The following is a 47,458-nucleotide window of genomic DNA, read 5'->3' as shown; positions in this document are numbered from 1 at the left end:
GTGCCGCTGGGGCGGACGTCGAGGCCGCAGACGCTGCGGAGTCCGCAGACACCGCGGGTGCCGTGGCCGGGCTGTGCGCCGCGCTACCGGTCGGCGTCGGTGCAGCCGGCGCTGGCGCGGTCGGCGCTGGTGCAGCCGGTGTCGGTGGTGCTGGCGGCGCAGCCGGCGTGGAGGCGGCCGGCGCCGGTGTGGCACCGGTCGACGGCTTGGCGACAGGTGGTGTCGCCGCGACCGCAGCAGGGGCGGCAGGGCTCGCAGCACGGCTCGCCGGCGGTGTGGCGCCCCCCGCGGCGCCGTCGGCCGTACCAGTGCTTGTCCCACTCCGGGTCGCCGAGGGCACTGGCTCGACGTCGGGCAGCGGGGACTCGAGCAGCACCACGTCCACGCGCGACTCCCGCATCTCGCGGCACGTCGCGAGGCCGATGCCGCCGACGTAGTCCTCGAGGGTCTGCAGAAGCTTGAGCGGCGTGGCCAGGATCATGTGGAACCCGAACGCCGCGAACGTGTCCATGGCGGTGCGCGTGAACGTGGTGTCGGCCTTGTCGAAGGCCTCGTCCAGGAGGATCGAGCCGTAGGCGGGCGTGGCAGAGTCGGACGCCCCGGCGAGCTGGTAGCGCAGGGCCGCGGCCAGGCAGAACACGACGAGCTTCTGGCGCTGGCCGCCCGACAGCCCGGCGGAGGAGTCGTGCACGGCCAGGGCGATGCCGCCCGCGGTGACCTCGACGCCCGTGAAGTGCACGTGCCGGCGGGTGTCCAGGCAGAGGGTGCGCCAGGCGCGGTCGGCGGGGTCGCTCGACCCGAGCCGGCGGACCAGCCGCTCCAGGACCTCGTACTCGGGCTCGGCGTCGCCGGTCAGCAGGTCGAGGGTCGCGAGGAACTCCTCGACGGCGGCCGGCCGGCGTTCCTTGACGCGGATCTCGAGGAACCGGTCGGTGTCGAACGGGGAGCGGCGCAGGGAGGAGTTGACCCCGACGATCCGCTCGCGGATGGCCGCCGGCGCCTGCCGGATCTCAGCCGCGAGCTTGCGCAGCGCGCGCCGCGCCTGGTCGGTGAGCAGGTCGGAGAACCGGGCCTCCTGCTCCGGCAGCCGGGACGTGCGGATGCGCTCCAGCACCTCGAGATACCGGGACCGGTCGCTGACCTGCGTCGTGAGGTCACGTGTGATGGCGGGCCAGCGGCGGCGGAACTCGGACAGCAGTCCGACGATCTCCCGCTCCGCAGCGCCCGAGGTACGCAGCCCGGCCTCGCGCTCAGCGTCCAGCGTGCGGGACACCGTCAGCGAGACGTCGTCGATCACCTCGTGCGTCACGGTCTTGCGGACGGCCGCGTACCGCTTCTCCAGCTCCTCGCGGTGCGCGAGCGGGATCGCGTTCGTCGGGGCGTCCCCGAGCTCTGCGACCACGCGTTCCAGGGAGCGGCGGTGGGCGCGGGCCTCGGCGAGGGTGTCGGCGGCCTCGGCGGCGGCGGCCCGGGCCTGGTCGAGGCGCGTCTCGGCCGCCGCGACGTCCTGGGACGCCTGCAGCAGGTCCATCGTGCCGTCGAGCAGCCGGTCGAACGACGCCTGCGCGTCGGTCAGGTCGGCCTCGGCGGTCTCGATGTCGACCTCGCGCCACTCGCGGCGGGCCACGTGCCGCAGCGTGAGCTGGCGGCGCACGGCCTCCCGCTGCTGGGCGACGGCGTCAGCCACTGCGGCGTCCGCCTCGGCGAGCCGGGCCTGGGTCTCGCGCGCCAGCTCCAGGAGCTGGTCGAGCCGGTCGTCGGCGTCCCAGCCGAGTGCCCAGTCCTCGACGCCGGGCAGCTGCGGCTGCTCGATCTCCTCGGGCCCGTGCTTGACCAGACCGTCGCGGGTCATCGCCCGCTCGTGCAGGTCGAGCCCCGAGGCGTCGTCGACACACAGGTAGTCGTACTGCTCGGAGAGGCGGCGGTGCAGCCAGCCCGACATCGGAGCGTCCTTCACCTCGACCTTGTGCACGAGGGATGCGTCCTCAGTGGACCGGGGCGCGTCGTTGCGCACGCCGACCACGCGGTAGCGCAGGCCCGGCCCGGCCTCCACCGCGCTCGCGACGGCGGCCCGGTGCGCCGGCGCCACGAGCACGAGCGTGGCCAGCGGCCGCAGGACCGCCTCGATGGCGGGGCGCCACTCGGCGTCCTCCTCCCGGACGCGCAGCAGCTCGGCGGCGAACGGCAGGACGGAGACGTCCAGCCCCGCGGCCTCCGCCACGGCACGCCGGGCCTCCGCGAGCTCGGCCGGCACGTTCGTCTGGGTCTGCCGGACGGCCTGGATCCGCGTGGCGACGGCTTCGTGCCGCTGCCCGACGGCGGAGCGCCCCGCCAGCGCCTCCCGGATGTTCGCGTCGAGCGCCTCGGGGGCCCTGGACCGTCCCACGGTGGCGACGGCGCCCGTGCCGACCGACGGCTGCGCGCCCGTCGCGACCGACGGCTGCGCGCCCGTGGCGACCGACGGCACGGCACCCGTCGAGACGTCCGGCACCTGGCTCGCCGAGACGGCGGCCAGCGCGCCCGTGAGCGACGGGACCGAGCCGGTGGTCAGCGGCTTCGCGCCGCCGAGCTCCCACCGGGCCTTCTCCTTGAGCGCCGCGAACTCCGCGAACGTCTCGGGCATGTTCATGCCGACCGACTCCAGGTCGGTGGCGAGCTCCCCGCGCCGCGTGCGGACCAGGGCGGCGATCTCCCCGGCCCGCTGCAGGCGGTCGGCCTGCGTGGCCAGGGCCTGCCCGCCCCGCGCGCCCAGCACGTTGACGGCCTGCTGGTGCGTGTTCGCTGCGACGTCGACCTCGGTGTCCGCCGCCTGGCGGTGGTGCTGCGCGCGGTCCTCGGCCGCTCGCGCGTCCGCCAGCGCGCCGTGCGCGAGGTCGAGCTTCCACGCGTCCTTGAACGTCTCCAGCGAACCGCGCAGGGTCGCGGCACGTACCCCGGCCGCCGAGCCCTCGTCGTACGCCTTGGTCAGGGTCGCGAGCCGGCTCAGGTGCTCGATCTGCCGGCGCGACGTCTCGATGTCCGCGTAGGCGCGGGCCACGTCCGCGAACTGGTTGACGGCCTCGGCCGCCAGCTCGAACGTGCTCGGCTCGTCCAGCATGTGCCCGCGGAACAGGTCGTCCAGGCTGCCCAGGTTCTTCGCCGACTGGGTGCGGTGCAGCAGCACCAGGGCCTGCTCCGAGCCGATCCCCAGCGCCTGCGTGAACGCCGCGGCGAACGGCCCGTGCCGCTCGCTCACCGTCGCGTCCGGCCAGGCGGAGGTCACGCCCGCGACGTCCGGCCCGGAGCGGACGTACCGCTCGAAGTCCAGCAGCCCGGCCTCGCCCGGCACCACCACGTGCAGCATCGCCGGCGTCGACGAGCCGCGCGTCAGGTGGAACAGCCGCACCAGCGTCACGACACCGTCCGGTGCGTCCGTGCCGTTCGAGTACCGCAGCAGCACGCCCGACCAGGTGGCGCCCGGGCGCAGGTGGTCGGCCACGACCTCCCCGGTGCTCTCGTCCGTGCGGTGCCGCCACGCGCCGCGAGCGTACGAGACGACGTCCCGGTCGCCCGCCTCACGCTCGGTGGCGCCGGTCCCCGCGGCGGCAACGTTGAACCGCAGCTGCTCCGGCGGGGTCAGGACCGCGGCGACGGCATCGACCAGCGACGACTTGCCCGAACCCGAGTGCCCCGTGAGAAGGAAGCCCTCCCGCGGCACCGGCACGACATGGTGCCCGGAGAACGTGCCCCAGTTGACGAGCTCGATGCGCGCGAGGCGCCACTGTCCGGGGTGGGGCGTGTTCATGCGCTCTCCTTCGCCAGTCGTGCGTACTCGGCGCTCAGCGCCGCGACCTGGTCCGCGCCGAACACCGTCCGCAGCACGGGCGAGACCATGCACCGGTCCCCGCTGAGCGGCTCCAGCATGCCTGACTCGATCAGCCGCGCCCACGTCGCGTCCAGCTGCCGGCTGAAGTCCATCGGCGAACCGCCGCCCCGCCGCCGGTACACGCCGAGGTGGTCGGCGGCCTCGTCCCGGCTGACCGCCACGCGCCCGTCCGCCGAGTCGAGCAGCAGGCCACGCAGGTGCAGCAGCAGGGCCGTGTCCAGGAACGTCAGCGCCACCTCGCGCACCACCTGCGGGGCGTCCCGCGCCGGCACGTCCCGTACGAACGCGACCTGCGCGTCGGCGTCGACAACCAGGTCGAGGTACAGGTCGGCGAGGCGCTCGCGTACGACGTCCTCGTTCGTCAGGAGCGCGCGCCACGTGTCCGGGTCGGACTCCGCCGCGAGGTAGGGGCCGCGCACGAGCCGGGCCAGCGCGAGGCGGGCGGTCGCCGGCAGCGTGCCGTGGTCGTCCGGCCAGAGGCGGGCGCTCTCGTCGGGCTCCTGCCCGGTCGCCCTGCCCGACGGCGCGGACGGCGCGCCGCCGCCCGCCGGTCGTCCGGGGCGCGCGGTGCGGAGGTCTGTGCGGTCGGATCCTGTCAGGTCGGGTTCTGTCACGGGACTTGCTCCTCGAACTGGTTCTGGGGGAGTACGGCCCGCCGTGCGACGCCGCGCGAGGACCGCCAGTTCACGTCTTCGCTCTTGCCGGTGAGCACGCCGTGCTGCTCGGCGAGCGTCAGCAGGCCGACCACGCTCGCAGCGCCCTGGGTCGCGGGGTGCGCGGCGAGCACCGACGCGACGGTGGCGCGGCCGACGGCCCCGACCCGTTCGTTCACGTGTCCGCGCAGCTCGTCCACGTCGATCTCGGAGTCACGGGCCATGGCGCGCAGGGCCGTGAGCGAGACGGCTCTGGGCGGCAGGGCGGGCGCGGCGGCCGACGCCTCGGCGTCCTCCCCGCCGGGGTTGTGCGGGACGAAACCGCCCACGGACCGCGGGGCGACCGTGCCGACGGACAGCGTGAGGCGCACCTCGGCGCCCGGTGCGACGTCGGGCGCGATCGCGAGGGCGGCGTCCTGCGCCTCGCCGAGCAGACGCCGCAGCGCGCGCTCGGCGGGCAGCTCGCCCGAGCGCACCATGCGCTGCAGGGCCCGGCGCAGGCCGGCCATGGTGTCGGTGAGCTCGTCGGCGGCGTCCTGCAGCGTGGGCAGCAGGCGGCGCAGTGCGGACGCCTCGCCGGGCGCCAGGTGGACGGAGTCGAGCACGCGGCCCACGTCGTTCTGCGCCGTGTGCTCCGCCTGGCGCAGCAGGTCGCGGAACGCGACCAGGCCGCGCCCCGCCTCGGACTCGGCGAGGTGGTCGACGCCGCGGTAGATGTCGTCGAGGAACGTGTCGCGCGAGCCGTCGGACTCCAGGAGGCGGCGCCGCAGCTCCCGGTCGGTGCGCTCCAGCTCGGTGCGCACCCGGGCCAGGTCGGCGGGGATGTCACCGGCCAGGGCGAGGATCTCGCGGGCGCGCTCGGCGGCGGCGTCCGGCGGCAGGGCGTCGTCGTCACCGCGCCGGGCACGCTCGATCCTGGCGTCGAGGGCGGCGCGCTGCTCCAGCAGGGAGGCGAGGCGGGTCTCCGGGTCGGGATCGGCCTCGTCCGCGAGGGAGTGCAGGCCGTCGAGCACCGCGCCCAGCCGGGACGGCGTCACGGCCGGGTGGGGTTTGCTCAGCCGGGAGACGAAGCGGATGGCGAGCAGGGCGCCGTCGGACAGCTCGACGGTCTCCGTGCCCGTCTCGCCCGCGGCCTGCGGGACGCGGCGGCGCACCAGCACGCCCTCGTCGATCCACTCGGAGACGTAGAAGTAGCCGGAGTAGGGCAGCTCGAAGCCCGCGCGGCGCAGCTCGGGCAGGTCGTCGTCGATCCGGTCGGCGAGCTGCTCCACCGGCAGCCGGCGGCGGGACGCGCCGAGGTTGCGGTCCAGCAGCACGACGGCGGCCGCGGCGTTCCGTGACCGCAGCAGCACCCATGCGGGGTGCTCCTGGAGAAGGGCGCGCACGCCGCGCGCCGCCTGGCCGCGGCGACCCGAGCCGTTCCCGGCGGCCTGCCGGGGTCCGGCGGCGTCACCCGGTGAGCTCGCAGTACCCATGGTGGCTGAGAGTAGTAGGCCAACGTGTCGGTGTGGCACCCCCGGAGGAAACATGCGACACATGGCCTGTCGATGAGCCGGGACGGACATAGACGTATAGAGTCAGGCTCACAGGGCTTGCCGGAAAACAGATCTTCATTTTCCGGCGAGCCCTGTCGTGCGTCATGGCACGTTCTTGATGGCCGAGCGTCGACGGGAGGGCGCCTTGCTCACGACCGCAGCCCAGATCGTTGTCAGGATCAGAGCCGAGCGACAGCTCAGCATGACTTCCCTGGCAGTGCTGGCCGGCGTCCCCACGTCGACGATCAGCCGTATCGAGTCGGGGCAGATCGAGCCCACGCTCGGAATGATCCGGCGCATCGCGCTGGGGGCCGGATACCACCTGCACCTGCAGTACTACGACCTGTTCTCGGGCAAGCTCGAGGACCACATCGTCGGCGTCGGCGCCGGTGAGGGAGCCGGCGAGGGGGACGGTGAGGATGACAGCGAGCGCTAGGGCACGTTCGTCGATGTCCGCTACCTTGTCTCCGTATGGGATGTGTGCGCAGGGGGCGCGAGAACACGGGGAGAAGGCGCTGGTCGCGCGTTCTCGCGGGTTGTGACATTGCACGCAATTACCGTGGAATCCTGGCGCGTACCCACACTCAGGTTGTGCCCGTGATTCCCCTGAGCAATATGGTCGTCATATGCCGAACGTCATGATCCCCGCCGAAGTGCGGGAGGACGTAGAGACACTGTGGTCGTTCCACGACCTGCAGCACGAGCCGCGGCCGGTCGACGTCTGTATCGGCCTGGGCGGCCACGACCTGGGTGTCGCCGACTACACGGCCGACCTCTACCTCGAAGGCTTGTTCCGGCAGATCGTCTTCACGGGGGCCAACGCCCCCACCACCGTCGACGCGTTCCCCGAGGGGGAGGCCTTCGGCTACCGCGACCACGCCATCGCCCGTGGTGTGCCCGACGACGCCGTGCTCGTCGAGCCGGCCGCCACCAACACGAGCGAGAACCTCGAGTACAGCCGCAAGATGCTCGCCGAGCACCAGATCGAGCCGTCCTCGGTGCTGCTCGTCTCCCACCCCTACCAGCAGCGGCGCGCGTTCGCGACGTGCCGCGTCGTGTGGCCGGACGTCGACGTGCTGTGCGTGTCCCGGCCCCTGGAGCTCGACGCGTACGTCGAGACGATCGGCGACGCCGACCGGGTGGTGGACATGCTCGTCGGCGAGACGCAGCGCCTCTCGCTGTACGCCGACCTGGGTTTCATCACCCACGAGGAGGACGTGCCGGACGATGTCGTGGGCGCCTTCGACCGGCTCGTGACGGCCGGGTACACGTCGAGACTGGTGCAGGACCGCCGTCCGATCGACGTGTGACCCGGGTCCTTGCGTCAGATTGACGAACCGGGCGACTCGTACATCCTGGCGAGTCGCCCGGTTCTCCGTTACGTTCCGGGCATGGGCGAGGAAAACAAGAGGGGCAAGGATCCCAGGAAGTTCACCTGGCAGGAGATCCTCACGTTCATCGCGGGCGCCGGCTACGTGGCCAGCCCGATCGACCTTCTGTCGGAGGGCGTGCTGGGTCCGCTCGGCCTGGGCGACGACGCGATAGCGATCATCATCGCCGGCGTCACGCTCTACAAGGCGGTGCAGCGGTTCCGCAAGCATCGGCCCGTTCCGGGTACGGCGGGGGATGCGGGCACCAAGGGGTCGGGTGCCACGGGGACGTCGTCGCCGGGCGGCACTGCTGCGGGTGCACCGCCGTCGGACACCGCGGCGCCGGGCCGGGCGCCGTCGGGCAAGGTGATCCCGGGCACCGCCGAGGACGTGACGCCGAACCGCAAGCCCCGGCGCTGACCTGGTCGCCTGCTTTGGCCCGCTCGTCGGCGCAGGTCTAGTGTCGACGGCGTGACCGGCAACAACGCACCCCGGATCCTCGTCGTGGGCGGCGGTCCCACCGGCACCGCGACGGCGATCGCCCTGCGGCGCGAGCTGCCCGACGCCCACGTGACGCTGGTCGACAAGGCCACGTTCCCGCGCGACAAGACCTGCGGGGACGGGCTGGGCCCGGGCGCCCGCAGGGTGCTGGACGGGCTCGGCCTGTCGGACCTGCTGCGGGAGTTCCACATGCCGATGTCGGTGGCCATCAGCGGCCCCGGCGGGGTGGAGGCGCTCGCGCGCGGCCCGATCATGGAGGGGCGCGACCTCGCCGGGTACGTCACGCCGCGGCTCGCGCTGGACGACCTGCTGCTGGGTGCGGCCCGGGACTCACGAGCGGAGGTCCGCGAGGGCGTCTCGTTCGAGGGCATGTCGCCGGTTGCGACAGGTGCCGGCGAACGGGCCGTCCTGTCCGACGGCGACGCCACGTTCGACCTGGTGATCGGCGCGGACGGCGCCTACTCCGGGGTGCGGCGCGCTATGGGCCTGGAGCGGCCGGCGATGCGGCACACCCATATCGCCATGCGCGCGTACGGGAAGGTGACCCACCCGGACAAGCCGGTGAGCGACACGCTCCGGTTCGACTTCCTGGAGTCGCTCCTGCCGGTCTACGGCTGGGTCTTCCCGCTGCCCGACGACGGCGCGAACCTCGGCGTCGGCATCCCGGTGACCCACCTCAAGCGCCAGACCGAGCGGCACGGCCGCAAGCTGCGCGACCTGTTCGACCTGTACGTCGAGGACCTGGAGCGCCGCGGCTTCGCGGTGTCGGGGGTGGAGCGGGTGGCCGCGCACCAGCTCCCGCACGCCGCCGCGCGCACCCCGATGACGGCGTCGGGGCACGCGGCGGTGCTGCTCGGGGACGCCGCCGCGATGATCAACCCGCTGAGCGGTGAGGGGATCTTCTACGGCATGGCCGCCGGGGTGCAGCTCGCCGAGCACCTCGGGGCGCTGGAACGGGCGGGGACGGCCTGGCGGGGCGAGGGTCTTCCGGCGGCCCTGGCCGGGTTCGAGCAGGCGCACCGGAGCCGGTTCGGGCGGCACTTCCGCGAGTGCTACCTGGCCCAGCAGCTCATGCGGTCCAAGGTCTGGGCCGGCGTCGCGACCCGTGCGGTCGCCGCCTCCGACGATGCGATGGCGCACGTGGCGCTCATGCTGTTCGACGAGCAGTCGGCGGGCTCGCGCGGCCTGCTGCGGCTGGCTGCGAACAGCCTGCGCCCGCTGCTGCGGCGCCGGGCACCAGGCGCCCTGGCAGGTCGTTGAGCCTGACGAAGTTCTGTCAGAATTGAGATTCTGCGATTTTTCGCCAGCTCGCACCTGATCCACCCCTGAACTCGAGGACGACGATGTCACGCACCATCCGCCGGGCCGTCGCACGACTGATCTGGGCCGTCACCGGCTACCGGATGCGCTCGGCGCCCGCCCCGACCCGGCCCACGGTGTTCATCGGCGCGCCGCACACGTCCAACACGGACTTCTTCCTCATGCTGGCCCTCGCGTTCGAGATGGACATCAAGATCCGGTTCCTCATCAAGGACTCCTGGTTCAAGGGGCCGATGGCGGGCCTCATGCGGTCGCTGGGCGGCATCCCCGTCGACCGGAACGACCCGGCCAGCATCGTCGACGAGATCCTCGCCGCCGTCGGCCGGGGCGAGGAGTTCCACCTCGTCGTGACACCGGAGGGCACGCGCGGCGGCGGGTCCGGCTACTGGAAGTCGGGCTTCTACCGCATCGCGCTGAAGTCCGGCTTTCCGGTGACGCTGGGCTACGTCGACGGGGTCGCCAAGGTCGCGGGCCTCGGGCCGAGCATCCAGCTCACGGGCGACGTCCGCGCCGACATGGACATCATCCGGGAGTTCTACAAGGACAAGTCGGGCGTCAACCCAACCAATCGCACGGAGCCCCGCCTCCGCTCGGAAGAGCCCTGACCCCATTGCTGTGGGCGCGATCGTTGCGCCTAAGACGGGCAGGTAGTCGCTACGGTTACGCCCACAACCAAGAGATCACGCCAGTGCGTCCAGGACCCGGGCCAGGCCGAACTCCCAGGCGTGGGCCGGGCTGGAGGCGGCGTTCATCTCCTCGCCCGCGGCGCTGCCCACGCGTTGGGCCAGCGGGTAGTCGTCGCCCAGGTACTCGGCGAGCCGCCCGGCCCACCGCGCCCAGGTCTCGGGCATCTCGTCCGCCCGCGGGTCACGGCGTCGGGCACGGGCGGCAGCACGCACGAAGTCGAGCACGAAGGTGAGCGCGGCGTCGCGGGCGACGTCGTCCAGGGACAGCTGGTCCAGGGCGTGCAGCTCGTGGTCGTACTTGGCGATCGTGCCGGGTCCGAACGCCGTGCGGTCGTCGTCGATCTCCAGCAGCCAGGGATGGTCGAGGTGCAGGGCCAGGTTCGTCTCGGCGACCCGGCGCACCCGCGTGCGCCAGCCCGCGGTGCCGTGGGCCGGCAGCGGTATCCGCGCGTGGACGGCGTCGGCCATCAGGACCAGCAGGTCGTCGCGGCCGTTCACGTGCGTGTAGACGGACATCGTCGAGATGCCCAGGGCGTCGCCGAGACGCCGGACCGTGACGGCGGCGAGGCCCTCGGTGTCGGCCAGCGTGATGGCGACGTCGACCACAGCGCCCGTGGTGACGCGCGACCGGGGCCCGCGCGCTCCGCCCTGCGGTGCGGCCGGGTGATCACGCCAGAGCAGGTCGATCAGCTCACGGGGCATGGGTCTCCAGAATCAGGGTGACGGGCCGGGAACATTCTGCAACCATCCTACGTTGTACGCTGTACAAGGTTATGATCCTGACGCGAGGAGTCCGCTTGAACATCACCGGTACCGCCCTGTCCCTCAACGTGCCCGACGTCGCCGCGTCGGCCGAGTTCGCCACGCAGCACCTCGGTTTCACCGAGGCCATGTCCGACGAAGGCTTCGTGTCGCTCACGCACCCGACGGCCGGCGTCAACATCGTGTTCCTGCGCGTCGGCCTGGGCACATTCAAGCCCGAGCGCATCGCCGGCCCCGCAGGCCAGGGGCTGCTCATCGCGTTCGTCGTGGACGACCTCGACGCCGAGTACGCGCGGATCTCCGCCACCGGGGCTGAGGTGGTGACGCCGCCGGAGACCGAGCCCTGGGGGGAGCGCTACTGCCAGTTCGCCGACCCCAACGGGATCGTGTGGCAGCTCGTCCAGTGGGTGTGAAACCGGGTCCGGCTGGGCTCAGTCGTGGGCCCAGCCGGACCACCGGGTCACCCGCACCATGATCAGCGGGCCGTCCGGCCGCCGCTCGCGGTACTGCGGGTACCGCGCGGCGAGCGCATCCAGCGCCGCCACGCGGGGCTCGCCATCGTGTTCGATCGTGGCGACGCCGTCGGCGCGCACCCACCAGAGGTGCGCCCAGTCGTCGTCGTACCGGTCCACGAGGAACGCGACCCGTGGGTTCTCGGCAAGGTTGCGCAGGCGTTTCAGGTCGTGTCCCGTCTTGGGCTTGTGGTCGATGGCAGTGACTATCTCGTCACCCGCCGGTGCATCGGCGCCGGCGTTGTCCGTGATGTTGTCTGCGGGGCTGTTGGCGGGCGTGCCGGTGGCCCTGATCAGGGCGAACGTCACCGGCACGAGGTGTGGCACGCCGCCGGCGTCGGCCGTGGCGAGATAGGCGCGCCGGGCCGCGACGAAGCGGGAGCGGCAGTCCCTGGCATCGAGGCGCACCCTGCCATTCTGCCCGGCGCCGAGGAGGGATGAACCGTGATCTTGCGGTTCGGAGCCTCAGCCCTCGGCGGGCACACCCGCCTCGTAGTCGGCCGACAGCGTGACGTCGACGTCGATGTCCCGGGGCTGGAGCTCGACCTCCGCGCCGCCGGCGGCGCCGTAATCGCCCGCACTCGCACGCATGGCATACATCGGGGCGTTGCCGCCGTTGCCGCCACCGCGCAGGCCCGCCTCGTAGATCGCGACGGGCGCGACCGGGCCGAGGCCCAGCGCGTCTGCGTACGACTGCGCACGCACCGCCGTCTCCTCGGCGGCCTCCACCCGCGCCTCGGCGAGGAGCGTCTTGCGCGTCTCGTCGGTCAGATCCCAGGAGATCCGGTTGATCTCGACGCCGTCGACGTCCATGATGTCGGCGAGCCAGGTGGACAGCGCCTCGAAGTCACGGAACGTCACCGACAGGCGCGCCGAGGCGCGGAACCGTCGGACCCGCTGCTTGCCGCCCGCCTGGGAGCTCCTGACCCGGTCGTCGTAGACGTACGAGTGCACGGAGTCCGAGTCCCACTTCTCCGCGGCACCCGCCGAGACGTGCGCCCTGGCCTGCTCCACGAGGATGGTGTGGGTGCGGGCCACCTGGTCGACGACGTCGTTGCGGAGGGTGCCCGAGAAGGCGACGTGCAGGTTGACGGTGCCACGCTCCGCGGGGTGCGTGCGCGTGGCCTGGCCTTCGACGGCGATGCGAGTCATATGCGGAGTCTGCCGACTACGCCTCGACCTGCGCCACCCCGGCGCGCCCGTTCTCGACGTACACGCTCGCGCGTGTGCTGATCGGAGCCCCGGGCTCGCTCACGAACGGGAGCACCCGGTAGTCGGTGCGCATCTCGTCGCGCCCGAGGTGGCAGACCTGGTAGCCGCGCTGCACGTTGTGGAACTTCATGTGCGGGTTCTCTGCGAGCCAGGTGTTGCCGAGGGCGTCGTTGTCGGTGCCGTTGCCGCCCGAGGTGACGGACGTGCCGAGGAACTCGACGCCGACCGTCGCCGAGGACGCGTTCGAGAAGTCCTGCTTGAGGTCCGCGGCGACGCTGCGGTGGGCGTCGCCGGTGATCATCAGGTAGTTCTCGACGCCGCGGTCCAGGACGCCGTCGAACAGCCGCTGCCGGGCGGCGGCGTAGCCGTCCCACGGGTCCATGCCGAACCGCTCGCCGGGCCCGTCCGTGTGGTCGGCCTCGAAGGCGAACACCTGGTTGCCCAGCACGTTCCAGGCGGCGGTCGACGCCGCGAGGCCGTCCAGCAGCCAGGTCTCCTGCTCGGCGCCGAGCATCTGCCGGCTCGGGTCCCAGCGCTGCGCCGGGTCGGTGAGCTGCTGGTCGCGGAACCGGCGGGTGTCGAGCACGTTGAGCTGCAGCATGTCGCCGAACGTGAGGCGCCGGTAGACCTGCATCTCCGCGTCGTGCGGCATGGAGGACCGGCGCAGCGGCAGGTTCTCGTAGTACGCCTGGTAGGCGGCGGCACGGCGCAGGCGGAAGACGGCGGGGTCCTGGTCGGGCTCGGTGTCCGGCTGCGAGTGGTCGCCGGCCCAGTTGTTCTCGACCTCGTGGTCGTCGGGCGCGACCACCCACGGCGCCGTCGCGTGCGCGGCCTGCAGGTGCGGGTCGAGCTTGTACTGGCCGTACCGGATCCGGTAGTCCGCCAGTGAGAACGTCTCGGTGGCGGGCAGGTGCGGCCGCCCGATGGTGCCCGCGCCGCCGCCCTCGTAGATGTAGTCGCCCAGGTGGACCACGAGGTCCAGATCCTCGGCGGCCATGTGCCGGAAGGCGGTGAAGTGACCGTCGGTCCAGGCCTGGCAGCTCGCGAAGGCAAAGGTCAGCGACTCGAGGCGGGCAGCACGCGACGGCGCCGTCCGCGTCCGCCCGACGGCGCTCACCTGGTCGCCCGCGCGGAACCGGTACCAGTACACGCGGTCCGGCCTCAGACCGTGCAGCTCCACGTGCACGGAGTGCGCCCACTCGGGCGTGGCACGGGAGACGCCACGGCGCACGATCCGGCGGAACCGCTCGTCCGTGGCCACCTCCCAGACGACGTCGAACGCGCGGGCCGGCATGCCGCCCAGGCCGTCGGCCGCCACCGGGTCGGGTGCGAGCCGGGTCCACAGGACCACGCCGTCCGGCCGCGGGTCACCCGAGGCGACGCCGAGCGTGAAGACGCCGTCGGGCACGCGGCCCGACGCGAGCGCGGAAGCGGCGGGGTCGGCGGCGACGAGCGCGGTCGTGCCGAGGGCGACGCCGCCCAGGGCGAGGAACTGCCGGCGTGGCAGGTGCAGGGACGAGGACATGGATCGGCCTCCAAAGAGCGGGGTGCTGGGGGAAGGACGGACCCCATCCAGTCACGCCCGGGTGAAGCGGGGGAGTCGCGGGGGTGAATCCCAGTGGTCGGGCGATCCTGACCGTCAGCCGATCGTGCCCTTGCCCACCGCGCCGCGGGTCAGGGTCGGCGCGAGCCCGCAGAACTGACCGTAGCGCTCGGCCTCCTCCTCGATGGCGGCCCACACCTTGGCGGTCGGCTCCTCGGTGAGCTCGACGGTGATCTCTACGCTCTGCGACTTGAGGACGCGGGACCAGCCGCCGGCGATCATCCCGTCCAGCATCACCAGGCCCGTGTACAGCCAGCGGCTGGGCATCGCCTCACGCGTCAGGGGAGGCCAACCCTTGAAGTCGTGGCAGAAGAGCTCGTCGTAGACCGACAGCAGCCGGACGGTGCCCGCCGGCGCGGGTTCGGGCAGGTCGCCGTCGGTCCAGAGGGTCAGGCCGGCGAGCTCGTGCCGGGTGAGCCCGGCGTCGGCCACCGCGGCACGAGCCGCCGTCTTGGTGAGCGTGCCCCACCAGGCGACGTCCTCTGCGCGGCACGGGCCGTGGCCGCGGACGTACGCGCGGGCCAGGTGGATGCGGGCCTCGTCCTCGTCCCAGGCCTTCAGCTCCGGAAGCAGCCGGTAGGTGGCCTGCTTGCCCTGCATCGGACCGCTCGCGACGAGCAGGTCGAGCTCCGCGTGCATCATGACCTGGCCCAGGTGCCAGGCGTCCAGCGGTGCGCCCTCGTCCTCGGCGAGCACAGCGCCGATCTCCTTGCGCGTGAGCGGGCCGCCGGCCAGAGCGTCGACGAGCACGGCGTGCCGGCGGGGGAGCAGGGAGTAGTCGAACCCGTACGACCGCTCCGCCGAGAGCATCGCCCGGCGGACTCGGGGCGCCGTGGCGGTCATGAGTGGCGCCAGGTCGGCGGGCACCACGTAGTGCCAGGTAGGGCGCAGGATGTGGGTGCGCAGGATCGAGCCGTCGGCCAACGCGGCCTGCACCTCGGCGAGCATGGCCGGGGTGGCCAGACGCTGCGCCACGCCCCACGCGGACGAGTGCAGCTCCTGCGACTGGACGGCGCCCAGCCCGGCGACGACGCCGGACACGGCGCCGCCGTCGGCGGCTCCCAGTGCGCCCAGGCCCACCGAGGTGAGCCGGGCGCGCTGGATCGTCCGCACGTCAGACGTAGTAGGCATCAGGGTCGCCCGGTCCCGCCGCGCGGGCGCGGCGATGCTTGGCCAGGCTTCGGATCAGCAGGATCACACCGATCACGAACAGGATCATGACCGGGATGATCGCGAGGGGGGCCAGCACGGAGAGGAACCCGAGGCCGACGCTGGTGACGTCCTCCGCGGCGCTCACCACGGGTGCGGCGGTACCGCCCGAGACCGTATTGGCGACGACGCGGCCACCTGCCTTCGCCGCATGCGTGCCGAGGGCCAGGACGATCCCGGAGACGATGGGGATCCACTGGCCGGACTGCACGAACGTGCTCGGGTCCGTGACCGTGGTCGTCTCGGACATCGAGCCGGCGCCGAACGCGATGCCGCCCGCGGTGGGGCGGATGATGGTCTGCACCACGTCATTGATGGAGTCCAGCACCGGGATCTTGTCCGCCGCGAACTCGAGCACCAGGAGCACGGTCAGGATCGCCAGGACCCATCCGTTCTCCAGCCATGCCCACGTGCTCGGCAGCTGCACGAGATCCGTGAAGCGCGAGAGCACGCCGAGGAAGATGAGCGGGATCCATGCGTTGAGGCCCGCCGACAAGGCGAGTCCGGTTCCGGTGGCAAGTTCGAGCATGACTCGAAGTGTTCCACGGCACACCGACACTCCGGGGGCCGAAAGTGCCCGGTGTGCCCGATCTGTTATCCGAGGGGCCTTGCATGCCGACGAGTTCGTGCAAGAGTGGCTGCAGTTCACCGCACTGATGCGCTGACCTGGAGGCTTCAGATGGTCTGGACGATCTTCGCCGTGGCATCGGTGGTGCTGCTCGGGCTCTCGGCGGGCGTGTTCTACGGCTTCTCGTCGTTCATCATGAGCGGCCTCGCCCGCGCGTCCGACGAGGCCGCCGGAGCGGCCATGAACGGCATCAACGAGACCGCACCGCTGCCCGCGTTCATGAGCGTCTTCTTCGGTGCCCTGCTCGTACCCGCCGTGACCGGCATCTGGGGCCTCGTCGGCGGGCACGACGGCGGTGCCTGGATCCTCGCCGCGGCCGCCGTCTACCTTGTCGGCACCTTCGGCGTGACGATGGCCCTGAACGTGCCCCTCAACAATCGTCTCCTCGCCTCCCACGACAAAGCCGCCGGATGGCGCGCCTACTGGCGTCCCTGGACCGGCTGGAACCACGTGCGCACGCTCGCCGGCGTCATTGCGACGGCGCTCGCGGCGGTCGGGCTCGTCTGATCCGGACGGGGCACCGTCCCGGCGGCACCAGGGGGACATCCCTACTGGTCCTGGGCGGTACGCACCATTCCGGGCCGCAGTGCTCGGCACCTACGTTCGAGTCATGGAGAGCACGACACCCACAGTTCATTCGACAGGCACAAGCATCCGACCGCAGCGCACCGTACTGATCTCCGGGGCCAGCATCGCCGGACCGACCCTGGCGTACTGGCTGCACCGGTACGGGTTCGCGGTCACGGTGGTGGAGAAGGCGAGCGCACCGCGTGGCGGGGGGTACCCGATCGACGTGCGCGGCACAGCGATCGAAGTAGTGCGGCGGATGGGGATCCTGCCGCAGCTGCAGGACGCGCACATCGGATCTCCTCGCTTCACCTTTCTCGACGCCGACGGCGGCGAGATCGTCGCGCTCGACGGGGGCGCCGTCGCCGGGGGCGCCGAGCGGGACCTCGAGGTGCGCCGCGGAGACCTGACGGCGATCCTCCACGCGGCGGTCCGGGACGACGTGGAGTTCCTGTTCGACGACGCCATCGACACCCTCGACCAGTCCGGGCACGGGGTCGACGTCACGTTCCGCAGCGGCAGGCAGCGTACGTTCGACCTGGTGCTCGGCGCCGACGGCATCCACTCCCGCACCCGGGAGCTCGTGCTCGGACCCGAGGCGCAGTTCGACCGCTACCTGGGCTACTGCGTCGCCGTCTTCACGGTGCCCAACACCTTCGGGCTCTCCCGTGAGGTGCGGCTCTGGAGCGTCCCGGGCAGATCGGCGGCTCTCTATGCCACCGGGGACGACCACGAGCTGACCGCATTCCTGACCTTCCGCCAGCCGGAACGGCCGCTCGCCGCGCTGCGGGACCCGGTGGCTCGCTGGGATCTCGTCGCGTCGACCTTCGCCGGAGCCGGCTGGGAGGTCCCTGGCCTCGTGGGCGCGATGCGTGACGCGGGCGACCTGTTCTTCGACGTCGTCAGCCAGATCCGCCTGCCCAGCTGGTCCAACGGCCGGGTCGCGCTCGCCGGCGACGCCGCGTACGCGCCGTCGTTCCTGACCGGACAGGGCTCCAGCCTCGCGCTGACGGGCTCCTACATGCTCGCCCACTCCCTGGCCACACACCCGGACCACGCCGAGGCGTTCGCCGCCTACGAGCGCGACACCCGGGAGTTCGTCACCCTGAACCAGGCGCTGGTGGACGACGGCGGGGCCAGGCTCTTCCCCGCCACGGCCGAGGCGCTGGAGCAGCGCAACACCATGCTGCGCGAGCTCGTGGCCATGCCGGAGCCGACGCCACGCGCAGCCCACTCGGCCCTGACGCTGCCTGAGCTCGTCCAGATGGCGTAGCGGCCGCGGCCGGGCGGCCCTCCCGGACGCCGCGGGTCGAGCTCATCGGGGACAATCGACCATATGCCCGCCATCGACTTTCACCGCACCCTGCCCGGATACCAGCCGACGCCGCTGCGGGACGTTCCCCGGCTCGCGACGGAGCTCGGCGTCGGGCGGGTGCTGGTGAAGGAGGAGTCGAGCCGGCTCGGGCTGCCGGCGTTCAAGATCCTCGGTGCGTCCTACGCGACGGCGCGGGCGCTGGGTGAGCGGTTCGGCCTGTCAGAGGTCACGCTGGACGCGGTGCGCGACGCCGTGCGGGGCCGCGCCGTCCGGCTGTACGCCGCCACCGACGGGAACCACGGTCGGGCCGTCGCCCACGTCGCCGCCCTGATCGGCGCGGCGGCGACGATCTACTACCCGCCGGGCATCACGGAGGCCGCGAAGAAGGCGATCGGCGCGGAGGGCGCGCAGGTGGTCGAGGTCGACGGCGTCTACGACGACGTCGTGGCGCGTGCCGCGGCCGCTGCCGCAGCAGACCCGGAGGCGGTGCTGGTGCAGGACACGTCCTGGGCCGGCTACGCGGACGTCCCGCAGTGGATAGTCGACGGCTACTCGACGCTGTGCCTCGAGACCGACGACCAGCTGGCCGCCCTGGGGCTTGCGGCGCCCGACCTGGTGGTCGTACCGGTCGGCGTCGGCTCGTTCGCGCAGGCCGTGGTGAGCCACTACCGCGGTGCGGGGGCCGACGGCGTCACGCTGCTCGCCGTCGAGCCCGACCGCGCCGCCGCGCTGGTGGCATCCCTGCGCGCGGGAAAGCCCGTGACCGCGCCGACGGGCGACACGATCATGACCGGCCTCAACTGCGGCACCGTCTCGGCGCTCGCCTGGCCGGTGCTACGCGACGGGCTGGACGGCGCCGTCACCGTCTCCGACGACCAGGCCGCCGCCGCCGTCGAGGACCTGGAGCGCTCCGGCGTCGACTCCGGGCCGTGCGGTGCGGCGACGCTGGCGGCGGCCCGCCTGGTGCTCGGGCAGGCCGGCTGGCGGGAAGCGATCGGCCTGCGGCCCGACGCCGTCGTCCTGCTCCTGTCGACCGAGGGCCGGGCGGCGAACCCCGTACCGGAGGACCGGGTCTGACCCGGTCCGTCCCAACCCCGCTGCCAGGAGTGTGCTCGTGCCCGTTTCCCTTCCGCCCGCCCTCGACCCGATCCTGCCGCTGCTGCGCTGCCCGTCCTGCGGTGCGGCGCTCTCGCCCGCGGACGGGATGCTGCGCTGCCCGCGCCGCCACAGCTTCGACGTCGCCCGGCACGGGTACGTCGGTCTGCTGACCGGAGCACGGGCGACCAGCGGCGACGACGGGCCGATGGCACGGGCCCGGCGTGACTTCCTGGCCGCGGGGCGGTACGCACCCATCCGGTCCGCGGTCGCTGAACTCGCAGCCGAGGCCGACCTCCCCGGCGGGCTCGAAGGGCCGGCCACAGTGGTCGACGTCGGCTGCGGCACCGGCTACTACCTCGCCGGAGTGCTCGACGCATTGTCAGGCGCAATCGGTCTGGGCCTGGACACCTCGGCGCACGCGCTCCGCGTGGCGGCGAAGGCGCATGCGCGGGCGGCCGCGGCGACCTGGGACGTCTTCCGGCCGTTCCCGATCGAGTCGGAGCGGGTCGACGTGATGCTGGACGTGTTCGCGCCGCGCAACCCCGCCGAGTTCCACCGCGTGCTGCGCCCGGGCGGGGTGCTGGTCGTGGTGCGGCCCTTCGGCGGGCACCTGGCCGAGCTGCGCCGCGAGGTCCCGCAGATGGTGACCGTGGACCCGGACAAGGAGCGGCGCCTGCACCAGGCGCTGGACCCGCACTTCGAGATGGCGCGCACGCAGGAGATCGAGTACACGACGCCGCTCACGCGGCAGGAGGCCGTCGACCTGGTACTGATGACGCCGAGCGCGCGCCACGTCACGGAGGCGGAGCTGTCCGACGACGGGGGGCTGCCCGACCAGGTCACGGTGTCGGTACTGGCCACGGCCTACCGACGGCGGTGACAGCTGTCGAGATTCTGTAGCGTGGCATTCCTACTTCAAGTAGGATCGCAGCATGTCTGCTGCAGCCGGTATTGAGAAGCACTCCGTCTCCATGCCCGTGACCACATCGGAGGGCGTTCGTGCCCGCGCGGGGTCGCGTGGCTTTTCCGCTTACGTTGCTGGGGCGGTTGCGCGACAGCTTGAGCGGGACGCCCTCGACGACGTGCTGCAGAGCATGGAAGCCGAGCACGGTGCCGTCGACGAGGACGAGGTTGCGGCGATCATGGCCAGGCTCGCGCGGTGATCGTCGGCCCGCACTCGATTCTGCTGGACTCCGAGGCCCTCTCCGCGCTGGCCGACGACGGGCGGCAGATGCAAGCCTGGGCAACGGTGGCCCGTCGCACGGACTCGACCCTTCACGCTTCAGCGGTAACTCTCGCAGAGGACACCGACGGCACCGCGCGTGATGCTCGCGTGCGGCGTGCAGCCAAGGCTTTGCGAGTGGAGGAAGTCACGGCGGAGATCGGCTACAGCGCCGGTCGACTGCGTGCGGGTGCAGCATCCTCGCGCCGCAAGGCTCGTGACATGACCGTTGACGCCGTGGTCGCCGCCACGGCACTAACGCTTCACGGACCGGTGGTTGTGCTCACCAGCGATGACGGTGATCTGGACCTGTTGCTTGCTGACACCAGTGTGAAGGTCGAGAAGGTCGGCAAGAGGTAGGCGATGTAGGGCCTCACTCAGTCAGGCCAAGTTCGTTCTGAAGCTCGGCGAGCTCGACCAGGGCCGATGCCCGACGCGACCGCTCTGTGTGCGCGAGTCCATGGTGCTAGCGAACACGCGTACCGCTCACCGCACCACCCGGGCCCGGGACGTGCGCAGGTACTCCGTGAACAGCTCCGCCGTCCGGCCGATGCCGTCCTCCTGTCGTAGCCAGGCGCCGTTGGTCCCGGCGTTGGGCCCACTGCTACTGTCCTGCCGGTCGCGGAGGTCCGTTATGCCAGGTCAGACCGGTAATTTGCCGCCGCGAAGGAGACCGAGAGGAACCCCTGAGGCGAGATGCACACGGAAGAGACGGCGCGAGCCGTACGGGAAGTTCTCGCGCACGTGAGCTCGATCAGCACCGGCGTCCACGAACAGGTGGTCGGGTTCGTGCTGGACGGGACGGAGCCGCCCACGGCGTTCGCGTCGGACGCGTTCGCGGGATGGCCGGGCGACGTCGCTCCCGACGCGCGGCGCACGGTCTATCGGACGGCGTCGCCCGAGGCGCTCGCCAGGCTCGGCGGTGTGCTCAGGGACGGGGGTGCTTTCGGCCGCACCTCGGCGGACGTGCCAGCATGGCTCATGCTTCTGGTCGACGACATGGCGGCCGTGCTGTTCCCGGCCGGGCTCGCCGACCGGCCGGCCCTTGTCCGCGCGGATCACGAGGCCGCCGTCGCGCGCTGTACGCCGCAGTTCCTGGAGCAGATCGCACACGCGGGCGGGGTGCCCCACCGCGCCGCGACGGTCACCACCCTCATGGCGCTGCTGCACCGCGAACCGGGGCCGCAGGAGCCGCTCAGCCGGATGATCGAGAACGCGGCCGGCGACGCCTACCTGGCCCAGCACGCCGACGTCGTCCCGCGGGTCGTCAAGCGGCTCGACGCGGCCGGTCAGCTTGCCGCCGTCGCGTGCCTCGCGCGCCATCCCGAGCCGCACAGCGGGCTGGTGGTGGCGCTCGCGAACAGCGGGTCGGTGGCCGTGCGCCAGGCGGCCCGGGCCGTGGTGGCGCCGTCGGAGGAGCCGCTGACGGCCGAGCTGCACGCCACGCTGGACCGGTTTCGCGCGGCTGCCGCGGCGCGTGACATCCCGTCCGGGACCGTTGACCAGTGGCTCTCGACGGCGCGGCCGTGCGTGGTGCTGTCGCCGGACGGCGACGGTCCGGTGGTCGGCCGCCTGGGCGGTCCGGTGCTGCTTCCGCCCGACGCGCCGGACCCGGAGGACCACCTGATCCTGACCCTCGACCTCGCGGCCTTTCCGCAGGGCGTGTCGAGCCTGCCGTTGCCGTCCGACGGTCACCTGCTGCTGCTCGCCACACCCGAGCTCGAGCGGGTGCTCGACGGCGGAGTGGTCTACGTCCCGGCCGGCGTCGCCGTCGAGGAGCGGAAGGTGGAGCTCGACTACGAGCCGTACGCGTACGACAGCCCCGAGGACCTCGATGCAGAGCTGCGGGGCCAGCCGGAGCTGCGCCTGGAGCGTGCCGTGTCGCTGGACGCCCACCACCCGTACGTCGGTCTCGCCCTGGGCCGGCCCGGTGGCCTCGAGCGCAACGACGCATGGGCCGGCGCGATCAACGACACGTGGCCCACGTTCGTGCCGTGGCAGATCGGCGGCACGGCGAGAGACCACGAGGGCTGGGGAGACCCCGTCCTCGGCTCCGCGGCTGAGCTGGACTGGGCGGTCGAGCCCGCCGACTGGGTGCTCCTGGCACAGTGGGAGGGTTTCCCGATGGCTACGGTCTATTGGACGATCCCTCGGCAGGACCTCGCGGCGCTGCGGTTCGACCGCGTGCTCGTGCAGATGTACGCCAACCCCTGATCCGCCTGGCGCCGGTTGCTCGCCCGCGCCGCTCAGATCCAGCCGCGCACTTCGGCGAGGAGTACGGCCTGCTGCCGGGTGTCGACAGCGAGCTTGCCCAGGACGGTGGAGATGTGGTTGCGCACGGTGCCGGGGGCGAGGGACAGGGTGCGGGCGATCTGCCTGGTGGTCTCGCCGCTCCGGCCGGCACGCAGGACGTCGAGCTCGCGGTCCGTCAGCGGTGAGCGTTCGTCGCTCAGCGCGTCGGCCGCGACCTCGGGGTCGACGTACCGCCCGCCGGCCGCGACGCGGCGGATGACGGCGGCGACCTCGTCTGCCCCGCGGGACTTGGGCAGGAATCCGGCGGCCCCCGAGGCCAGCGCCCGCCGCAGGACGCCGGGTCGGGCGTGGCGGGTGACGATCACGCACCGGGTCGCCAGGCTGCGGTTCAGCTTCTCGGCGACCTGGACGCCGTCCAGGTGCGGCATCTCGAGGTCCAGCAGGCAGACGTCAGGCGTCAGCCGCTGGGCCTCGGCGACCGCTTCGGCGCCGTCGGCGCACTCGGCCACGACCTCGATATCGGGTTCCAGGCGCAGCAGCGCGGCCAGCGCGGACCGGATCATCCCCTCGTCGTCGGCGAGCAGCACACGGATCATCCGGCATCTTCTCCTGTTGCGGGGACCGTGACGACCACGGTGAACGTCTCGGCCGCGCGCCGCACCTCGAGCTCCCCGCCGGCCTCTCCCGCACGCCGGGCGAGTCCTTCCAGGCCTGCTCCGCCGCCCGTGCCGTCGGGTACGACGTCGGCTGCGTCGTTGGCGACATCGTTCGAGATCTCGTAGCGCCACGACCCGTCCGAGCGGGTGAGGGACAGGCGGGCCCACCGGCCGGCGCCGTGGCGCAGCACGTTCGTGGTCGTCTCCCTGATGACCGGGCCGAGCGCGGACGCCGGGGCCAGCGACACGTCCGGATCCACCGTGACCTCAGCCTTGGTGCCCGCGGCGCGCAGCAGGTCGATCGCGTTGGCGAGCTCATCGCCCAGCGGGACGGACCGGAAGCGGGTGGCCAGGTCGCGCGTGCCCTGGCGTGCGTCGTCGACGCTGGCGCGGGCGGCGCGCAGCTGATCCATGCCGGCTGCCGGGTCCTGAGGCATGAGCCGTTCGGCGAGCTCGAGCTGCAGGGCGATGACCTGGAGGTGGTGGCCCTGCAGGTCATGGACGTCCGTGGCGAGCCGTAGCCGTTCTTGGGTCGCGGCGAGCTTCGCCTCCGAGGTGCGTGCTCGGTCGAGGGTGACGAGTACGTCCCACCACCAGAGCGAGGAAACGGTGACGACCGGCAGAACGGTGGAGTAGAAGATCAGCTGGAACCAGACCGTGCTGCTCTCCACGAGAGCGAGGCGGACGTCGATCACCGCCAGTGCGACGAGCAGGGCGGTCCCGGCCAGCACCAGGCGGAGGCGTACTCCCGGCGGCCAGCTCAGCAGCAGGAGCACCTGGATCATGGGCAGCACGCCGATCACCCAGATGCCGGCGACGATGCCGGCGGCGAGCCCATAGGCCGCCGCGATCAGCAGTGGCGCGAGATGGCGCCGCCAGATCACCAGCGGCGTCGTATCGGTCCGGTGCCGGTAGTCGGCCAGCGGAAGCCACGTCGCGCCCAGCCACAGCAGCCCACCGACGCCCAGAGCGCCCGGCACGAGGCTGCTGGAGCCGCGTTCGACGAGTGTGCTGACCGACAGGAAGACCACGATCAGCTCGAAGAGCAGGATCGCCGAAGCCACGTACCACCACGTCGCGGTGATGCTCCGGGTGAGCCGCAGCGCGGTGCGGGCTTCCGCCGCCGCGGATGCGGCGGCGTGCTCGGACTGGCTGCTCATCCGCCCAGGCTACGGGCGTGACACATGTCATGGATGTCGCGTGCTACGGCTCGAGTTCGAGGTGTCGCCGTAACGTCGCGGTGAAGTCGTCGACCCCTGCCAGCTGTTCCGGGGAGAGCGCGGCGACGAAGAGCTCGTGCACGTCACGCAGGTGCGGCACGGAGCCGTGCCGGAACGATTCCGCGCCGAGGTCGGTCAGCTGCACGTTGATGCCGTGGACGTCGTCGGGGCACGGGGACCGGTGTACGAGCCCGCGCTTCTCCATCCGTCCCAGGTGGTGTGACAGGCGGCTGCGTTGCCAGCCGATGAGCTCGGCCAGCTCGGAGGAACGCAAGGTCCTCTTGTCCGCCTCGCTGAGTTCGAGCAGCACTCGATAGTCGGCGGAGGACAAGGACGACTCGGTCTGCATGCGCCCCTCCAGGAGGGTGCGCAATGCGTCAGCGGTCTCGATGTAGTTGCGCCAGATGCGCAGCTCCTCACGCGTAGGCATCGCGCGGCGCTTCTCCTGAGCCATGGCACCTCCCGGGAATTGACACGTCAACTCCGAACGTTACAGGATTGACACGTCAATCCCAATGACGGTGCGACCCGGATCTCACAAGGAGAAACCCATGACCGACCTTACTGCCGTCCAGTTCGGCATCGACAGCTTCGGCGATCTGCCTCGCGACGACCAGGGGAAGGTCGTCTCCCATGGTCGGTCGATCCGCGCCGTCGTGGACGAGGCGGTGCTCGCCGACCAGGTCGGCGTGGATGTCGTCGCCCTGGGTGAGCACCACCGCCCCGAGTTCTCGATCTCCACCCCCGAGACGGTCCTTGCGGGGATCGCGACCAGGACCGAGCGCATCCGTCTGGCCTCGGGCGTGACCGTCCTGTCATCCGACGACCCGGTGCGCGTCTTCCAGCGTTTTGCCACGGTCGACGCACTCTCCAACGGGCGCGCTGAGGTGATCCTCGGCCGCGGGTCGTTCACCGAGTCGTTCCCGCTGTTCGGCTACGACCTGGCCGACTACGAGATCCTCTTCGAGGAGAAGATCGACCTGTTCCACAAGCTCCTCGACGAGAAGCCCGTCACCTGGGAGGGCACCACCCGCGCAGCCCTCAAGGACGCCGAAGTGTTCCCCAAGACTGAGTCCGGCCGGCTGACCACCTGGGTCGGCGTGGGCGGGTCGCCGCAGTCCGTCATCCGCACCGCGCAGTACGGATTCCGGCTCATGCTCGCGATCATCGGCGGGGCGCCCGACCGGTTCGCCCCGTACATCGACCTCTACCGACGCGCCACCGAACAGCTGGAGACCACCGCCTACCCGGTAGGCGTGCACTCCCCGGGCTTTGTCGCCCGGTCCGACGACGAGGCCAAGCGGCTTTTCTGGCCCGGCTACAAGGAGGTGCGCGACCGTATCGGTGCCCTGCGCGGCTGGCCGCCCGTGCGGCGCGAGGAATTCGAGGCCGACGTCGAGCACGGATCTCTCTACGTCGGCTCGCCCGAGACCGTCGCCCGCAAGATCGCGCGCACCGTTCGCACGCTCGACGTCGGACGCTTCGACCTGATCTACTCCGCGGCCGGCGCCGTCTCCGCGAGCGACCGCCTGCGCGCCGTCGAGCTGTACGGCACCGAGGTCATCCCGATGGCGCGCGAGCTGCTCGCGGACAAGCCCAGCACGCTGGAAGTAGCCCGATGACCGCGCGCCCGAACGTTGGCACGGCTCGGCGAACGGTCGGCATCCTCGGGGCCGGGAAGGTGGGCACGGTCCTGGCGCGCCTCACCCTCGCCGCCGGGTACCGGGTGCTCGTCGCGGGGTCGGGTGACCCGGCGAGGATCGCGCTCACCATCGACGTCCTGACGCCCGGCGCCACCGCTGTCCGGGCCGACGAGGCCGCACGGGAAGCCGACGTCGTGATCCTCGCCCTCCCGCTCGGCAAGTACCGCGCGCTTCCGATCGACGAGCTGCGCGGCAAGCTCGTCGTCGACACCATGAACCACTGGTGGGAGGTCGACGGGCCACGCGAGCGGATCCTCGAGCCCGGCGACTCGTCCAGCACGCTCGTGCAGGGGTTCCTGGACGGCGCACGCGTCGTCAAGGCCTTCAACCACATGGGGTACCACGACCTGGAGGACGAGGCCCGGCCCGCCGGCGCGCCGGGCCGCAAGGCGATCGCGGTCGCCGGTGACAGCGAGGCGGATGTCGCCGAGGTCGCGGCGCTCGTCGACGACCTGGGCTTCGACCCCGTGCCCATCGGACCTCTCGCCGAGGGTGCCCGACTCGAGCCGGGCACCGCGGCCTTCGGCGCCAACGTCCCGGCCACCGAGCTCCGGCTGCTGACCCAGGCAGCCGTGGGCGACACGATCGGGGAGTGGTCCAGGTGAGCAATCCAGAAGTGGCTTCTGAAGCCGTGCGGTCCAGGGTGCAGGTCGAGAGCACCACCACCGGGGTCGAGGTGCTCTCGGCACGCGACGTGCCTCTGGGCGGACCGCGGGCCTTGCAGGTGCGGCGCACGATCTCGCAGCGGGCTCGGACGCTGATCGGCGCCTGGTGCTTCGCCGACCACTACGGACCGGTCGAGATCCCGGCGGCCGGCATGGACCTACCGCCGCATCCGCACACGGGCCTGCAGACGGTGAGCTGGCTCTTCAGCGGCACGATCGAGCACCGCGACAGCCTCGGCACCCACTCGCTCATCCGCCCCGGAGAGCTCAACCTCATGACCGGCGGCCACGGCATCGCCCACTCCGAGGTCTCCACTCCGGACTCCACCGTCCTCCACGGCGTCCAGCTGTGGGTGGCCCTGCCCGACGCGGACCGGGAAGCCGGGCGCGATTTCCAGCACCACGTGCCGGAGCCCGTGCGGATGTACGGGGCCGAGCTGCGGGTCTTCCTCGGCTCGCTGGAAGGCGAGACATCTCCGGTGCGGACGTTCACGCGCCTGCTGGGCGCACAGCTCGACCTCGAGCCGCACGCCGCGGTCACGCTGTCCGTCGACCCCGGGTTCGAGCATGGGCTGCTCGTTGACGCCGGTGACGTGCGCCTGGACGGCACCGCGGTCCAACCGGGGGAGCTGGGCTACGTAGCGCCGGGCGTCGAGGCCCTGACGGTGACGAACCGCTCCGACGGCCCGGCGCGCACCATCCTTCTCGGCGGCCCGCCGTTCGAGGAGGAGATCGTCATGTGGTGGAACTTCGTCGTCCGCGACCACGAGGAGATCCTGCGAGCCCGGCAGGACTGGGAGGCCGCCTCCGAGCGCTTCGGAAGTGTCGAGGGGTACCACGGGCGCCGCCTTCCTGCGCCGCCGGTGCCGGACGTGATCATCACGCCACGGCGCAACCCGCCGCGCCGCGCCGATCGGGTTTGAGGGCATCGAGCATCTCGCGGGCCGGACCGGCGGAGCCGTTCGCGAGTCGTGAGGCTTCGGAGACGGCGCAGTGGCGAGCCCGGTGCCGGTCGCGTTCAGCCCGCTGACTTGGCGGCGGCCTTCTGCGCCTTCTTGAACGCGCGGACCTCCTGCAGCGCCTCGGCGCTGGTGACGTCCGCGATCGAGCGGTGCGAACCCTCCTCGCCGAACTCGCCCGCCGCCTCGCGCCAGCCCTCCGGTCGGATGTCGCGCTGCTTGCCGAGCAGGGCGAGGAAGATCTTGGCCTTGCGCTCCCCGTAGCCGGGTAGGGCGTTGAGTCGCTTGAGCACTTCGCGGCCGGTCGGGGCGCCGCCTCCGTTGCCGGGCGCGGTCCAGATCTTCGCGGCGTCGCCGTCGTACTCCTCGACGATCGTCCGTGCGAGCTCCAGCACGCGTCCGGCCATGGACCGGCCGTAGCGGTGGATCGCCGGGGGAGTGGTCGCCATCGTCACGAACTCGTCCGGGTCGGCCTCGGCGATGGCGTGCACGTCGAACGAGCCCATGCGGTCGCGGATCTTGGCCGGGCCGGCGAAGGCGTGTTCCATCGGGAACTGCTGGTCGAGGAGCATTCCGACGAGCAGTGCGAACGGGTCGTCGCTCAGCAGACGGTCGGTGTCGGGGTCGCCGGTGATCCAGAGCTGGGAAGCCATGACTCCATAGTGCCCGATCGCGCCGGAGGCCACCGTGTCCGCGGTGCCCACCGGCGTCATCGGAACGCCGGGCGGTCCGGGCGGGCGGCCGCGCGACGGGTCATGCCATCTTGCCAGACGCTTTCGCCAACGCGAAGCGGTCTCTCAATCGCACGCTCACGAAATCAACCGGTCCACGATCTCCAACGTGTCCCCGGTGAAGTGACCGTCGTCCCGCACCACCAGCGTCCCGCCCAGCCGGTCGAACATCGCCCGCCCCTGCTCCGCGTCGCACCCGAACTCGTCGGTCACCGAGTTCAGGAACACCAGCTCCCGGGCGTGCGACCGGATCGCCTCCCAGTCGTACGCGTCCTGCAGTACCGGCTCCGCCCCGTCGTTCGGCAGCGTCAAGTAACCCGCCACAAGCACGGCCTGTGCCACGGTGACGTCGAGATGCTCCAGGAGCGCCAGCAGCAGAGCCGCCCCGCCCGAGTGCCCCACCAGCACCGTGTCCTCGTCGAACGTGTGCGCGGCGAGCACCGTGGGCAGGAACGCCGCTATCGGCTCCACGTTGGTCCCGGGGTGGTGCGGCGTCTCGACGTCGTACCCGCGCGTGCGCAGGCGGTCCGCGAGCCACGGGTACCAGATCCACTCGGGCTGGGCGCCCGTCCCGTGGAAGATGATCGCCCGGCGTCCCATCAGCTCACCTTCGTTGCAGGAGCAGCCGTCGGGTCCACCACGAGATTGACCTGGTCCAGCACCGGCTCGAACCCGATCCCCGCGTACACCCGGTTCGACACCGGGTTGTCCCGGTCGGTGTAGAGGCAGACCCGGTGGCCGGCGTCGAGCACGCGCTGGGCCACCTCCGCGACGAGTGCGCTCGCGTAGCCGTGCCCGCGGTGCTCGGGGGGCGTGTAGACCGGGCCGATCCGGACCACGCCGAACGACGGCGGACGCATGCCCGTCAGGTGCACCACGTCGCCGTCGACGTCCCACAGCCAGACGCTGCCCTCGTCGATCCAGCGCCGTGCGCCGTCGATCCGGAGCGGCTCGCCCTCCTCGGGCGGACGCCCGGCCTGGGCGTCGGCCTCCGTGTGGAACACGGCGAACCACTCGGTGACCAGGTCCAGGTCGTCGAGCGTGGCCGGGCGCGCGCGGCCCGACGGCGCCGGGTCCGGCCGGGCGATCCGCGTCGCCTCCCACAGGCGGTCCGGGCGGCCCTCGCCGACGGTCCCGCCCGTCGCGCGCAGCGTCTCCTCGATGAAGGCCTCGACGGCGGGGATGGAACCGTTCGCCGAGGTCAGGGGCGGTTCGCCGGCTTGGGCGACGTGGTCGAGGGCGGTGCGGGCCAGCAGTCGCGCTGCTTCCTCGGGCACGGCCGGGACCCAGACCGTGTGCGGCGGGTGCGGCATCGTGCGCATCGACACGCCGACGACGGCGCCGTCGTCCCGCACCACTGCCCACCACATCGGGTGCGCGGGACGCGGCCCGCCGGCGGCAAACGAGCGCACGGCGTGGTGCGTCACCGACGCGACGACGCTCGAGGCCACCGGATCGGCGGCCAGCAGGTCGCCGGCGACCGCGAGCACGGCCGCCGGGTCATCGAGGATCTCGACGCTGTATGCGGAGGTCATGCCGGAATCCTGGCACGCCCGGCCCGGCGGATCGAGCGCTTTGCACCGGTCACCGGACCAGGCGGACCTCCAGCACGTTCGTGTCCGGGTCGGTCGCGGTGACGCCGTCGGGCAGGAAGCCGGCGCGCTGGAAGAACTTGCGGGCGCGCGGGTTGGACGCGTACGTCCAGAGCTGCGCAGGCGTGCCGGGCGGGAGGGCGTTCTCCAGCAGGGCGTGGCCCACGTTGGTGCCGTGGAAGTTCGGGTCGACGTAGAGCTCGTGCAGCTCGATGGCCCGGGCGGGCGCGTGGCCGAGGTGTGGTCCGGACGGGTTCTTCATCGCGAAGCCGACGATCTTGTCGCCGACCTCGGCGACGAGCGCCTTGTTGCCGGCGGCGAGGATGCGCATCCAGCCTTCCGTGCGGGTGCCGAGCGTCTCGGTCTCCCAGTGCTCGGCCGGCAGGAGCTCGCCGAAGACCGCGCGCCGGGTGGTCCAGTGCACCGCGGCGATGCCGACGGCATCGTCGGGGGTCGAGGCGCGGATGTGGAAGTCAGACATGAGTGGAACGGTAACCCGACTACCTGACCATCCGGATCTCGGCGAGGTCGGCGGTGCTCGTGTCGACCACCCGGGCGCCCTCCAGGACGAACCCGTTGCGCTCGTAGAAGCGGCGGGCCCGCGGGTTGTCCTCCGCGACCCACAGCTGCGCACCGGTCCCGGGCGGCACGACGGCGTCCAGCAGCGCTTGCCCGACGCCGGTGCCATGGTGGGCCGCCAGGACGTACAGGAGGTAGAGCTGGCGGCCGCGTACGGGCAGCACGTCGTCCTGCTCGACGGCGTCACCCGCCATCGCGATGCCGACCACCTCGCCGTTGACCTCGGCGACGACGGGCGCCGCCCCGTTGGCCAGCCACCGTTCCCATGTCGTGGTGCGGCGCTCGAGCGTGGCGGTGGCCCAGAACTCCGGCGGGAGGATCGCCCCGTAGGTCGTGACCCAGGTCGTGTGGTGCACGCGGGCGACCGCGGCGGCGTCAGACAACGTGGCTGTGCGCAAGTTCACGACGCGAAACATACTCCCGCGCCGGGGCGTCCGGTGACACCGGACCAACCTGCGGGGGTCAGGCCCGGTGCAGCGTCCCGACCAGGCACTCCTCGATACCCGCCGCCGACAGCGCCATCGACGGCACGGTGGCGAGCCACTCGACGGCCTCGTACGCGGGCACGAGCCGCACGTCCTTCACGACGAACTCGTCGCCGCCGCGCGTCAGCCGCGCCGTGCCGGAGCTCATCGTGTTGCGGGCCCAGTCGGTCCCGGAGCCCCACGGCAGCGGCAGCACCGCGAGGATCTCCTGGTCGGGCCGGGCCGCGAACGCGACCAGGGGAGTGGTGTACTCCTTGCCGGACTTGCGCCCGGCGTGGTGCAGCACCACGAACGGCGGGACGCGCCCGGCGACGCGCTGCACCCACGGGTTGATTACCTTGCCTGCCTGGACGACGAACTCTGGAGCGGCCATGGCTCCCATCATGGTTCAGGTCAGCGCATCCGTCAGCCGGGGAGAGCGCACCGGACGTCGTCTCGGGTGTCAGCCACGGTCGAACGAGAGCACCGGGCGTCCCGTGCGCGGGTGGGTCAGCACGTCGACCCGCACCCCGTAGACCGGCTCCAGCACCTCCGGGACGAGCACCTCGCTCACCGGCCCGGCCGCCACGACCCGGCCGCGGTCCAGCAGGACCAGGTGGTCGCAGGTGGAGGCGGCGAGGTTGAGGTCGTGCAGGGCGGCGACGACGGTCACGCCGTCCGCCGCGAGGTCGCGCAGCACCCGCATGGCATGCAGCTGGGCCGCGATGTCGAGGTGGTTGGTCGGCTCGTCGAGCAGGAGCAGGCGCGGCTCCTGCGCCAGGGCGCGCGCCATGTGCACGCGCTGACGCTCGCCGCCGGACAGCGTGCCGACCTCGCGGTCCGCGAGATCCTTGGCGCCCGCGGCGTCCAGTGCGGCGTGCGCGGCGGCGTGGTCGGCGTCCGAGTCGCCGGCCAGCAGGGAGCGGTGCGGTATGCGGCCGAGGAGCACGGCATCCAGTACGGACAACGGCAGGTCGGTGGAGGCGTCCTGCTCGACGAGGGCGAGCACGCGGGCGCGCTCGCGACGGGGCAGCGCGGCCAGGTCGGCGCCGTCGAACGTCCTCGTGTTTGCGGCGTCGGACGGCGCGGCGGCACGCCCCGCCGGCTGTACCCCGGCCACGACCCGCAGCAGCGTGGACTTGCCAGACCCGTTCGGCCCGAGCAACCCGGTGACGCCGCCGGGCGGGGCGAGCACGCCGACATCGTCAAGAACCACCCGGCCGTCGATCTCCCAAGAGATCTGCCCAACCGCCAGCCCGCTTCGTCGAGTGCCGGCTATTCGCCCTGTCGAGGGCGTCTGAGGGGGCGAATATCCAGCATTCAACGGTGGTTCCCCTTCCACAGCAGGACCGCGAAGACCGGGGCGCCGATCGCCGCCGTCACTATGCCGACCGGGAGCTCGCGGGGCTCGAACACCGTGCGGGCCAATGTGTCGGCCCAGACCAGGAACGACGCCCCGGTCAGCGCCGACAGCGGCAGAAGCAGCCGGTGCCGGGCGCCCGTGAACAGCCGCACCGCATGCGGCAGGATCAGCCCGACGAACCCGATCGACCCGCTCTGCGACACGAGCGCCCCGGTCAGCAGGGCGACGCCGATCAGCAGGATCCAGCGCGCCCGGTTCACGGGTACGCCCAGGGCAGCGGCCGCGGTGTCCCCGAACGTGAACGCGTCGAGCACGGAGCCGGTCAGCGCCAGCAGCGTGCCCAGCACCAGGACGGCACCGCCGGCGATCGCCACCGACGTCCACGTCGCCGAGGCCACCGAGCCCATGAGCCACGACAGCACCTCGCGGAACGCGTCACCCTTGGCCGACCAGAAGATCACGAACGACACCGCCGCCGCGCAGAGCTGGCTGATCGCGAGTCCCGCCAGCACCGTGCGGGTGGGCGTGATCGTGCCGAGCGCACCCGCCAGTGCGAGCGCGAGGGCCAGCGCCCCCACCGCGCCGACGAACGCCGCGACCGGCAGCAGCAGCGGGACGCCCGCCAGCAGCACGAGGACCGCGCCGAGCGACGCGCCCGACGACAGCCCCAGCAGGTAGGGGTCCGCGAGCGGGTTGCGGGTGAGCGACTGCATCACCGCCCCGCACAGAGCAAGGCCCGCGCCGACGGCGGCTGCGGTCAGGATGCGGGGCATCCGCAGCTGCCACACCATGCCGTCGCGCAGCGCGGAGAGCGGCTCCAGGCCGAGCGGGCCGCCCAGCCCGAGGTGGGTGGCGAGCGACCGGCCGACCTCCGACAGGGCCAGGTCAGCCGGGCCGATCGTCACCGCGACGCCGATGCTCAGGATCAGCACCAGCGCCGCGGTAGGCAGGGCGAGCAGCCTCACAGGCCGAGGTCCGCCAGCTGGTCCACCACCGAGGCGACGGCGTCGACGTTGCGCACGCCGGCCTCGGTCGCCGGGAACGGCACCACCACGTAGCGCTGCTCCTTGACCGCCGTCATCTCGCGGGTGGCGGGGCTGGACTCCAGTGTCTCGATCTTCGCGTCCGCGGGGTTCCACGCGGCGTCGACCAGCACCAGGACGTCCGGGTCGGCCTCGACCACATTCTCCCAGCCGAGCGAGGTCCAGGTGTCGTGAACGTCGGCGGCGACGTTGGTCAGCCCGGCGGCCTCCATGATCATCTGCGGCGCGCCGATCCCCGCACCCACGTACGGGGTGTCATCGCCCGAGGACCACCACAGCGCGGTCAGCCCGCGGTCGTCGGGCTCGATGGCGTCGAGCGCCGCACGCTGCTCCTCGACCAGCGCGGCCGCGGCGTCTTCGGCGTCGAAGAGGGAGCCCACCTCCTCGATCTCCGCGAACACCGTGTCGAACGTGAGCGGGTCGGGCATGTACCCCTCCTCCTTGCAGGCGGCGGGCGAGACGTACGTGGCGACGCCGAGCTGGGCGAGGGTCTCGCGGTCGCCCGCGGTCTCCGCCGTCAGGTTGGACTCCCAGCCCGCGTAGACCAGGTCGGGCTCCAGCGCGAGCGTCGCCTCGGAGCCCGGCGCCTCGGTCGCGAACGGCTTCTCGACGGCGGGCACGGTCTCCAGCGAGTCCGGCACCGGCCCGTCGAGGAACGCCGAGCCGACGATCCGGTCGCCCAGGCCGAGCGCCAGCAGCATCTCCGTGGTGGACGACTTGATGGTCACGACGCGCTCAGGCGGCGCCTCGACCTCGGTCTCGAACCCGCAGTTGTCGAGCGTGACGGGAAAGCTGCCCGACGCCGGCGTCGCGCCCCCGGCGTCGGGCTCGCCCGAGGCGGTGGCCGAGCAGGCGGCGAGGGTGAGCGCCGCGACGGCGGCAACGACGGGCAGAACGACGGGCAGAACGACGGGCTGGGCGAGGGCACGGGACGGGCGGACGCGGCGGGGGTTCACGCGATGGCTCCAAGGGTCGACGAACAGCCCACGGCCAGAAAAACCATGGGTGAGCAGCGACGCGCCATCTCGCGTCCAGGCGGGAGGCGGCTCACAGCGAGAGCCGCATCGGCGGGCCAAAGCGGGGCCCACGACCCGGCCGCCACGATACACCGGCCGGTCTTCGCGCTCCCGGAGGTTTCGCTGCGAGCGTCGTCGACCGATTCGGCCCAGCCCGAACGGCTGTGCCGGTCGGGTCCTCACCCGGAACAGTTGTCACGTACCGGAAACGACCAGGGGCTCGCAGCCGAAACAGGTCCCGGCTTTGCTGGTCACCTGCTTCAGGCGAGGGAGTTTGAATGAGCACAGTCCGAGTTGCGTTCACGCAGGCCCGCTGGACCGGCGACAAGGAGTCCATGATCGCCCTGCACGAGGACTGGGCCCGGGAGGCGGCGAGCCAGGGTGCGCAGGTGATCGCCTTCCAGGAGCTGTTCTACGGCCCGTACTTCGGCATCACGCAGGACCCGGCCTACTACCGGTACGCCGAGCCGGCCGACGGACCCACGGTCGAACGGTTCGCGGCGCTCGCGGCCGAGCTCGGCATCGTCATGGTGCTGCCGATCTACGAGGAGGCCCAGCCCGGCGTCCTGTACAACACGGCGGTGGTGGTCGACGCCGACGGAACCGTGCTCGGCAGCTACCGCAAGCACCACATCCCGAACCTCGACAAGTTCTGGGAGAAGTTCTACTTCCGGCCCGGCAACCTGGGCTTCCCGGTCTTCGACACCGCCGTGGGCAAGATCGGGGTCTACATCTGCTATGACCGGCATTTCCCCGAGGGCTGGCGTGAGCTGGCGCTGAACGGCGCACAGATCGTCTTCAACCCCAACGCGACCAAGCCCGGTCTGTCCAACCGGCTCTGGGAGATCGAGCAGCCCGCCGCGGCGGTCGCCAACGGCTATTTCGTCGTGGCGAACAACCGGGTGGGCCTGGAGGACAACGAGTACGGCTCCGATGCCGTGAACTTCTACGGCTCGTCGTACGCCGTCGGGCCGGACGGGAACTACGTGGGCGACGTCGCCTCGGCCACGAGCGACGAGCTGGTGGTGCGCGACCTCGACCTGGACCAGGTGCGGGAGGTCCGCGAGCGGTGGCAGTTCTTCCGCGACCGGCGTCCGGACGCCTATACGGCAATCACCGCCCCGTAGCGGCCAGGCGAAGTAGAGCATGCGTCCGGGCGCCTTGCTTCGCGGCAGGGCGAGACCGGCACGGCAGACCGATATGGAGGCACGATGACGACACTCATCACCGGCGGGACAGTCGTGAACGCGACGGGCACGGTCGAGGCCGACGTGCTGATCGACGGCGAGAAGGTGGTCGCCGTGATCGCCCCGGGCAGCACCGCCCTGGGCGCCGACCTGGGCGCCACCGCCGGCCGCGTGATCGACGCGACCGGCAAGTACGTGGTGCCCGGCGGCATCGACGCCCACACGCACATGGAGCTGCCGTTCGGCGGCACGGCCGCCAGCGACACCTTCGAGACGGGCACGACGGCGGCGGCGTGGGGCGGTACGACCTCGATCGTCGACTTCGCGGTGCAGAAGCAGGGCGAGCGCGTGCAGGACGGCCTGGAGGCGTGGCACAAGCGTGCGGCGGGCAACTGCGCCATCGACTACGCGTTCCACCAGATCATCGGCGGGGTGGACGACGACGCGCTCGCCGCGATGCGCACCCTCGTCGACGAGGGCATCACCAGCTACAAGATGTTCATGGCCTACCCCGGCGTCTTCTACGCCGACGACGCCCAGATCCTGCGCGCCATGCAGGTGGCCCGCGACGAGGGCCTGCTCACGATGATGCACGCCGAGAACGGCCCGGCGATCGACGTCCTGGCCGGTCAGCTCGTGGCGGCGGGCAAGACCGACCCGTACTTCCACGGGCTCGCGCGGCCCTGGCAGCTCGAGGAGGAGGCGACGCACCGGGCGATCATGCTGGCCGACCTCACGGGCGCGCCGCTGTACGTGGTGCACGTCAGCGCGAAGCAGGCGGTCGCCCAGCTCGCGGCGGCCCGGGACGCGGGCAAGAACGTGTTCGGCGAGACCTGCCCGCAGTACCTGTACCTGTCGCTGGAGGAGCAGCTCGGGGCGTCCAGCGAGCAGTGGGGCACCTTCGAGGGCGCCAAGTGGGTGTGCTCCACGCCGCTGCGCGCGCGGGCGGAGGGGCACCAGGACGCGATGTGGCAGGCCCTGCGCACGAACGACCTGCAGGTGGTCTCGACCGACCACTGCCCGTTCTGCATGACGGACCAGAAGGAGCTGGGCCGCGGCGACTTCCGGGCGATCCCGAACGGGATCGGGTCGGTGGAGCACCGCATGGACCTGCTCTACCAGGGCGTGGTCACCGGTCGGCTGAGCCTGGAGCGCTGGGTCGAGCTCTGCTCGGTGACCCCGGCGCGCATGTTCGGCATGTACGGCACCAAGGGAGTGATCCAGCCGGGCGCCGACGCCGACATCGTCGTGTACGACCCGGCGGGCCTCACCACCCTCGGCGTCAGCACGCACCACATGAACATGGACCACTCGGCGTGGGAGGGCTTCGAGGTCGACGGGCACGTCGACGTCGTCCTCTCGCGCGGCGAGGTCGTCGTGGACGACGGCGGGTTCCACGGGCGGGCCGGTCACGGCCGGTTCGTGAAGCGCGGGCTCAGCCAGTACCTGGTCTAGGGAGCGACATGGATTTCGGGATAGTGCTGCAGAACGACCCGCCCGCCACCCGGGTGGTGGAGCTCGCCCGCCAGGCGGAGGACCAGGGCTTCGACTACGTGTGGACGTTCGACTCGCACCTGCTGTGGCAGGAGCCGTTCGTGGTCTACCCGGCGGTCCTGGCGGCCACCGAGCGGGTGATCGTGGGGCCGATGGTGACCAACCCGGCGACGCGGGACTCGACGGTCCTGGCCTCGATGTTCGCCACGCTCAACGACACGTACGGCAACCGGACGATCTGCGGCATCGGCCGCGGTGACTCCGCGGTGCGCACGCTGCACGGGCGTCCGGCCAGCCTGGCGACCCTGCGGGAGTCGGTCACGGTGATCAAGGACCTCGGCAACTCGCGCGAGGCCGACGTCAACGGCAGCCCCGTGCGGTTCGCGTGGTCGCACGGCTCCGAGCTGGACGTGTGGGTCGCGGCCTACGGGCCGAGGGCGCTCGCCCTGGCGGGCGAGGTGGGCGACGGGTACATCCTGCAGCTCGCCGACCCGGACATCGCGGCGTGGATGATCGGCGCCGTCCGCGAGGCGGCGGAGGTCGCGGGCCGGGACCCGGAGGCGCTGAAGTTCTGCGTGGCCGCGCCCGCCTACGTGGGCGAGGACCGGCCCCACATGCGCGACCAGGTGCGCTGGTTCGGCGGCATGGTCGGCAACCACGTCGCGGAGATCGTGGCGCGGTACGGGGCCGGCTCGACCGGCCCGGTACCGGCCGCGCTCACGGACTACATCGAGGGCCGCAAGGGCTACGACTACGCCGAGCACGGCCGCGCCGGCAACAGCCACACGGAGTTCGTGCCCGACGACGTCGTCGACCGGTTCTGTCTGGTGGGCACCCCGGACGAGCACATCGCCCGGCTCAAGGAGCTCCAGGCGCTCGGCTGCGACCAGTTCGCGATCTACCTGCAGCACGACGCCCAGGAGGAGACCTTGCGGGCCTACGGCGAGACGATCATCCCTGCTCTGCAGGGCGCTCGCGACCAGGGCCATTCCGCGTGACAGCCCGCGAGCGCGGTGGAGGCCCACGCGTATCGTGGAATGGTGTCCGACCGATCGCCGCAGGACGAGTCCGTCCGCGATGACGAGGTACGCACGGCTGAGGTTGTCGCGGCGCTGTCGCTCGCGACGGACCTGGGCACCGGTGTGCCGCTCGAGCACGGTCTGCACAGCGCGCTCATCGCCACGCGGCTCGGTGACATCCTGGGCGTGGACCGGGGCACGCAGGCCCAGGCCTACTACACCTCGTTGCTGTTCTACGTCGGTTGCACCGCCAGCGCGAAGACGGCGTCGGAGGTCTTCGCCGTCGACAACGCGTTGACAAAGTACGGCGTTCCGTTCAGGTTCGGGTCCCCGGCGCAGATGATGGCGGGAATGAGCCGCGCCGTCGCGCCACCGGGACAACCGCTGATGGTGCGTGCTCTGCAGCTCGCGCGGGGGATGCCTGCACTGGCCCGAGAGTTCGGCGACATCGTGGTCACCGACTGCGACGTCGCGCAGATGCTCACCGTCCGACTGGGGCTTCCCTCCGCGGTCTCTGCCCTGTTCGCCCATGCGAGTGACCGATGGGACGGAAGGGGTTGGCCCGCGCACACCAAGGGTGAGGCGATCCCCCTGCCCATGCGCATAGCTCACGTCGCCCGGGACGCCGCCTTCCAACGCATGCTGGGAGGTGACGAATTCGCCGCCCGAGTGGTGCACGGCCGTGCCGGTGGTGCGTTCGACCCGGACGTCGCGGAGCCGTTCGCGGAGCATGCGGCGGAGATCCTGGCGTTTGATCCGCGCGACTCCGCGTGGCCGGAAACTCTGGCAGCTGAGCCCCCGCCGAACCTCATGCTCAAGGGCGAGGCCATTGACCAGGCCCTCGGAGCGATAGGTGACTTCGCCGACCTGGTCTCCCCGTACTTCGTCGGTCACTCGGCCGACGTAGCCGGGCTGGCTGCTGATGCCGGCCGGCGTTGTGGGCTCGACGCCGCCCAGACCCTCGATCTGCGTCGTGGAGCGCTCGTCCACGACGTGGGGCGGGTCGCCGTGCCGGTCCGCATCTGGCAGGACCGCGGACCGCTCTCGCCGGATGACTGGGAGCGGGTCAGGCTGCACGCGTACTACACCGAGCGCGTCCTGAGCCGATCGCCGTTCCTGGCGGCACTCGCCCCGATCGCGGCGTTCCACCACGAACGCCTTGACGGCTCCGGTTACCACCGGGGAACCAAGGCGGCGGCACTCGCCACGCCCGCGCGTGTGCTCGCGGCCGCCGACGCCTACCACACCATGACTGAGCCGCGTCCCCACCGAGACACGCTCTCGCCGGCCCGGGCCGCGGGGAAGCTTGGCGAGGAGGTCCGCGCCGGCCGCCTCGATGCAGACGCGGTGGTCGCCGTACTCGCGGCGGCCGGCCAGCGCGTTCCGCGCGTCCGGCGCCCGGCCGGTCTGACCGATCGGGAGAGCGAGGTGGTGGTTCTGCTCGCCCGAGGCCTGCAGACCAAGCAGGTCGCCCGCGCTCTGGGGATCTCGGCCAAGACCGCCGACAGCCATATCCAGAACGCGTACCGGAAGATGGGCGTCTCCACTCGTGCGGGAGCCGCGCTGTTCGCCATGCAGCACGGTCTGGCGGTATGGGGAGAACTCCCGATAGAACGCGCCGGTGATCGGTCCTAGCGTCGAAGGCACCTGACCGCGCACCGCGCGGCGCTCACTCCCTGACCGGCAAGGAGGCACGCGATGTCTACCACCAGAAGCTCACTTCGTGCAGGTGTGGTGGTGATCGCACCAGTGATCTGGCTCGCCGTCCTCAGCTACCACCCGTACCTGGCAGGCCGTCTGCCCAACCTCGAGGCAATCGCCCATGCGGTCGAGTCCGACCCGACCCGCTGGGGTGCTGTGCACCTGGCGACGGGCGTTGCGTCCGGTGTGCTCGCCCTTGCCTTTCTCGCGGTCCGGGCTCACCTCCATGAGGCGGGCGAAGACCGCTGGAGCGCCGCGGCGCTGCCCTTCGTGGTCATCGGGTGCACGCTCTACGCAATGCTGCCGGGGTTGGAGTTCGCGCCGCTCGCAGCGGTCGAGGCGGGTGGCGACGTCGAGGCGGCCCAGGAGGCGCTGCTTCCCTGGTTCGCCCCGCTGCTGGTAGCGGCCGGGGTTACCTTCGCCGTCGGGATGTTCGGTTTTGCTCTCGGCGTGCGTCGCAGCGGCTTGCTGAGCCCTGGGGTGACAAGCCTCGTCATGGTGGCGTTGGGCGTCATGGCGCTGTCTCGTTTGGTCCCGCTGTCCGCGGTCCAGTTCTACGTGCAGGGTGTCGCCGGACTCGTGGCCCTGCTGCCGTTGGCGGGCAGCATGTGGAAGCAACGGGCAGCTGCTGTCCCTGCGCGGCAGCCTGCGCCGCAGGCGACCTGACCGGCGCGCCGAGTCACGGGCGAGACCAGGAGCAGACATGCCAGGCCCAAGGAGCGGAAGGCATTGGCCAGGTCGCCCGCGGTCGGCGACCGGCAAGCATCGCCGGTGCGATGTGCGGGCCGGGCTGCCACCCGAGCGCCTGATCCTCAGGAACAGCCGGCAGTGGATCTGCTCCCGAGCGACAGGCAGGGCGCTCGAGGTCGCCGTGGGCACCGGCCTCAACCTGCGCCACTACCCCGACGACGTTGCCCTGACCGCGCTCGACCTCGACCAGGAGCTGCTCTCGATCGCTCGCGAACGTGCGGAGGTCAGTCGCCAGGTGTCGCTGGTGCGGGCGGACGCCGCACATCTGCCGTTCCCGACGGGGAGCTTCGACACGGTGGTCTGCACGCTTGCCATGTGCGAGTTTCGCGATCGCGGAGCGGTCCTTGCCGAGATGAACCGGGTCCTTCGTCCGCAGGGTCGGCTGCTGCTTCTCGACCACGCCCAATGGCGCTGGATCCTCCATGGGCGGCCGGCGACCCTCCTGTTCGACGCCGGCTTCGTGCCGTACCGGCAAGAGCGATTGTGGTTCGGTCTCATACAGCGGCTGGAGGCGCGCAGGCCTACGTAGGGACCGGCCTGCCGAGCCAGGCGGGACAACTGCCGCCGTGTCCCGGAACAAGTGTGACCTCCTGGAAACGGGCAGAGCCTGCAGACGAAACAGGTGACGACTTTGCTGGCCTCTTGCTGAGGCAAGGGAGTTGAGTTGAGCACCATCCGAGTTGCGTTCGAGCAGGCCCGCTGGACCAGCACCATCATCTCGGCCCTGCGGGGAGCCGCCGGGTGAGCCGGCGGTGGCAGCGGTCCGGCAAGCGGATCGGACCAGCGCTGGCCGGTGCCGCGGGGGTCCTTGCCCTAGCGGCCGCCTGGGAGGCGTACAAGGCCCTGGTGCCCGACGACGGCTGGGTGCTCGGCGAGGTTCGGGTGCTGCCCCGAACCAGCGACGTCGCCATGCCGCACCTGTGGGACATGGCGGCCCGCGCGGCGGAGCCCCTGACCTCCGCGCCAGACTCCCCGCCACTGTGGCTCGCGACCCTGCAGGGCGCGGGATTCACGCTCGGCGTCTCGGCCGTCGGCTGGGTGACCGGAGTGGTGTTCGGCCTGCTCGTGGCGGTGCTCATGGCCCGGTTCGTGCCCGCCCGGGCGGGGCTGCTGCCCTGGGTGGTGCTCAGCCAGACGGTGCCCCTGATCGCCATCGCACCCCTGGTCAAGCGGTGGGGCGCGCAGCTCGAGATCGGCACGTTCGACTGGCAGGACTGGATGTCGGTGGCCGTGATCGCGTCGTACCTGGCGTTCTTCCCGGTGTCGGTCGGGGCGCTGCGCGGGTTCACGTCGCCGGACGCCGCCGCCGACGGCGTCCGGCTCGACCTGTTCCGCGCCTACGGCGTCGGCTGGTGGACGACGTTCTGGCGGCTGCGGGCGCCGTCGTCCGTCCCGTACCTGCTGCCCGCGCTGCGCCTGGCCGCCGCGAACGCGGTGGTCGGGACGGTAGTGGCGGAGGTGTCCACGGGCCTGCGCGGCGGGCTCGGCCGGATGATCGTCGAGTTCGGCGCCTCCGCGAGCGCGGACCCGGCCAAGCAGTGGTCGCCCATCGCAGGCGCCGTGCTCGTAGGACTCGCGGCGACGGGCCTGGTGGCGCTGGTCGCCCTGGGCCTGCGCCGGTACCGCGTGGAGGAGACAGCATGACGGCAGTGGTGGTGTCCGGTGCGGGCCGGGTGTTCGACGGTGGTTCCGGCGCCGGGACGGTGGCCCTGGCCGACGTCGACCTCACGGTCGGCGAGGGCGAGCTGGTGTCGCTGATCGGCCCGTCGGGCTGCGGCAAGTCGACGCTGCTGCGGCTGATCGCGGACCTGGACGCCCCGACGTCGGGCAGCGTGACGGTGTTCGGCAAGCCGGCGGACCGGGCGCGCGAGGACCAGGACTACGGGATCGCGTTCCAGCAGGCCGGCCTGCTGCCGTGGCGCTCGGTGCGGGCCAACGTGGAGCTGCCGCTGCAGCTGCGCGGCAGGGCCGGCAGGGCGGAGCGTGCCGCGCGGGCCGCTGAGCTGCTCGCGCTGGTCGGGCTCGCGGACTTCGCCGACCACCGGCCGGACCAGCTCTCGGGCGGGATGCAGCAGCGGGTGGCGATCGCGCGGGCGCTGGCCCGTAGCCCGCGGCTGCTGCTGATGGACGAGCCGTTCGGCGCGCTCGACGAGATGACGCGCGAGCGGCTGCAGGACGAGCTGCTGCGGATCCGGGCGAGTACGGGCGCGGCGGTGGTCTTCGTGACGCACTCGATTGCGGAGGCCGTGTACCTGTCGGACCGTGTGGTGGTCATGTCGCCCCGGCCCGGCCGCGTGGTGGCGACCCTCGACGTCCCGCTCGGCGGCCCGGCCGACCGGGCGGCGCGCGGCATCGAGCTGCGCGAGGACCCGGCGTACTTCGAGCGCGTCTCGGCCGTGCGTGAGGCGCTGCACTCGGGCGACACCGCGCCCGACCGGGTGCCCTCGTGATCCGGGGCCGCGGGCTCGCGTTCGGCGCACCCGTCGTCGTCGGCGTCGGGGCCGTCGCGCTCTGGCAGGCGGTGGTGACCGGGCTGGGCGTCGAGGCGTTCGTGGTTCCCGCGCCGTCGGACATCGCGGCCGAGCTCGGCGCCAACCTCGCCGTCATCACGGACGCGGCCCTGGCGACGGCGACCAACGCGCTCCTGGGCCTCGTGCTCGGGACGGTTCTCGCCCTGGTCGGCGCCGGGGTCTCGGCGTCCTGGCGAGCCGTCGCCGACGCGGCGAACCCGCTGGTCACGGCGACCGCCGTCGTGCCGATCGTGTGCCTGGCGCCCGTCTTCTACACGATGTTCGGCACGGACGCGCAGACCACGCGCGTCGTCGTCGCGGCGATCGCGGTGTTCGTCCCCGTGTACGTCAACACGCTGCGCGGCCTGCGCACGGTCGAGCCCGTGCACCGGGACCTGATGCGCTCGTACGCCGCGACGCCCTGGGAAGCCACGCGGCACGTGACCCTGCCGGGCGCGCTGCCCTTCTTCTTCACGGGGCTGCGGGTCGCGTCCTCGCTCGCCGTCATCTCCGCGCTGGTCGCCGAGTACTTCGGCGGGCCGGTCGACGGCCTCGGCAAGGCCATCACCTCCGCCGTCTCCTCCAGCCGCTACGCCCTGGCCTGGGCGTACGTGCTGGGCGCCGTCGCCACGGGGCTCGTCTTCTATGCCCTCACCGCTTTGATCGAGAGGAACACGATGCACCGCAAGAACGTGCTGCGCACGTCACTGGGCCTGGCCACGGCCGTCGCGCTCGCCGGCTGCGCTGGGGCGTCCGCCGAACCGGAGGCCGACGGGCTCACGCCCGTCACCCTGCAGCTGCAGTGGGTGGCGCAGGCCCAGTTCGCCGGGTACTACGCCGCCGTCGACCAGGGGTACTACGAGGACGAGGGCCTGGACGTCACCATCCAGGAGGCCGGCACCGACACCGTGCCGATCGACGTCCTCGCCGCCGGCGACGCCGACTACGCGATCTCCTGGGTGCCGAAGGTGCTCGGGTCCATCGAGCAGGGCACCGAGGTGACGAACGTGGCGCAGGTGTTCGAGCGCTCGGGCACGCTGCAGGTCGCCTTCAAGGACGCCGGGATCTCCGAGCCCGCCGACCTCGCGGGCAAGAAGGTCGGCTCCTGGGGCTACGGCAACGAGTGGGAGCTGTTCGCCGGCATGCAGGACGCCGGGATCCAGACCCCGGATGACATCGAGCTGGTGCAGCAGGCCTTCGACATGAACGGGTTCCTTGCTGGCGACATCGACGCGGCCCAGGCCATGACGTACAACGAGTACGCCCAGATCCTGGAGACCGTGGACCCCGAGACGGGCGAGCTGTACCAGCCCGAGGACCTCGAGGTCATCGACTGGAACGACCAAGGCACCGCCATGCTCCAGGACGCGATCTGGGCCGACGCCGCCCGCCTCGCCGACGACGAGGCGTACGCGGACACCACCGTCGGATTCGTCAAGGCGTCCCTGAAGGGCTGGGCGTACGTCCGCGACAACCCCGAGGAGGCGGCCGGGATCGTCACCGCCGCGGGGTCGACCCTCGGCGCCTCGCACCAGCTCTGGCAGACCAACGAGGTGAACAAGCTGATCTGGCCCTCCACCAGCGGCATCGGCACCGTCAACGCCGACCAGTGGGACCAGACCGTCGAGATCGCCATGGGCACCCAGAACGAGACCGGCGCGACGGTCATCACGGCCGAGCCGCCCGAGACCGCGTACACCAACGAGTACGTGGAGCAGGCCCTCGCGGAGCTTGCGGAGGAGGGCGTCGACATCCAGGGTGAGGAGTTCGAGGCACTCGACGTACAGCTCACCGAAGGGGGCAGCTGATGGCCGACGACGACGCCCGCGCGCTCGCCGCGGCCCGCGACCTGCTGATCCAGCCGTGGTCGCCCAGCTCCGCGGTGCCGGCGCTCACGATCGCGGGCGGCTCCGGGTCCCGGGTGTGGAACCACGCGGGCGACGAGTGGCTGGACCTGTCGTCGATGCTGGTGAACACGAACATCGGGCACCAGCACCCGCGCGTGGTCGAGGCGATCGCGCGCCAGGCGGGCGAGCTGGTGACGGCGTCCCCGGCGCTCGCGGTGCGGGTGCGGGGCGAGGCGGCCGAACGGGTGCTCGCCCGCGCGCCGTTCGGCCCGGGCGCCAGGGTGTTCTTCACGAACGCCGGGGCGGACGCCATCGAGAACGCCATCCGCATGGCGCGCGTGCACACGGGCCGGGACAAGGTGGTGTCGCTCTACCGCTCTTACCACGGCAACACGGGCGCCGCGATCGTCGCGACCGGGGACCCGCGGCGGGTGCCGAACGAGTACGCGACCGGGCACGTGCACGCCTTCGGGCCGTACCTGTACCGGTCGGAGTTCTGGGCGTCGTCCGCCGAGCAGGAGTGCGAGCGGGCGCTGCACCACCTGGAGCGGGTGGTGCAGGCGGAGGTCCCGGGCACCGTCGCCGCGATCCTGCTGGAGACGGTCCCCGGGACGGCGGGCGTCCTGGTGCCGCCGCCCGGGTACCTCGCTGGGGTGCGGCGGATCGCCGACCGGTACGGGATCATGCTCATCCTGGACGAGGTGATGGCCGGGTTCGGCCGCACCGGATCCTGGCTGGCGCTCGACCAGCACGATGTGCGCCCCGACCTCATCGTCTTCGCCAAGGGCGTGACCTCCGGGTACGTGCCGGCCGGCGGGGTCGTCGTGTCGCCGGAGGTCGCGGCGACGTTCGACGAACGGGCGTTCCCCGGCGGGCTCACCTACTCGGGGCACCCGCTGGCCATGGCGGCGATCGTCGCCACGCTCGACACCATGGCCGACGAGGGCATCGTCGAGAACGCAGCGCGCATCGGGGCCGAGGTGCTCGGCCCGGGGCTCTCCGCGATCGCGGAGGCGAACCCGCTGGTCGGGGAGGTGCGCGGCCTCGGCGTCTTCTGGGCGGTCGAGCTCGTGGCCGATCCCGTGACGAAGGAACCGCTCGGCGGGCCAGCGATGGCGGCGATCAAGAAGAGCCTGCTCGGCGCCGGCGTGCTGCCCTTCATCGCCGACAACCGGGTGCACGTGGTCCCGCCGTGCGTCATCACCCCGGACGAGGCGCGCGAGGGGCTGGACGTGCTCGGGAAGGTGCTCGCGGACGCGGTGTAGGCCCCGGGGATTGCGGACCGGGCGCGACGTGGCCAGGGCACGCCGTGGTCCCGGGGGGCGGTGTGGGCCCCGGTCGCGCGCTGGTCGGCGCGCGACCGGGGAAGAGGCGTGCCTACGGTGGACGGGACCAACGACGGCACGGAGACCACCATGAGCAACGATCCGGAAGGTCAGGCCGCACACAACCCCGACCCCGAGCCGGACGGCCGCACCATGCCCCTCAGCGGCAACCTCCAGCCCGGTGAGACCCCGCCCGAGTCCGACCAGGTGAGCGCCCCGCAGGGGCACGAGGAGCACGGCCCGCCACGCTGGGTCCCGTGGCTGTGGATCGTGGCGATCCTGGTCGTCGCCGGGCTGGTCGTCGCCCTGTTCGGGGGCTACGCCGCGGGCCTGCTCGACTGACGGGCGAAGCATTACAGTGCGGCCATGAGCGACAGCACCGCCCCTGAGACCGCCACATCGACCCGCCCCAAGACCACGCCGACCCGCCGCGCCCTGGTGACCGGGGCGTCGTCGGGCATCGGTGCCGCCACCGTGCGCAGGCTGCGCGCCGACGGCTGGGACGTCGTGGCCGCCGCTCGCCGGGCCGACCGCCTGGAAACGCTCGCCGCGGAGACGGGCTGCGAGGTCTACGCCATCGACCTGACCGACGACGACGCCGTGGCCGCCCTCGCGTCCCACCTCGCAGCCACCGGGGGGCTCGACGCCGTGGTGAACAATGCGGGCGGCGCGTTCGGCCTGGACCGCGTGGAGGACGCCGACGTCGACGACTGGCGTCGCATGTACGAGATCAACGTGCTCGGCACGCTGCGGGTCACCAAGGCCGTGCTGCCCCTGCTGCGCAAGGCAGGCGGCGCCAAGGGCGTGGCCGACGTCGTGAACGTGACCTCGACCGCAGCCCAGGGCGCCTACGAGGGCGGCGCCGGCTACACGGGCGCGAAGCACGCCGAGCACATGCTGTCCCAGACGCTGCGCTGGGAGATCGCGGGTGAGCCCGTGCGCGTCATCGAGATCGCCCCCGGCGCCGTGGCGACCGAGGAGTTCTCGCTGGTCCGGTTCGACGGCGACGCCGAGAAGGCCGCCGCCGTCTACGAGGGCTACACGCCCCTGGTGGCCGCCGACGTCGCCGAGACGATCGCTTGGACCCTGTCCCGCCCGGACCATGTGAACATCGACCTGGTGACCCTCCGGCCGCGCGCGCAGGCCCACAACTCGAAGATCGTGCGCGGCACGGGCGCCTGAGGCGGTCGCGGGGGGATCCGTCGACTTCGGTCGGTTGCTGACCCCGGCACGTGACTTCGGTCCGTTGCTTTGAGATCGGTCAATGAACTGACCGATCTCAAAGCAACGGACCGAAGTCACGTCCGCGCGCGTGCTACGGAC

General features: G+C 72.0%; 49 protein-coding genes. 28 read left to right on the top strand and 21 right to left on the bottom strand.

Annotated elements, in window-relative coordinates; translation table 11 throughout:
* The 3 genes from EW117_RS03620 to EW117_RS03610 all read right to left on the bottom strand — a co-directional run.
* On the bottom strand, positions 1 to 3,784 hold a 3,784-nt coding region (locus EW117_RS03620; RefSeq protein WP_129783716.1), incomplete at its 3' end, for an ATP-binding protein.
* The gene (locus EW117_RS03615; RefSeq protein WP_242504064.1) at positions 3,781 to 4,479 is read right to left on the bottom strand and encodes a DUF4194 domain-containing protein; all 699 of its coding nucleotides are present in this window, start codon (positions 4,477 to 4,479) and stop codon (positions 3,781 to 3,783) included. The genes EW117_RS03615 and EW117_RS03620, both read right to left, overlap by 4 nt.
* Entirely contained in the window at positions 4,476 to 5,993 is a 1,518-nt protein-coding gene (locus EW117_RS03610; protein WP_165362434.1) for a DUF3375 domain-containing protein, read from the bottom strand. The genes EW117_RS03615 and EW117_RS03610 overlap by 4 nt, the downstream gene beginning before the upstream one ends.
* A gap of 178 nt (positions 5,994 to 6,171) precedes the next feature.
* Here EW117_RS03610 and EW117_RS03605 point away from each other — a divergent pair, with 178 nt between their 5' ends.
* From EW117_RS03605 to EW117_RS03585, 5 genes are all read left to right on the top strand, one after another.
* Positions 6,172 to 6,489, top strand: coding sequence for a helix-turn-helix domain-containing protein (locus tag EW117_RS03605; protein WP_129783712.1), 318 nt, complete (start codon positions 6,172 to 6,174; stop codon positions 6,487 to 6,489).
* Between the two features lie 190 nt (positions 6,490 to 6,679).
* Entirely contained in the window at positions 6,680 to 7,363 is a 684-nt protein-coding gene (locus EW117_RS03600; protein ID WP_129783710.1) for a YdcF family protein, read from the top strand.
* 81 nt (positions 7,364 to 7,444) lie between these two features.
* Positions 7,445 to 7,843: a DUF1232 domain-containing protein gene (locus tag EW117_RS03595; protein WP_129783708.1), complete on the top strand. Its 399-nt coding sequence runs from the start codon at positions 7,445 to 7,447 to the stop codon at positions 7,841 to 7,843.
* 51 nt (positions 7,844 to 7,894) lie between these two features.
* A complete protein-coding gene (locus tag EW117_RS03590) occupies positions 7,895 to 9,184 on the top strand; it encodes an FAD-dependent monooxygenase (RefSeq protein ID WP_165362432.1) in 1,290 nt (429 codons plus the stop codon).
* An 83-nt stretch (positions 9,185 to 9,267) separates the two neighbouring features.
* Positions 9,268 to 9,849: a 1-acyl-sn-glycerol-3-phosphate acyltransferase gene (locus EW117_RS03585; protein WP_129783704.1), complete on the top strand. Its 582-nt coding sequence runs from the start codon at positions 9,268 to 9,270 to the stop codon at positions 9,847 to 9,849.
* A gap of 75 nt (positions 9,850 to 9,924) precedes the next feature.
* Here EW117_RS03585 and EW117_RS03580 read toward each other — a convergent pair whose 3' ends face one another.
* Entirely contained in the window at positions 9,925 to 10,632 is a 708-nt protein-coding gene (locus EW117_RS03580) for a TetR/AcrR family transcriptional regulator (protein WP_129783702.1), read from the bottom strand.
* A gap of 95 nt (positions 10,633 to 10,727) precedes the next feature.
* Between EW117_RS03580 and EW117_RS03575 the strand changes: the two genes are divergently transcribed.
* Complete coding sequence (locus tag EW117_RS03575) at positions 10,728 to 11,105, top strand: VOC family protein (protein ID WP_129783700.1); 378 nt, start codon at positions 10,728 to 10,730, stop codon at positions 11,103 to 11,105.
* An 18-nt stretch (positions 11,106 to 11,123) separates the two neighbouring features.
* Here the strand turns inward: EW117_RS03575 and EW117_RS03570 are convergent, their stop codons facing one another.
* The 5 genes from EW117_RS03570 to EW117_RS03550 form a co-directional block, all read right to left on the bottom strand.
* Entirely contained in the window at positions 11,124 to 11,612 is a 489-nt protein-coding gene (locus EW117_RS03570; RefSeq protein ID WP_129783698.1) for a TIGR03668 family PPOX class F420-dependent oxidoreductase, read from the bottom strand.
* A 57-nt stretch (positions 11,613 to 11,669) separates the two neighbouring features.
* Positions 11,670 to 12,356, bottom strand: a complete 687-nt coding sequence (locus EW117_RS03565) for an SIMPL domain-containing protein (RefSeq protein WP_129783696.1) — start codon at positions 12,354 to 12,356, stop codon at positions 11,670 to 11,672.
* A gap of 16 nt (positions 12,357 to 12,372) precedes the next feature.
* Positions 12,373 to 13,941, bottom strand: a complete 1,569-nt coding sequence (locus EW117_RS03560; protein WP_129783694.1) for an alkaline phosphatase D family protein — start codon at positions 13,939 to 13,941, stop codon at positions 12,373 to 12,375.
* A 114-nt stretch (positions 13,942 to 14,055) separates the two neighbouring features.
* Complete coding sequence (locus EW117_RS03555; protein WP_129783692.1) at positions 14,056 to 15,150, bottom strand: winged helix DNA-binding domain-containing protein; 1,095 nt, start codon at positions 15,148 to 15,150, stop codon at positions 14,056 to 14,058.
* Positions 15,134 to 15,757: a DUF4126 domain-containing protein gene (locus EW117_RS03550; RefSeq protein WP_129783690.1), complete on the bottom strand. Its 624-nt coding sequence runs from the start codon at positions 15,755 to 15,757 to the stop codon at positions 15,134 to 15,136. The genes EW117_RS03555 and EW117_RS03550 overlap by 17 nt, the downstream gene beginning before the upstream one ends.
* Before the next feature lie 150 nt (positions 15,758 to 15,907).
* Between EW117_RS03550 and EW117_RS03545 the strand changes: the two genes are divergently transcribed.
* The 7 genes from EW117_RS03545 to EW117_RS29625 all read left to right on the top strand — a co-directional run bounded on the left by EW117_RS03545 (position 15,908) and on the right by EW117_RS29625 (position 22,272).
* Complete coding sequence (locus tag EW117_RS03545) at positions 15,908 to 16,363, top strand: anthrone oxygenase family protein (RefSeq protein WP_129783688.1); 456 nt, start codon at positions 15,908 to 15,910, stop codon at positions 16,361 to 16,363.
* Between the two features lie 103 nt (positions 16,364 to 16,466).
* The gene (locus EW117_RS03540; RefSeq protein WP_129783686.1) at positions 16,467 to 17,696 is read left to right on the top strand and encodes an FAD-dependent monooxygenase; all 1,230 of its coding nucleotides are present in this window, start codon (positions 16,467 to 16,469) and stop codon (positions 17,694 to 17,696) included.
* Positions 17,697 to 17,759: 63 nt separating this feature from the next.
* Positions 17,760 to 18,815, top strand: coding sequence for a diaminopropionate ammonia-lyase (locus tag EW117_RS03535; protein WP_129783684.1), 1,056 nt, complete (start codon positions 17,760 to 17,762; stop codon positions 18,813 to 18,815).
* 37 nt (positions 18,816 to 18,852) lie between these two features.
* On the top strand, positions 18,853 to 19,716 hold the full coding sequence (locus tag EW117_RS03530; protein WP_129783682.1) for a putative RNA methyltransferase: 864 nt from the start codon (positions 18,853 to 18,855) through the stop codon (positions 19,714 to 19,716).
* 52 nt (positions 19,717 to 19,768) lie between these two features.
* Complete coding sequence (locus tag EW117_RS03525; RefSeq protein WP_129783680.1) at positions 19,769 to 19,999, top strand: CopG family transcriptional regulator; 231 nt, start codon at positions 19,769 to 19,771, stop codon at positions 19,997 to 19,999.
* A complete protein-coding gene (locus EW117_RS03520; protein ID WP_129783678.1) occupies positions 19,996 to 20,418 on the top strand; it encodes a type II toxin-antitoxin system VapC family toxin in 423 nt (140 codons plus the stop codon). The genes EW117_RS03525 and EW117_RS03520 overlap by 4 nt, the downstream gene beginning before the upstream one ends.
* 384 nt (positions 20,419 to 20,802) lie before the next feature.
* Positions 20,803 to 22,272, top strand: coding sequence for a YwqG family protein (locus EW117_RS29625; protein WP_207211729.1), 1,470 nt, complete (start codon positions 20,803 to 20,805; stop codon positions 22,270 to 22,272).
* A gap of 32 nt (positions 22,273 to 22,304) precedes the next feature.
* Here the strand turns inward: EW117_RS29625 and EW117_RS03510 are convergent, their stop codons facing one another.
* Genes EW117_RS03510 through EW117_RS03500 form a run of 3 tightly spaced genes read right to left on the bottom strand, consistent with a single transcriptional unit; the run spans position 22,305 to position 24,641 of the window.
* Complete coding sequence (locus tag EW117_RS03510) at positions 22,305 to 22,907, bottom strand: response regulator transcription factor (protein ID WP_129783676.1); 603 nt, start codon at positions 22,905 to 22,907, stop codon at positions 22,305 to 22,307.
* Positions 22,904 to 24,127, bottom strand: coding sequence for a sensor histidine kinase (locus tag EW117_RS03505; RefSeq protein WP_129783674.1), 1,224 nt, complete (start codon positions 24,125 to 24,127; stop codon positions 22,904 to 22,906). Before EW117_RS03505 ends, EW117_RS03510 begins: the two co-directional genes overlap by 4 nt.
* A gap of 43 nt (positions 24,128 to 24,170) precedes the next feature.
* Positions 24,171 to 24,641, bottom strand: coding sequence for a MarR family winged helix-turn-helix transcriptional regulator (locus EW117_RS03500; protein ID WP_129783672.1), 471 nt, complete (start codon positions 24,639 to 24,641; stop codon positions 24,171 to 24,173).
* A gap of 97 nt (positions 24,642 to 24,738) precedes the next feature.
* Here EW117_RS03500 and EW117_RS03495 point away from each other — a divergent pair, with 97 nt between their 5' ends.
* From EW117_RS03495 to EW117_RS03485, 3 genes are read left to right on the top strand one after another with little or no spacing between them, the layout of a single operon-like run.
* Positions 24,739 to 25,809 carry an LLM class flavin-dependent oxidoreductase gene (locus EW117_RS03495; RefSeq protein WP_129783670.1) on the top strand — a complete coding sequence of 357 codons (1,071 nt, stop codon included), beginning with the start codon at positions 24,739 to 24,741 and terminating at the stop codon, positions 25,807 to 25,809.
* Entirely contained in the window at positions 25,806 to 26,495 is a 690-nt protein-coding gene (locus EW117_RS03490; RefSeq protein WP_129783668.1) for an NADPH-dependent F420 reductase, read from the top strand. Before EW117_RS03495 ends, EW117_RS03490 begins: the two co-directional genes overlap by 4 nt.
* Positions 26,492 to 27,478 carry a pirin family protein gene (locus tag EW117_RS03485; RefSeq protein ID WP_242504063.1) on the top strand — a complete coding sequence of 329 codons (987 nt, stop codon included), beginning with the start codon at positions 26,492 to 26,494 and terminating at the stop codon, positions 27,476 to 27,478. Before EW117_RS03490 ends, EW117_RS03485 begins: the two co-directional genes overlap by 4 nt.
* 95 nt (positions 27,479 to 27,573) lie before the next feature.
* Here EW117_RS03485 and EW117_RS03480 read toward each other — a convergent pair whose 3' ends face one another.
* The 9 genes from EW117_RS03480 to EW117_RS03440 all read right to left on the bottom strand — a co-directional run bounded on the left by EW117_RS03480 (position 27,574) and on the right by EW117_RS03440 (position 34,242).
* Positions 27,574 to 28,167: an HhH-GPD-type base excision DNA repair protein gene (locus tag EW117_RS03480; protein ID WP_129783664.1), complete on the bottom strand. Its 594-nt coding sequence runs from the start codon at positions 28,165 to 28,167 to the stop codon at positions 27,574 to 27,576.
* A 156-nt stretch (positions 28,168 to 28,323) separates the two neighbouring features.
* Complete coding sequence (locus tag EW117_RS03475; RefSeq protein ID WP_129783662.1) at positions 28,324 to 28,845, bottom strand: alpha/beta fold hydrolase; 522 nt, start codon at positions 28,843 to 28,845, stop codon at positions 28,324 to 28,326.
* The gene (locus EW117_RS03470) at positions 28,845 to 29,780 is read right to left on the bottom strand and encodes a GNAT family N-acetyltransferase (protein WP_129783660.1); all 936 of its coding nucleotides are present in this window, start codon (positions 29,778 to 29,780) and stop codon (positions 28,845 to 28,847) included. Before EW117_RS03470 ends, EW117_RS03475 begins: the two co-directional genes overlap by 1 nt.
* A 49-nt stretch (positions 29,781 to 29,829) precedes the next feature.
* Complete coding sequence (locus EW117_RS03465) at positions 29,830 to 30,318, bottom strand: GNAT family N-acetyltransferase (protein WP_129783658.1); 489 nt, start codon at positions 30,316 to 30,318, stop codon at positions 29,830 to 29,832.
* A 19-nt stretch (positions 30,319 to 30,337) separates the two neighbouring features.
* Entirely contained in the window at positions 30,338 to 30,820 is a 483-nt protein-coding gene (locus tag EW117_RS03460; RefSeq protein ID WP_340641068.1) for a GNAT family N-acetyltransferase, read from the bottom strand.
* Between the two features lie 58 nt (positions 30,821 to 30,878).
* Complete coding sequence (locus EW117_RS03455) at positions 30,879 to 31,274, bottom strand: nitroreductase family deazaflavin-dependent oxidoreductase (protein WP_165362431.1); 396 nt, start codon at positions 31,272 to 31,274, stop codon at positions 30,879 to 30,881.
* A gap of 69 nt (positions 31,275 to 31,343) precedes the next feature.
* Positions 31,344 to 32,075: an ATP-binding cassette domain-containing protein gene (locus EW117_RS03450; protein ID WP_422890131.1), complete on the bottom strand. Its 732-nt coding sequence runs from the start codon at positions 32,073 to 32,075 to the stop codon at positions 31,344 to 31,346.
* Positions 32,076 to 32,200: 125 nt separating this feature from the next.
* The gene (locus tag EW117_RS03445) at positions 32,201 to 33,208 is read right to left on the bottom strand and encodes a putative F420-0 ABC transporter permease subunit (RefSeq protein ID WP_129783652.1); all 1,008 of its coding nucleotides are present in this window, start codon (positions 33,206 to 33,208) and stop codon (positions 32,201 to 32,203) included.
* Positions 33,205 to 34,242 carry a putative F420-0 ABC transporter substrate-binding protein gene (locus EW117_RS03440; RefSeq protein ID WP_242504062.1) on the bottom strand — a complete coding sequence of 346 codons (1,038 nt, stop codon included), beginning with the start codon at positions 34,240 to 34,242 and terminating at the stop codon, positions 33,205 to 33,207. The genes EW117_RS03445 and EW117_RS03440 overlap by 4 nt, the downstream gene beginning before the upstream one ends.
* Positions 34,243 to 34,580: 338 nt before the next feature.
* Between EW117_RS03440 and EW117_RS03435 the strand changes: the two genes are divergently transcribed.
* The 12 genes from EW117_RS03435 (at position 34,581) to EW117_RS03380 (ending at position 47,317) form a co-directional block, all read left to right on the top strand.
* Positions 34,581 to 35,429 (top strand): nitrilase-related carbon-nitrogen hydrolase, encoded by an 849-nt coding sequence (locus tag EW117_RS03435; RefSeq protein ID WP_129783650.1) that lies wholly within the window; start codon positions 34,581 to 34,583, stop codon positions 35,427 to 35,429.
* Positions 35,430 to 35,513: 84 nt separating this feature from the next.
* On the top strand, positions 35,514 to 36,944 hold the full coding sequence (hydA, locus tag EW117_RS03430) for a dihydropyrimidinase (RefSeq protein WP_129783648.1): 1,431 nt from the start codon (positions 35,514 to 35,516) through the stop codon (positions 36,942 to 36,944).
* Between the two features lie 8 nt (positions 36,945 to 36,952).
* Complete coding sequence (locus EW117_RS03425) at positions 36,953 to 37,981, top strand: TIGR03842 family LLM class F420-dependent oxidoreductase (RefSeq protein WP_129783646.1); 1,029 nt, start codon at positions 36,953 to 36,955, stop codon at positions 37,979 to 37,981.
* 42 nt (positions 37,982 to 38,023) lie between these two features.
* Positions 38,024 to 39,637 carry an HD domain-containing phosphohydrolase gene (locus EW117_RS03420; RefSeq protein WP_165362430.1) on the top strand — a complete coding sequence of 538 codons (1,614 nt, stop codon included), beginning with the start codon at positions 38,024 to 38,026 and terminating at the stop codon, positions 39,635 to 39,637.
* Between the two features lie 63 nt (positions 39,638 to 39,700).
* Positions 39,701 to 40,369 (top strand): hypothetical protein, encoded by a 669-nt coding sequence (locus EW117_RS03415; RefSeq protein WP_129783642.1) that lies wholly within the window; start codon positions 39,701 to 39,703, stop codon positions 40,367 to 40,369.
* 37 nt (positions 40,370 to 40,406) lie between these two features.
* Positions 40,407 to 40,982, top strand: coding sequence for a class I SAM-dependent methyltransferase (locus EW117_RS03410; protein ID WP_129783640.1), 576 nt, complete (start codon positions 40,407 to 40,409; stop codon positions 40,980 to 40,982).
* Between the two features lie 212 nt (positions 40,983 to 41,194).
* Positions 41,195 to 42,097 carry an ABC transporter permease gene (locus tag EW117_RS03405; protein WP_129783638.1) on the top strand — a complete coding sequence of 301 codons (903 nt, stop codon included), beginning with the start codon at positions 41,195 to 41,197 and terminating at the stop codon, positions 42,095 to 42,097.
* Entirely contained in the window at positions 42,094 to 42,903 is an 810-nt protein-coding gene (locus EW117_RS03400) for an ABC transporter ATP-binding protein (protein WP_129783636.1), read from the top strand. The genes EW117_RS03405 and EW117_RS03400 overlap by 4 nt, the downstream gene beginning before the upstream one ends.
* Positions 42,900 to 44,771 carry an ABC transporter substrate-binding protein gene (locus EW117_RS30595; protein WP_340641067.1) on the top strand — a complete coding sequence of 624 codons (1,872 nt, stop codon included), beginning with the start codon at positions 42,900 to 42,902 and terminating at the stop codon, positions 44,769 to 44,771. Before EW117_RS03400 ends, EW117_RS30595 begins: the two co-directional genes overlap by 4 nt.
* On the top strand, positions 44,771 to 46,075 hold the full coding sequence (locus tag EW117_RS03390; protein WP_129783635.1) for an aspartate aminotransferase family protein: 1,305 nt from the start codon (positions 44,771 to 44,773) through the stop codon (positions 46,073 to 46,075). The genes EW117_RS30595 and EW117_RS03390 overlap by 1 nt, the downstream gene beginning before the upstream one ends.
* A gap of 150 nt (positions 46,076 to 46,225) precedes the next feature.
* The gene (locus EW117_RS03385; RefSeq protein WP_242504061.1) at positions 46,226 to 46,477 is read left to right on the top strand and encodes a DUF6480 family protein; all 252 of its coding nucleotides are present in this window, start codon (positions 46,226 to 46,228) and stop codon (positions 46,475 to 46,477) included.
* A gap of 24 nt (positions 46,478 to 46,501) precedes the next feature.
* A complete protein-coding gene (locus EW117_RS03380; protein ID WP_129783633.1) occupies positions 46,502 to 47,317 on the top strand; it encodes an SDR family oxidoreductase in 816 nt (271 codons plus the stop codon).
* The last annotated feature ends 141 nt before the right edge of the window (positions 47,318 to 47,458 follow it).

It is taken from the genome of Promicromonospora panici (assembly GCF_900608595.1).
In the GTDB taxonomy this organism is placed as follows: Bacteria; Actinomycetota; Actinomycetes; order Actinomycetales; family Cellulomonadaceae; genus Promicromonospora; species Promicromonospora panici.
The sequence above is the reverse complement of the archived record's forward strand: the minus strand, read 5'-3'. Positions and strand labels throughout refer to the sequence as shown.

Coding starts and splice junctions, on each gene's coding strand:
- EW117_RS03610 (WP_165362434.1), bottom strand. CDS start 5,993: ATGGGTACTGCGAGCTCACCGGGTGACGCCGCCGGACCCCGGCAGGCC.
- EW117_RS03605 (WP_129783712.1), top strand. CDS start 6,172: ATGGCCGAGCGTCGACGGGAGGGCGCCTTGCTCACGACCGCAGCCCAG.
- EW117_RS03600 (WP_129783710.1), top strand. CDS start 6,680: ATGCCGAACGTCATGATCCCCGCCGAAGTGCGGGAGGACGTAGAGACA.
- EW117_RS03595 (WP_129783708.1), top strand. CDS start 7,445: ATGGGCGAGGAAAACAAGAGGGGCAAGGATCCCAGGAAGTTCACCTGG.
- EW117_RS03585 (WP_129783704.1), top strand. CDS start 9,268: ATGTCACGCACCATCCGCCGGGCCGTCGCACGACTGATCTGGGCCGTC.
- EW117_RS03580 (WP_129783702.1), bottom strand. CDS start 10,632: ATGCCCCGTGAGCTGATCGACCTGCTCTGGCGTGATCACCCGGCCGCA.
- EW117_RS03565 (WP_129783696.1), bottom strand. CDS start 12,356: ATGACTCGCATCGCCGTCGAAGGCCAGGCCACGCGCACGCACCCCGCG.
- EW117_RS03560 (WP_129783694.1), bottom strand. CDS start 13,941: ATGTCCTCGTCCCTGCACCTGCCACGCCGGCAGTTCCTCGCCCTGGGC.
- EW117_RS03555 (WP_129783692.1), bottom strand. CDS start 15,150: ATGCCTACTACGTCTGACGTGCGGACGATCCAGCGCGCCCGGCTCACC.
- EW117_RS03550 (WP_129783690.1), bottom strand. CDS start 15,757: ATGCTCGAACTTGCCACCGGAACCGGACTCGCCTTGTCGGCGGGCCTC.
- EW117_RS03545 (WP_129783688.1), top strand. CDS start 15,908: ATGGTCTGGACGATCTTCGCCGTGGCATCGGTGGTGCTGCTCGGGCTC.
- EW117_RS03540 (WP_129783686.1), top strand. CDS start 16,467: ATGGAGAGCACGACACCCACAGTTCATTCGACAGGCACAAGCATCCGA.
- EW117_RS03535 (WP_129783684.1), top strand. CDS start 17,760: ATGCCCGCCATCGACTTTCACCGCACCCTGCCCGGATACCAGCCGACG.
- EW117_RS03525 (WP_129783680.1), top strand. CDS start 19,769: ATGTCTGCTGCAGCCGGTATTGAGAAGCACTCCGTCTCCATGCCCGTG.
- EW117_RS03510 (WP_129783676.1), bottom strand. CDS start 22,907: ATGATCCGTGTGCTGCTCGCCGACGACGAGGGGATGATCCGGTCCGCG.
- EW117_RS03505 (WP_129783674.1), bottom strand. CDS start 24,127: ATGAGCAGCCAGTCCGAGCACGCCGCCGCATCCGCGGCGGCGGAAGCC.
- EW117_RS03500 (WP_129783672.1), bottom strand. CDS start 24,641: ATGGCTCAGGAGAAGCGCCGCGCGATGCCTACGCGTGAGGAGCTGCGC.
- EW117_RS03495 (WP_129783670.1), top strand. CDS start 24,739: ATGACCGACCTTACTGCCGTCCAGTTCGGCATCGACAGCTTCGGCGAT.
- EW117_RS03490 (WP_129783668.1), top strand. CDS start 25,806: ATGACCGCGCGCCCGAACGTTGGCACGGCTCGGCGAACGGTCGGCATC.
- EW117_RS03480 (WP_129783664.1), bottom strand. CDS start 28,167: ATGGCTTCCCAGCTCTGGATCACCGGCGACCCCGACACCGACCGTCTG.
- EW117_RS03475 (WP_129783662.1), bottom strand. CDS start 28,845: ATGGGACGCCGGGCGATCATCTTCCACGGGACGGGCGCCCAGCCCGAG.
- EW117_RS03470 (WP_129783660.1), bottom strand. CDS start 29,780: ATGACCTCCGCATACAGCGTCGAGATCCTCGATGACCCGGCGGCCGTG.
- EW117_RS03465 (WP_129783658.1), bottom strand. CDS start 30,318: ATGTCTGACTTCCACATCCGCGCCTCGACCCCCGACGATGCCGTCGGC.
- EW117_RS03455 (WP_165362431.1), bottom strand. CDS start 31,274: ATGGCCGCTCCAGAGTTCGTCGTCCAGGCAGGCAAGGTAATCAACCCG.
- EW117_RS03435 (WP_129783650.1), top strand. CDS start 34,581: ATGAGCACAGTCCGAGTTGCGTTCACGCAGGCCCGCTGGACCGGCGAC.
- hydA (WP_129783648.1), top strand. CDS start 35,514: ATGACGACACTCATCACCGGCGGGACAGTCGTGAACGCGACGGGCACG.
- EW117_RS03425 (WP_129783646.1), top strand. CDS start 36,953: ATGGATTTCGGGATAGTGCTGCAGAACGACCCGCCCGCCACCCGGGTG.
- EW117_RS03415 (WP_129783642.1), top strand. CDS start 39,701: ATGTCTACCACCAGAAGCTCACTTCGTGCAGGTGTGGTGGTGATCGCA.
- EW117_RS03410 (WP_129783640.1), top strand. CDS start 40,407: ATGCCAGGCCCAAGGAGCGGAAGGCATTGGCCAGGTCGCCCGCGGTCG.
- EW117_RS03400 (WP_129783636.1), top strand. CDS start 42,094: ATGACGGCAGTGGTGGTGTCCGGTGCGGGCCGGGTGTTCGACGGTGGT.
- EW117_RS03390 (WP_129783635.1), top strand. CDS start 44,771: ATGGCCGACGACGACGCCCGCGCGCTCGCCGCGGCCCGCGACCTGCTG.
- EW117_RS03385 (WP_242504061.1), top strand. CDS start 46,226: ATGAGCAACGATCCGGAAGGTCAGGCCGCACACAACCCCGACCCCGAG.
- EW117_RS03380 (WP_129783633.1), top strand. CDS start 46,502: ATGAGCGACAGCACCGCCCCTGAGACCGCCACATCGACCCGCCCCAAG.